The organism is Streptomyces sp. NPDC050625, assembly GCF_040654755.1.
Lineage (GTDB): Bacteria > Actinomycetota > Actinomycetes > Streptomycetales > Streptomycetaceae > Streptomyces.
The window spans coordinates 314,565-371,022 of sequence record NZ_JBFAIQ010000001.1 but is presented as its reverse complement, the minus strand read 5'-3'; the positions used below and the strand labels follow the sequence as shown (position 1 = coordinate 371,022).

The window sequence follows — 56,458 nt, the reverse complement described above, 5'->3', positions numbered from 1 at the left end:
GCAGTTCCCCGGGCCGCACTACGAGACGCCGGCCGAGATCCGCATGGCCCGGGTGATCGGGGCGGACCTGGTGGGCATGTCCACGGTGCTGGAGGCCATCGCGGCGCGCGAGGCCGGGGCCGAGGTGCTCGGCATCTCCCTGGTCACCAACCTCGCGGCCGGGATGACCGGCGAGCCGCTGAACCACGAGGAGGTTCTGCAGGCCGGGCGGGACAGCGCGGCGCGGATGGGTTCGCTGCTGACCCAGGTGCTGGGCCGGCTGTAGTCCTGGCTCTGCCCACCCACCACCCGACTCGGTAGGCCAAGAGGCACCCCTCCCCGGGGCTCCGCCCCGGCCCCCGCCGGGGACTCCGTCCCCAGCACCCCAGCGCCTGGCCTCCCGGCCGACCGAGTCGGCCAACTGAGTGGGCATGAGGAAGACGGGGGCCCGGAGCACCGCCCCGGGCCCCGCGGGAACTCCACCCAGGGAGGACCCACCACCCGGGCCCGACCGGGACTCCGCCCCCACCCCCGCACCTCACCTCCCGACCAGGACTCCACCCCTCCGCCTGACCTCCCGACCGGCCGAATCGGACGGTTGACTGGACAAAGGGCAGGACCCCGGGGGCCCACCACCCGGACCCGGCGGGAACTCCGCCCCTCCGCCCCCGCACCTCGCCTCTCGGCCGACCGAGTCGGGTGGGTGGGCAAAGGGGGTCTGGGGGCGGAGCCCCCAGGCGTGACATCGACATACATGAGAGGTTGACCCGACGTGCACGACGATCTCATCGCCCGGGCCAAGGCGTGGCTCGCCGAGGACCCCGACCCGGAGACCCGTGACGAACTCGCCGAGCTGATCGGCTCCGGGAACGTCACCGAGCTCACCGCGCGCTTCAGCGGCACCCTCCAGTTCGGTACCGCGGGCCTGAGAGGCGAACTCGGCGCCGGGCCCATGCGGATGAACCGGTCCGTCGTCATCAGGGCGGCCGCGGGTCTCGCCGCCTACCTGAAGAAGCAGGGCCAGGGCGACGGCCTCGTCGTCGTCGGCTACGACGCCCGGCACAAGTCCGCCGACTTCGCCCGCGACACCGCCGCCGTCATGACGGGCGCCGGGCTGCGCGCCGCCGTACTCCCCCGCCCGCTCCCGACTCCCGTCCTCGCCTTCGCGATAAGGCACCTGGGCGCGGTCGCCGGCGTCGAGGTCACCGCCAGCCACAACCCGCCCCGCGACAACGGCTACAAGGTCTACCTCGGCGACGGATCGCAGATCGTCCCGCCCGCCGACGCCGAAATCGCCGCCGAGATCGACGCGATCGTCTCGCTGGACGACGTCCCGCGTCCGGACGCGGGCTGGGAGATCCTCGACGACGCCGTCCTCGATGCCTATCTCGCCCGCACCGACGCCGTACTCGCCGAGGGCTCCCCGCGCAGCGCCCGCACCGTCTACACGGCGATGCACGGCGTCGGCAAGGACGTGCTCGTCGCCGCCTTCGCCCGCGCCGGATTCCCGGAGCCCGTGCTCGTCCCCGAACAGGCCGAGCCGGACCCGGACTTCCCGACCGTCGCCTTCCCCAACCCGGAGGAGCCGGGGGCGATGGACCTCTCCTTCGCCAGGGCCCGCGCGACCGAGCCCGACCTCGTCATCGCCAACGACCCCGACGCCGACCGCTGTGCCGTCGCCGTCCGGGACGCGGGCGAGTGGCGCATGCTCCGTGGCGACGAGGTCGGCTCCCTCCTCGGCGCCCACCTCGTCCGGCGCGGCGCCCGCGGCGCCTTCGCCGAGTCGATCGTCTCCTCGTCCCTGCTCGGCCGGATCGCCGAGAAGGCGGGCCTGCCGTACGAGGAGACCCTCACCGGCTTCAAGTGGATCGCCCGCGTCGAGGGCCTGCGTTACGGGTACGAGGAGGCGCTCGGCTACTGCGTCGACCCGGACGGCGTCCGCGACAAGGACGGCATCACCGCGGCGCTCCTGATCACCGAGCTGGCCTCCGAGCTGAAGGAGGAGGGCCGTACCCTCCTCGACCTGCTCGACGACCTCGCGTTGGAACACGGCCTGCACGCCACGGACCAGCTCTCGGTCCGGGTGCAGGACCTGTCGGTCATCGCCGACGCGATGCGCCGCCTGCGCGAGCAGCCCCCGACCGCACTCGCGGGCCTGCCCATCACCAGGGCCGAGGACCTCACCAAGGGCACGGAGACGCTGCCGCCCACCGACGGCCTGCGCTACACCCTCGACGGAGCCCGCGTGATCGTCCGCCCGAGCGGCACCGAGCCCAAGCTGAAGTGCTACCTGGAGGTCGTCGTGCCGGTCACCGCGCACGCGGACCTGCCGGCCGCCCGTGCCCGGGCGGCCGACCTGCTCGGCGCCATCAAGCGGGACCTGTCCGCGGCCGCCGGTATCTGAGCCGACCGCCGGCGCCACGCCCGTTCCTCCCGATGGGGCGCCCCTGGCCGGGGGCACCCCATCGGGTGATTTCACGGCGACAGTTGATGCGCGCTCCGCACCCGGCCGCGCCCCCGGGGGACGGTGAACCGGTACCGCCCGCCGAGCACCGGAGCCGCCGCCGTGTCCTCCACCGCCCCCGAAACCACCCCCCGCGGGCACATCCCGGGCAGCCGGCGGCCCCCCACCCCGAACGCCGGCCGACCGCGGCTGGTGCGCAGTCTCCGGCTCGCGGCTCCCGCCCTCGGCGCGTTTCTCGCCGTACGGCTCACGGGGCTGCTGTTCCTCGCCCTGTGGGCGCACCGCCGGCACCACGGCATCTGGCCGATGCTGGCGACGCAGTGGGACGCCCGCTGGTACCTCGGGATCGCGGACCACGGGTACGCGCGCGTGCTGGGCACCACGTACGACTCGAACAACCTCGCCTTCTTCCCGCTCTACCCGCTGCTGGTGAAGGCCGTCGCCGCCGTCACCCCCGGCAGCCGGGCCAGCACGGGGCTGGGCATCGCCGTCGTCGCCTCGTTCCTCGCTGCCTGGGGCGTGTTCGCGGTGGGCGAGCGGTTGCACGGCCGCCGGGTCGGGATCCTGCTCACCACGCTGTGGGCCGCGCTTCCGGTCGGGCTGGTGCAGTGGATGGGGTACACCGAGTCGCCGTTCACGGCGTTCGCGGCCTGGACGCTGTACGCGGTGCTCGGCCGGCGCTGGCTGTGGGCCGGTGCGGGTGCCTGTCTGGCCGGGCTGACCCGGCCGACCGGTATCGCGGTGGCGGCCGCGGTCTCCGTCGCCGCCCTGCTCGCCCTGCGCCGCGGCTTCTCGGCCCGGGCGCTCGCGGGCGCCCTGCTGGCTCCGCTCGGGTGGTGCGCGTACGTCGGCTGGGTGGGCCTGCGCCTGGGCCGCTGGGGCGGCTATTTCGCCGTACAGCGGCTGTGGCACAACCAGCTGGACGGCGGCCGGGAGACCCTGCGCCGGCTGCGGGAGCTGTTCGGGCGGGACTCCACACCCGAGCTGTTCCTGATCATGGTGACCCTGACGCTGCTCGTGTCCGCCGTGCTGTTCGCGCTGTCGCTGATGGACCGGCAGCCGCTGCCGCTGCTGGTGTTCACCGGTGTCCTGCTGGCGATCGCCCTGGGCAGCGGCGGTGTCTACTTCCCGCGCGCCCGCTTCCTGCTCCCCGCCTTCCCGCTCCTCCTGCCCCTCGCCGTACACCTGTCCCACGCCTCCCGCCGCCACCGCACGCTGGTCCTGACGACGGCGGTGGCGGTCTCGGCGTACTGCGGCGCGTACATGCTGCTGGTATGGCCGAGCGCACCCTGAACCGATCCCGTCGCGCTCGCAGCAGGCCTTTCGTGGCTACGGCAGCAGGACGAGCGCGGCCGTCCAGGCGACCGTGAAGAGGACACCCAGCGGCCACAGCGGACGGCGGCCGCGCCGCCCCGCCCGGCTCGTGCCGGTGGGTCTGCGGGCGGGCTCGTGCCATATCGCGGTGATCTCGGCGGCCGTCCGCTCGTACGGGTGCAGCAGCCCCAACCGGCGTTCCAGCCAGGGCCAGCGCGGGGCGTCCACCGTCCAGACCGGGAAGGCGGCCCGCTTGCTGTCGAGCTTGAGTTCGGTGCCCTTGCAGCGGACGACCCGGATGTGGTCCCAGGCGATGTGGTGGGTCCGCCGGAACCCGCTCAGCCACAGGCCCTCGCTGTCGGCCGTGACACTCCACGCGGCCATGTGCGGCAGGAGCGCGGCGCCGAGGAGGCCCAGGACGGCGCCGGCGCCGTACCGCCAGACCCCGGTCTCGCCCCAGATCTGGCTCGTGCCCCAGGCCACCAGTGCCAGCACGACGAGCCGGTCCAGCCATCCGGCGTGCCACCGGCGGACCGCTCCGGCCGGCTGCCCGGTGACGGCCTCGGCGGCCGCCCGCGCGCGCTCCGCGTACGCGGCCTGCCGGGCCGCCTTGCGTCCGTGGGCGGCGAGGCGCCTTCGCAGCGTGCCCTCCGGCAGCGGTCGTACGGGTCCCGACGACCGCTTCACCACGGGCGGCTCGTCCGGCTCCCCCGCGGCGGTCACCAGCAGGATCTCGGCGCCGTCCCAGGGGGTTCCGTACAGGACGGCCTCGCGCAGCGGCCCGGGTTCGTCGCTGTCGATGCGGGCCAGGAGCGCCTCCAGCTCCTCGTCGTCATCGTCGTCATCATCCCGGTCGTCCTCTGCCTCGTCGTCCTCTTCGTCCTCGTAGACCTTCGTCACGGGCACGGTGAGCAGGGGTCGCAGGGCCGCCACATCGTCGGACGCGAAGACCTCCGTGTCGCCCTCCGCGTTCTCCCGCACGAGCACGCGCAGAACGGGCGCGGGTGCCCGGCGCAGCCGGGTGGCCCGGTGGCGTCCCAGCAGGGCGGAGATGAGGACGGTGAGGCCGAGGCCGACGAGCAGCCAGCCGATCGCGGCTACGACATGCCGGACCTCGGCCGGGTCCCCGGGGTCGGGGGTGACGAGAACCACCGCACCGAGCGCGAGCACGACGAGACCGACCCCGGTGAGGAACCTCCCGCGCGCCACGGGCCGGTCCGCGTCCGGCAGCGGGGCGGTCACGCCCTCGGCCGCCTCCCGTGCGGCCGCCCGCTGCCGTGCCCGTGCGCGCAGGCGCGGCAGGACCGCCGCCCAGGCCGCCGCCAGGACGAGGACGACGGCCGCGCTCTGTGCCCAGGACCAGGCGGGCCGCTGGACGAGGACGACGAGGACCAGGACGGGCGCCGAGACCCGTACGATCTCGGGCCGCACCAGCAGCCAGACCAGATGGAGCGCGAGCAGCGCGGCGGCCCACGGGCGCCAGTCGGCGTACAGCGTCAGCGAGCCGGCGGTCAGCGCGGCGGCCGGCACCGCCGCCGCGGCCAAGGGGTCCATGCCCCGCAGCGGCACCCACCGGGGCGGCAGCGCCTCGGTCCAGCGACGTGCCCGTGCCCCGTCCCAGGAGGGGCAGCCGTCGGGTATCGCCGATGCGGGCAGCGGCAGCGGCCGCTGTGGCTTCGTACTCATCGCTTCCCAGACACTCGGACCATCACGTCGTCACGGTCCTCCGCGTCCCTGTCGGGAAGCCGTGAACCCTCAAGCCCGCCGTCGGCTCACCACACCGCCAGCAGGATCACCAGCAGCACCGCCCCGGCCACCGCGGGCGCCGCGATCTCGTACGCCCAGCGGACCGTGACCTCGCCCTGTGCCGTCTCCGCCTGCTCGCGGGTCTCCAGGAGCTGACGGAGGTCGTCCATGACCTGGTCGGTCTGCGCGCGGGTCGGGCCGCTCGGCGTGGCGGTGTCGCGCGCCCCGCCGAAGCCGAGGCCGCCGCGCGCCGCTGCCCCCGGTCTGCCGCCCCCGCGTGCCTCCGCGGCGGCCCGGTCCTGGCGTCGGGTGGCCTTCTTGCGGGCCCGGAGCGAGACGGGGATGGCCCAGAGCTGGTACTTGGTGCCGGACTTGGCGACGACCTCGTTGGAGTATCCGGAGCGCAGGGAGGCGACCTCGCCCCAGGGCACGGTGATCACGCGGAAGGGGTTGCGGATGCGCATCCGGTCCTCGTTGGCGAACACGGCCGGGCGCAGGGTGAAGGCGACCACCAGCGGGACCAGCAGGATCAGCGTGGCCAGCGCCAGCCAGGGTGTGTGGCCGTGCCCCCGGGTCAGCGCGTCGACGCCGAGCCAGAAGACGATGGCGAGCAGCGTCACACCGCCCGCGATCCCCATGGGGGAGCGGTAGATCCGGTCCTTCGCGGTGGGCACCGGAGGCTGTGGCGCGGGTGACTGGTGGTCCGGGGTCGTCATGCTCCCGATTCTGCCCGACGCCGCCCGCCGTGCTCATGCGTGGTGGCGGAGCACACGATGAGCACCCGGGGGTATACAGCCGCTACGCGCGTAGATATGCTCGTCTGGTGACCATGCCCATTACTGCACCCGCTGCCCTCGCTGACGTCACCGCGTCCGACAGCACGCTGCGCCGCTTCCTCCATGGGCTGCCCGGCGTCGACGCGGTGGGCCTGGAGGCGCGCGCCGCCTCCCTCGGCACCCGCTCCATCAAAACCACCGCGAAGGCGTACGCCATCGACCTCGCCATCTCGATGGTCGACCTGACGACGCTGGAAGGCGCGGACACCCCGGGCAAGGTCCGGGCCCTCGGCGCCAAGGCGGTCCATCCCGACCCGACGGACCGCACGACCCCGACGACGGCGGCCGTGTGCGTCTACCCCGACATGGTGGCCGTCGCCAAGGAGGCCGTCGCCGGTTCCGACGTCAAGGTCGCCTCGGTCGCCACCGCCTTCCCGGCCGGCCGCGCCGCCCTCGACGTGAAGTTGGCCGACGTGCGTGACGCCGTCGCCGCGGGCGCCGACGAGATCGACATGGTCATCGACCGCGGGGCGTTCCTCGCGGGCCACTACATGAAGGTGTACGACGAGATCACCGCCGTGAAGGAGACCTGCGGGACGTCCGCCCGCCTGAAGGTCATCTTCGAGACCGGCGAGCTGTCCACGTACGACAACATCCGCCGGGCGAGCTGGCTCGGGATGCTGGCCGGGGCCGACTTCATCAAGACCTCGACCGGCAAGGTCGGCGTCAACGCGACCCCCGCGAACACCCTCCTCATGCTGGAGGCCGTCCGCGACTTCCGCGCGCAGACCGGCATCCAGGTCGGCGTGAAGCCCGCCGGCGGCATCCGCACCACCAAGGACGCCATCAAGTTCCTGGTCCTGGTCAACGAGACCGTCGGCGAGGACTGGCTGGACAACCACTGGTTCCGGTTCGGCGCCTCCTCGCTGCTGAACGACCTGCTGATGCAGCGCCAGAAGCTGGCCACCGGCCGCTACTCCGGCCCCGACTACGTGACGGTGGACTGATCCCCCATGGCTTTCGATTACGCACCCGCACCCGAGTCCCGCTCGGTCGTCGACATCGCGCCCTCGTACGGCCTGTTCATCGACGGCGAGTTCACCGAGGCCGCCGAAGGCAAGGTCTTCAAGACGGTCAGCCCGTCGACCGAGGAGGTCCTCTCCGAGGTCGCCCAGGCCGGCGAGGCCGACGTCGACCGCGCGGTCAGGGCCGCCCGCAAGGCGTTCGAGAAGTGGTCGGCGCTGCCCGGCTCCGAGCGCGCCAAGTACCTGTTCCGCATCGCGCGGATCATCCAGGAGCGCAGCCGCGAGCTGGCCGTCCTGGAGACACTGGACAACGGCAAGCCGATCAAGGAGACCCGCGACGCGGACCTCCCGCTGGTCGCCGCGCACTTCTTCTACTACGCGGGCTGGGCGGACAAGCTCGACCACGCCGGGTTCGGCCGGAGGACGACAAATGGGCACAGCGGCGCGAACCCGCGCCCGCTGGGCGTCGCGGGCCAGGTCATCCCCTGGAACTTCCCGCTGCTGATGCTGGCGTGGAAGATCGCCCCGGCGCTGGCGACCGGCAACACGGTCGTCCTCAAGCCCGCCGAGACCACCCCCCTGTCGGCGCTGTTCTTCGCGGACATCTGCCGCCAGGCGGGCCTGCCCAAGGGCGTCGTCAACATCCTTCCGGGGTACGGCGACGCCGGTGCCGCGCTCGTCGCGCACCCGGACGTCAACAAGGTCGCCTTCACCGGCTCCACGGCCGTCGGCAAGGAGATCGCCCGCACGGTCGCCGGCACGCGCAAGAAGCTCACCCTCGAACTGGGCGGCAAGGGCGCCAACATCGTCTTCGACGACGCCCCGATCGACCAGGCCGTCGAGGGCATCGTGACCGGCATCTTCTTCAACCAGGGCCAGGTGTGCTGCGCGGGCAGCCGGCTCCTCGTCCAGGAGTCGATCCACGACGAGCTGCTGGACTCCCTGAAGCGCCGCCTGGCCACGCTGCGCCTCGGCGACCCGCTGGACAAGAACACCGACATCGGCGCGATCAACTCCGCCGAGCAGCTCTCCCGCATCACCTCGCTCGTCGAGCAGGGCGAGGCGGAGGGCGCCGAGCGCTGGTCCCCGTCCTGCGAACTGCCGACCTCCGGCTACTGGTTCGCCCCGACGCTGTTCACGAACGTCACCCAGGCGCACACCATCGCCCGCGACGAGATCTTCGGCCCGGTGCTGTCGGTCCTCACCTTCCGTACGCCCGACGAGGCCGTCGCCAAGGCCAACAATACGCAGTACGGCCTGTCGGCGGGCATCTGGACGGAGAAGGGCTCGCGGATCCTCGCCGTGGCGGGCAAGCTCCGTGCGGGCGTCGTCTGGTCCAACACGTTCAACAAGTTCGACCCGGCCTCGCCCTTCGGCGGCTACAAGGAGTCGGGCTTCGGCCGCGAGGGCGGCCGCCACGGCCTGGAGGCGTACCTCGATGTCTGACAAGACCGAAAAGACTGAGCGACTCTCCGTCTTCAAGACCTACAAGCTGTACGTCGGCGGGAAGTTCCCGCGTTCCGAGAGCGGCCGGGTGTACGAGGTGACGGACTCGAAGGGCAACTGGCTGGCGAACGCGCCGCTTTCGTCGCGCAAGGACGCCCGTGACGCGGTGGTCGCCGCGCGCAAGGCGTTCGGGGCGTGGTCGGGTGCGACGGCGTACAACCGGGGCCAGATCCTCTACCGCGTCGCGGAGATGCTGGAGGGCCGCAAGGAGCAGTTCGTCCGGGAGGTCGCCGACGCCGAGGGCCTGTCCAAGTCCAAGGCCGCGGCCCAGGTGGACGCCGCGATCGACCGCTGGGTCTGGTACGCGGGCTGGACCGACAAGATCGCCCAGGTCGTGGGCGGCGGCAACCCGGTCGCGGGCCCGTTCTTCAACCTCTCCTCCCCCGAGCCGACCGGCGTGGTCGTGGTCTTGGCCCCCAAGGACTCGTCCTTCCTCGGCCTGGTCTCGGTGCTCGCGCCCGTGATCGCCACCGGCAACACGGCGATCGTGATCGCGAGCGAGAAGTCCCCGCTTCCTGCGCTGTCGCTGGGTGAGGTGCTGGCCACCTCCGACCTGCCCGGCGGTGTCGTCAACGTCCTCTCCGGCCGTACGGCGGAGATCGCCACGCCGCTGGCCGCGCACCAGGACGTCAACGCGATCGACCTCGCGGGCGCCGACGACGTACTGGCGAAGGAGCTGGAGATCGCGGCGGCGGACAACCTGAAGCGGGTTCTTCGTCCACAGCCTGTGGACGACTGGTCGGCGACTCCCGGCATCGACCGCATGACGGCGTTCCTGGAGACGAAGACGGTGTGGCACCCGACGGGTTCGCTGGGCGCCTCGGGCTCGTCGTACTGAGCCGTACCGAGCCGTACTGAGTCGTACTGAGCCCACACACAGACCGAGAGCCGCGCCACCCCTCCGTCCGGGGGCGGCGCGGCTCTCCTCGTGACGGGGACGTCAGCCCAGACCGCCCAGCAGCTTCGTCGCCTGGCCCACCACGGGTACCGCGCCGAGGGACTCCGCCTGCGCCACCGGGCCGGTCAGGGCCTTGGAGGTGATGGGCTTGAAGTCGGCGAGCTGGGTGCCGACTCCGTTGTCGAGCGGGTCGGCGCCGGTGCCCGCGAGGGGGTTCGGCTTGAGGCCGGCGACCGGGCCGAGGGCGTAGCCCAGCGTGCCGGTCACGCTCTGCATGCCCGCCGCCGGGTCCACCTTGCCGAGCGAGGTGGGACGCGACGGCATGTCGACGAGCGGGCCGGCGGCGGACGCCGTCGCCGCGCCCGCCCCCAGGGCCGCTCCGGCGGTCGCGAGCGCGATCAGGGCGCGCCGCGCGGTCGGGTGGTGGGGGGACGCGTGTCGGGCCATTGCTGGTGCCGCCTTCCGGTGCACAAGGTGATCGAGTCGACACAGAGGGTAGTTGAGCCGGGACGCACACTCAATTGTTGCGAGACGCACGTGCCAAAGCCGACCCGTGGGGTCGGCAGGAGGCTTCCCATACGTCAAACTGGTGTTCCGTGAGCATTCATCCCCCGTCTCCCGCCCGTGTCGTGCTGCTGTGCGGCCCCTCGGGCTCGGGCAAGTCACTCGTCGCCGCCCGTTCCGGGCTTCCCGTGCTGCGCCTCGACGACTTCTACAAGGAGGCCGACGACCCGACGCTGCCTCTGGTGGAGGGGAGTTCGGACATCGACTGGGACCATCCGCTGTCCTGGGACGCGGACGTCGCGGTCGAGGCCATCGCCCGGCTGTGCGCCACGGGGTCGACGACCATACCGGTGTACGACATCTCGCAGAGCGCGCGGACCGGCGAGGAGACGCTGTGCATCGACCGCACCCCGCTGTTCATCGCGGAGGGCATCTTCGCCGCCGAGATCGTGGAGCGCTGCCGTGAGCTGGGCCTCCTGGCCGACGCCCTGTGTCTGAACCGCGGGCCGTTCACCACCTTCCGGCGCCGCTTCCTGCGGGACCTGAAGGAGGGCCGCAAGTCGGTGCCGTTCCTGCTGCGACGCGGCTGGCGGCTGATGCGCGCGGAGCGGTCGATCGTCGCCCGCCAGGTGTCGCTGGGCGCCCACTCCTGCGACCGTGACGAGGCACTGGGCAGGCTCGCGACCGCGGCGGCGGGCCGGCAGGTGCGGGCGCAGACGGCGGCCTAGCCGAACGCGGAAGCCGTACACAAACAGCCGTACAAGCGCAGCCGTACACACGGAAACGGGACTGGACGGACCCCCCGGCCCTCCAGTCCCGCTTTCCTGCGCTCCCCCGCGTCCCCCGTGGTGGAGCTCCCCCGTACTTCCCCCGTACGCCCCCCGGTACTTCCCCCGTGAGTCCCCCCGGACCCCCGGTTTCCCCGTTCCCCCTCCGACCTTCAGGCGACCAACTCGCCGAAGGCGTTCTCCTCGTCACGGCCGAAGCTGAGGACCTCGTCCTCGCGCAGCCGGCGGAGCGACCGCCAGATGCTGGACTTCACCGTGCCGACACTGATGTCGAGGATCTCCGCGATCTCCGGGTCCGTGCGGCCCTCGTAGTAACGGAGGACCAGCATGGTGCGCTGGAGTTCGGGCAGCCGGGCCAGCGCCTGCCACAGGACCGCGCGCAGCTCCGTGCCGCGCATCGCGTCCGTGTCGCCGGGCGTCTCCGGCAGTTCCTCGGTCGGGTACTCGTTGAGCTTGCGGCGCCGCCAGGCGCTGATGTGCAGGTTCGTCATGGTGCGGCGGAGGTATCCGCCGACCGCCGCCTTGTCGCTGATCCGGTCCCACGCCCGGTACGTCGAGAACAGCGCGCTCTGCAGCAGGTCCTCGGCCTCGAAGCGGTCACCGGTCAGGTGATAGGCGGTTGCGTACAGGGAGGCGCGGCGCTCCTGGACGTAGGCGGTGAACTCCGCCTCCGTCAGCGAGCGGCGCTCCCCCGTGTCCTCCCTGTACGCGGTTCCCCCGTGGGCCCCCGTGACCCCCGTGTTGCTTCCCCCCGTATGAGCGTCAACCACCGACATGTACGTGGTGTGCTGACGCCCGGTGCCGCGAGCGCACCCCCGCCCGCTCACGGCACCGGACTTCTCGGAACCCCGGTTCACGTCGTGCAGACGCGTGATCACTGCGCTGGTGCTCAGGCTGTGCAGCGTGTTCATCTCGCGCCCCCCGTCGTGGACTTACGGTGTTCGGTCTTGCTTCGGCTTGCTTCCTTGCCTGTGCCGAAAAGCTTGCCCGGGGACCTTCATGGCCGTGTCCGCCGACTGTCACAGACCTGTCACAGGGGTCGGCCACAGGGGAATCACGGAGTGTGCACAGGTGGTGCCGGTATCGGTATTCCGGGCAGCTCCCGGCCCCACAGCTCGTACGAAAGCCCCTCCATGGGCCAGAATGAGCCCCGTGCCTTCCCTGTTGCTGATCGAGGACGACGACGCCATCCGCACGGCCCTGGAGCTCTCACTGACGCGCCAGGGACACCGTGTGGCCACCGCTGCCACCGGCGAGGACGGACTGAAACTGCTGCGCGAGCAGCGTCCGGACCTGATCGTGCTGGATGTGATGCTGCCCGGCATCGACGGGTTCGAGGTGTGCCGGCGCATCCGGCGCACGGACCAGCTGCCGATCATTCTGCTGACCGCGCGCAGCGACGACATCGACGTGGTGGTCGGACTGGAGTCCGGCGCCGACGACTATGTCGTCAAGCCCGTGCAGGGCCGTGTGCTGGACGCCCGGATCCGGGCCGTACTGCGGCGCGGGGAACGGGAGTCCAGCGACTCGGCGACCTTCGGCAGCCTCGTCATCGACCGCTCGGCGATGACCGTGACCAAGAACGGCGAGGACCTGCAGCTCACACCGACCGAGCTGCGGCTGCTCCTGGAGCTGAGCCGGCGGCCCGGTCAGGCGCTGTCCCGGCAGCAGCTGCTGCGGCTGGTGTGGGAGCACGACTACCTGGGCGACTCCCGGCTGGTGGACGCGTGCGTGCAGCGGCTGCGCGCAAAGGTGGAGGACGTGCCGTCGTCCCCGACGCTGATCCGTACCGTGCGTGGTGTCGGCTACCGCCTGGACACGCCTCAGTGACGGACGCGCAAGGGGGTATCCGCGGCTGGGCCGCGGGTCGCAAGGGAACCGTGTCGCGGCTGCGTTTCACCAGTCTGCGGCTGCGTCTGGTCGTGGTCTTCGGGCTGGTGGCGTTGACGGCCGCCGTGTCGGCGTCGGGCATCGCCTACTGGCTCAACCGGGAGGCCGTACTCACCCGTACCCAGGACGCGGTGCTGCGCGACTTCCAGCAGGAGATGCAGAACCGCGCGGGCGCGCTGCCCGTGCACCCCACCCAGGACGAACTGCAGCGCACCGCGGGCCAGATGGCCAACAGCAGCCAGCGCTTCAGCGTGCTGCTGGTCGGCGAGGACGCGAACGGCAAGACGGTGTACGGCAACTCCGGCGGCCTGAACGGGTTCGCGCTGGAGGACGTGCCCAAGTCGCTGCGCGCCGCGGTGAACAAGCAGCAGGAGGTGACGGGCAGCAACAAGTCGCCGTACCACTTGTACTGGCAGCGGGTCGTCGAGCGCGGCACCCCGTATCTGGTGGCCGGTACGAAGGTGATCGGCGGCGGTCCCACCGGCTACATGATGAAGTCCCTGGAGCCGGAGGCGAAGGACCTCAACTCCCTCGCCTGGTCGCTCGGCATCGCCACCGGCCTCGCGCTGATCGGCTCGGCACTGCTCGCGCAGGCCGCCGCGACGACCGTGCTCAAGCCGGTGCACCGGCTCGGGGTCGCCGCCCGGCGGCTCGGCGAGGGCAAGCTGGACACCCGGCTCAGGGTGTCGGGCACCGACGAACTGGCGGATCTGTCGCGGACGTTCAACAACGCGGCCGAGGCGCTGGAGAAACGGGTCGCCGACATGGCCGCGCGGGACGACGCGTCCCGGCGGTTCGTGGCCGACATGTCCCATGAGCTCCGTACGCCGCTCACCGCCATCACCGCCGTCACGGAGGTGCTGGAGGAGGAGCTGGACTCGGAGGCCGGGAGCATGGATCCGATGATCGAGCCCGCCGTACGGCTGGTGGTGAGCGAGACCCGGCGGCTGAACGACCTCGTCGAGAACCTGATGGAGGTCACCCGCTTCGACGCCGGCACCGCACGGCTGGTCCTGGACGACGTCGACATCGCCGACCAGATCACCGCCTGCATCGACGCCCGCGCCTGGCTGGACGCGGTGGAGCTGGACGCCGAGCGCGGCATCCACGCCCGGCTCGACCCACGGCGCCTGGACGTCATCCTCGCCAACCTGATCGGCAACGCCCTCAAGCACGGCGGTTCACCGGTGCGGGTGTCGGTGCGCATCGCCGACGACCAGCTGGTCATCGCCGTACGGGACCACGGTCCCGGAATCCCCGAGGACGTCCTGCCGCACGTCTTCGACCGCTTCTACAAGGCGAGCGCCTCCCGCCCGCGCTCCGAGGGCAGCGGCCTCGGCCTGTCCATCGCCCTGGAGAACGCCCATATCCACGGCGGCAGGATCACCGCGGCCAACTCGCCCGAGGGCGGCGCGGTGTTCACGCTGCGGCTGCCCAGGGACGCCTCGCGGCTCACCGAGGAGAACGACGACAAGGGCGGCCCGTCCGACGGTTCCAAGGAAGAGGCGTCATGAACGCTCGGCGCCTGCTGGCACTCCCGCTCCTCGCCGCCGTGCTCACCGGGTGCGGCATCCGGGCCACCGAGGTGCCGACCGACTTCGGCGCGGCGCCCTCGCGGGTGCCGTGCTCGCTGACCGAGCCGGATCTGTCGGCCCAGTCCTCGCGGGGCGTGCCCGTGCAGGTGTTCCTGCTGTGCCGGGCGTCGCTGGTCACCGTGGACCGGTGGGTGCGCGTCCCGGACGGCACGCCCGACGCCAGGCGGCGGGTGATCGTGGCACAGGGGCTGCTGGACCAGCTCGCCGAGTCGCCCTCGTCCAGTGAGCGGGACGCGGGGTACACGACGTACGTCCACGGCGGGATGAGCGTGAGCGGCCCGCGGCCCGGGGACCCCGAGGACACGCTGCGGCTGAGCACGGCACCGCAGGAGCTGACCTCGTACGCCCTCGCCCAGATCGTCTGCACGTTCTCCGACTCGGCGGCGGCCGAGGGCGACGGCTCGGTGATCCTGGGCGGGCCGGGCAACGACCCGCTGCGACGGTACGTGTGCACCGACGACGTCCGCTCCCGGCCGGGCAGCACGGAGCCGCCCTCCAGCGAGGTGACGGCGGGCTGACGGCCGGCCGAACGCCTGGTGTGTGGGAGGCCTCATGTACGCACGCGTGACGGATCCGGAACCGATCGTGCACGCGGGTGCGTCTAGGGGGGCGTGCAGCGTCAAGGCTCCATCGGCGGCAGTGCCGCGATCCGCATCCGTGCGACGGGAGGTGTCCTCCTCGTCGCACACCTCGCATTCGTCGCCTGGCTCATGCTGCGGCCGCTGGACGTGCCCTGGGTGATGCCCGCCAATCTGCGCCCGCTCGCTGGTATCCGGGCCGACCTGGCGCTGGGCTGGCCGGAGGCGGCCAGACGGATCGGCGAGGGCCTCGCCCTGCTGGCGCCGCTGGGTGTGCTGCTGCCGGTGACCCACGGCAGGCTCACCGTCTCCCCGCTCGCCTCCCTGATCCGTACGGCGGCCGCGGGCGCCCTGATCTCGCTCGGCATCGCCCTGCTGCAGACCGGTGTGCCCGGCCGGGTCGTGGACGTCGACTCGCTGCTGCTGAACACGGCTGGCGTGGCGCTGGCCCACCTCGCGGTCGTCCCGGCGGGCCGCTCCTGGCTCCGCCGCAGGGGCGAGCGGACGACCCGCACGACAGCCCTCCAGGAGGAGGCACCTCAGGGTCGCACCCCGACGATTCCCAGGGTCGGGATCGCCCCATAGAGCGACGCCATGTCCGCTTCGTCTCCGTAACGTTGCAGGCAGATGGGCAGCCAACCAGTCGACACCGGCACAAGGCGCCCCGTAGGCGACCGAGCCAACTAAAGGAGCGCGCACCGTCATGAACTCCCTCGCCCGCCCCACCCAAGGCCGCATGATCGGCGGAGTCTGTGCCGCGCTGGCACGGCGCTTCGGTACCTCCGCGACGACGATGCGGGTGATCTTCCTGGTGTCCTGCCTGCTGCCGGGCCCGCAGTTCCTGCTCTACATAGCGCTGTGGATCCTGTTCCCGTCGGAGGACAAGGCACGTACGGCCTGGTGAGCCCCCCGGTAAACGTCGTTGGGGCGCCCCGGAGGCTCCGGGGCGCCCCAACGACGCGTGGGGGTTCGAGGGTCAGCCGAGCGGGACCCCGTTCACCGGCAGGCCGTGCGTGGGCAGCCCCTGCAGCGGCAGACCGCCGAGGAGGCCCTTGACCGGCGCGGTCGGGCCCTGGGCGAGCACCCGCTCGGCGGTCGGCTGGGCGGCGGCCAGGCTCGTGCCGACCACGGCCTGGCCCTGGGTGAGTGCCTCACCGGCCCCGGGCAGTGCCTTGCCGACGTTCTCGGCCGGCAGCGTCTTGGTGACGCCGTCCAGGGCCTGGGTGGCGTCCGGGACGGCCGGGGCCGCGTTGGCCGCGCCGGCGCCCACGGCAGCGAAGGCGGCACCGAGGGCGGCGACACCGAGGGTCTTGGCAGCAGACTGCTTCATGGTGAATGCGTCCTTGAATGCGATGACGGGGAATCAAAAAATGTTCCGAGCGGTCCATGACCGTAAACACGCCGGGCCGCCCGCCGCAAACACCGAAATGCGGACGGATGGTGAAACCCGTCCGCATTCCGTGCACCCCGTCCGCCTCCGATCAGTCCTCGGAATCGACAGAACCGCTGGTGGAGGCGGTCTGCCGGAACAGCCATTCGGATTTCAGCTCGGCATATCCCGGCTTGACGACGTCATTGATCATGGCCAGCCGTTCATCGAAAGGAATGAACGCTGATTTCATCGCATTGACGGAGAACCACTGCATGTCATCGAGCGTGTAACCGAATGCTTCGACGAGGTGCTCGAATTCCCGGCTCATGCTGGTGTGGGACATCAGCCGGTTGTCCGTGTTCACGGTGGCCCGGAAGTGCAGCCGGCGCAGCAGCCCGATCGGGTGTTCCGCGTACGAGGCCGCGGCCCCGGTCTGGAGGTTGGAGCTCGGGCACAGCTCCAGCGGGATGCGCTTGTCCCGTACGTACGAGGCGAGCCGCCCGAGCTTCACCGAGCCGTCCTCGTGGACCTGGATGTCGTCGATGATGCGCACCCCGTGGCCCAGCCGGTCGGCGCCGCACCACTGGAGGGCCTGCCAGATGGACGGCAGTCCGAAGGCCTCGCCGGCGTGGATGGTGAAGTGGTTGTTCTCGCGCTTGAGGTACTCGAACGCGTCGAGGTGCCGGGTGGGCGGGTAGCCGGCCTCGGCGCCCGCGATGTCGAAGCCGACGACGCCCAGGTCGCGGTAGCGGTTGGCGAGTTCCGCGATCTCCAGGGCGCGGGCCGCGTGCCGCATGGCGGTGAGCAGGGCGCCGACCCGGATGCGGTGGCCGCTCTCCCGGGCGAGCCGCTCCCCCTGCCGGAAGCCCTCGTTGACGGCCTCGACGACCTCTTCGAGGCTGAGCCCGCCCTCCAGGTGCTGTTCGGGTGCGTAGCGCACCTCGGCGTAGACGACCCCGTCCTCGGCGAGGTCCTCGGCGCACTCGCGGGCGACCCGGACCAGCGCGTCCCGGGTCTGCATCACACCGACGGTGTGCGAGAAGGTCTCCAGGTACCGCTCCAGGGAGCCGGAGTCGGCCGCGTCGCGGAACCAGGCCCCGAGTTTGTCGGGATCGGTCTCGGGGAGCTGGGAGTAGCCCGTTTCCCGGGCCAGTTCGACGATGGTCCCGGGACGGAGACCGCCGTCGAGATGATCGTGCAGCACAACCTTGGGCGCCCGGCGGATCTGGTCCGGCGTCGGGATGGTCCCGGTCTGGGCAGTCTGGCTCGTCATTTTCGCACTCTAGCCCCTACGCGCGTAGACGGGCTCGGTGTACGAATTTGTCGATACGTAACAGTGACCCCACGGACGGGTCGCGTACACCCTTACTTCTGACACTGTTCTGTCATGGCACACCAATCGGCGCCGGTGCGAACGGCCAGGCTGGGGAGGGCAGTCGGCCAGGAGCCGACGGCGGTGAGCGGGGTGGCGCTGCTGCTCCCCGGCGGTGAGGAGGTCTCGGCCAAAAAGCCGTCCTCCGTATGGGCGACGGCCTCCGTCCGCTCCCTCGGCAGGACACTCGCGCGCGCGGGGCGCGGCGAGGGGATGGCCACGCATGTCGTCCACTACCGCTATCGCGGCTGGAACGGCAGCGAGGCGCACCTGGCGGCGGACGCGGCCTGGGCCGTGGACGAGGTCCTGCGGCGCTACGGCGACGTCCCCGTCTGCCTGGTCGGCGTGGGGATGGGCGGCCGGGCGGCGCTGCGCGCGAGCGGGCACGAGGCGGTCAACTCCGTGGTGGCGATCGCCCCCTGGCTCCCGGAGGACGATGTCGCGGCCGCGCCGGAACCCGTGAAGCAGCTCGCGGGACGCCGGGTGCTGATCGTGCACGGCACCAATGACGAGCGGACGGATCCCGAGCTGTCGTTCCGGCTGGCGGCGCGGGCGAAGAAGGCGAACCGGGAGGTGTGCCGGTTCGAGGTGCATGCGGACGGGCACGCGTTGCACCAGTACCGCGACGAGGTGCACGCGCTCGCCTCGGACTTCGTGATGGGCGCACTGTTCGGGCATCCGCTCTCCCGCCCGGTGGAGGACGCGCTGGCCGCTCCGCCGCCCCTGGGGCTGCGGATGCCGCTGGCCGTGGGGTTCGGGAGTTCGCTGCACCGGGCGTGACGCTCAGGCGAGCAGGTTTCCCCGCTTCGAGAGCAGGAACTTCTTGAACGCGGCCACCGGTGGTGTGTCCGGATGGCCGTCCAGCCATGCCACGCCGATCTCCCGCGCCGCCCGGGGAGCCGTGACCGTCAGCTCCACGACCCCGGGGCGGGGATAGGGCGGCGGGGGCAGCAGGGCGACGCCGAGGCCCGCCGCGACCAGACCGCGCAGGGTCTCCGCCTCCTCGCCCTCGAAGGCGACCCTCGGCTTGAAGCCGGCTTCCCGGCACAGGTCGTCGGTGATGCGGCGCAGGCCGTAGCCGGGCTCCAGGGTGACGAAGGTTTCGTCGGCGGCCTCGACGAGGCGGATGCGTCTGCGGCCGGACAGGGGGTGGTCGGCGGGCACGACCAGCCGGAGTTTCTGCTCGTCCAGGCGGCGGGCCACCAGGTCGGGGGCGTCCGGGACCGGGGAGGTCAGGCACAGGTCCAGTTCGCCCGCCCGCAGGCCTTCGAGCATCGCCTCGCCGTAGTTCTGGACGAGGCTGAAGCGGACGCGCGGATGGTCGGCGCGGAAGGCGTGGAGGAGGCCGGGGACCGTCTCGGCTCCCATGGTGTGCAGAAAGCCGAAGGCGACCTTGCCGGTGCCCGCGTCCGCGTCGGCGCGGACCTCGTCGGCGGCGCGCTCGATCTCGGCGAGGGCGCGTTCGACGGAGGTGAGGAAGGTGCGGCCGGCCGGGGTGAGGGAGACGGTGCGGCCGCGGCGGGCGAACAGATCCACGCCCAGGTCGCGCTCCAGGCGGACCATGGCCCGAGACAGGGTCGACTGCGGGACCTGGGTCTCCTGCGCGGCCCGGGTGACGTGCTCGGTGCGGGCGACGGCGGCGAAGTAGGCGAGGCGCGGGGCGAGCAGTCGCGCCATGTCGGCCATGTCTTCTGTGTCACTGGACGGTGACAGGCGGGACTGTGACCTCTGCTGTTGCACCATGGGAACGATTATGACGAGTCCATGCATTGGACGGATGAGTCGGGGCGTACGTAGCTTCGAGGCATGTCTCCCGCCAGTACCGGGGCGTCCACCGTCGTGGGCGCCGTCCCGTCCGTTTCCGCCTCCGACTCCCGTACGGCTTCCGCTCCCGACTCCCGTATGGCCCCGGGCGGCCCCGGCTACCGCCGAATGAGCCTCGCCCTCTTCCTGGCCGGTGTCGCGACCTTCGCGCTCCTCTACTCCACGCAGGCGCTGCTGCCGCTGATCTCCGGCGAGTTCGGGGTGGCGGCGGGCGAGGCGAGCTGGACGGTGGCCGCCGCGACGGGCGGTCTGGCGCTGTGCGTCCTGCCGATGAGCGCGCTGTCGGAGCGCTTCGGCCGCCGTACGGTCATGACGGCCTCGCTGGCGGTCGCGGTGTCCGTGGGCATGCTGGTCCCCTTCGCGCCCTCGATCGGCGCGCTGGTGGTGCTGCGGGCGGTGCAGGGCGCGGCGCTGGCCGGGCTCCCGGCGTCGGCGACGGCGTACCTGGCGGAGGAGGTCCGGCCGAGGGCCCTGGTGACGGCGATCGGGCTGTTCGTCGCGGGCAACAGCATCGGCGGGATGAGCGGCCGGGTCATCACCGGCTGGGTGGCGCAGGAGTGGGGCTGGCGGGTGGCCGTCGCCGTGATCGGCGCGATCGCGGTCGGCTGCGCGGTGGCCTTCCGTCTGCTCCTGCCGGCTCCGCGGCACTTCACGGCGGGCTCGCTGCGCCCGCGCGTCCTCGCCCGCTCGGTCCGCGACCATCTCTCCGACCCGCTGCTGCGCCGGCTGTACGCGATCGGCGCGCTGTTCATGACGGTGTTCGGCGGCGTGTACACGGTGATCGGCTACCGCCTGACGCAGGAGCCGTTCGGGCTGCCGCAGGGCATCGTCGGCTCGATCTTCCTGGTGTATCTGGTCGGCACGGTCTCGGCGTCGACGGCGGGTCGGCTGGTCGGCCGACTGGGCCGCCGGGGCGCGCTCTATCTGGCCGCCGGTACGACGGCGTCGGGACTGCTGCTGTCCCTGGCCGACTCGCTGCCGCTGGTGCTGCTGGGCCTGGTCCTGATCACGGCGGGCTTCTTCGCGGGCCACGCGGTGGCGTCCTCGGCGGTCAGCAAGACGGCCACCGAGGGCCGCGCCCAGGCCGCCGCCCTCTACCAGTCCGCGTACTACGTCGGCTCCAGCACCGGCAGCACGGTGGGCGCGATGGCCTTCCACGCGGGCGGCTGGGCCGGCACGGTCGGCGTGGGTGTGCTCGCGGTGCTCGGCGTCGTGACGATCACGGTGCTCGGGTCACGGGCGGCCCGGGTCGCGGTGCGGCGGGAGCCGGCCGTCGCACACTGAGCCGCTCCGGCATTTGCTGATGTCCGTGAAGCAACTGGTCTGAGACGGCGCTGACCTGGCCCTCTTCCCGCCCCGGGGGCCATTGTCAGTGGGCTGCGGTAGCTTCCGAAGTGCTGGAGCGCAAAGGCGCGCCACAGGAACGGCCACAGGGGTGGGTGGACGATGGGCAACGGCACGGCGACGACGGACCTCGACGTCGCACTGGAGAAGCACCGCACCGAGCTGACCGGCTACTGCTACCGGATGCTCGGCTCCGCGTTCGAGGCCGAGGACGCGGTGCAGGACACCCTGGTCCGGGCCTGGCGGAGTTATGACAAGTTCGAGGGCCGCTCCAGCCTCCGCTCGTGGCTGTACCGGATCGCGACGAACGTCTGTCTGGACATGCTGACGGCGGGCAACAAGCGGGCGAGGCCGATGGATCTGTCGGACTCGACGCCCCTGGCCCAGGCAGCCCTCTCCCCCCGCCCGGACAACACCTGGCTGGAGCCGGTGCCGGACGCGCGGGTGCTGCCCACGGTCGGCGACCCGGCGGAGGCGGCCGTCGCCAAGGAGTCGATCCGGCTCGCCTTCATGGCGGCCCTGCAGCACCTGCCGCCCAAGCAGCGGGCGGTGCTGATCCTGCGCGAGGTGCTGGCCTGGAAGGCGAGCGAGGTCGCCGAGCTGCTGGGCACCACGGTGGCCTCGGTCAACAGCGCGCTGCAGCGGGCGCGGGCGACGCTCGCGGAGCGGGAGGACAAGGGTGCCGGGGCGGCGGTGTCGGACCCGCTGGACGAGGAGCAGCAAAGGCTCCTGGAGCGCTATGTGAAGGCGTTCGAGGGGTACGACATGACGGCGCTGACGGCGCTGCTGCACGAGGACGCCGTCATGACGATGCCGCCGTTCGACCTGTGGCTGACCGGGCACGACGACATCACGGGCTTCATGACGACCCTGGGATCCGCCTGCGCGGGCTCCCGGCTGCTGCCGGTCGAGGTCAACGGCCTGCCCGGCTTCGCCCAGTACAAGCCGGACCCGGACGCGGGCGGCTTCACCCCTTGGTCCATCCAGGTCCTGGAAATATCAGACGGCCGCCTCACCGGGTTCCACTTCTTCCTCGACACGAAGCGCTGGTTCCCGCTGTTCGGCCTGCCCCTCCACCTCGAAGCGGAGCCCGACGAGGTGGAGAAGGGCGTGTAGCGCGGGATCGGCATCCCGCAGCCGTATCCGCCCCCCGGCCCGCCGCGCGGCCAGCTCCAGCCGCGCAAGCAGATCGACGACCCCGAGCCCCGGCGGCCCGAGCCCACCCACATCACACACGACGACCCCGACTCCGCTGCCCTCCAGCAGTCCCCGCACGTCATCACAGAACCCGCCCACCTCGTCTTTAGCGACGGGGCCGGGCAGCACGAGTACGGGGGGTGTCTTGGCGTCCACGTGCTGTAGACCGGGCGGGCGGAACTAACTCATCGGCCACCGTCCTTACTTGGCTGGGAACGCGGCTGGTGTCCAAAGTGAGACGGAAGGGTCACCGTCGAACGCATCCACGGGCTGATCCAACACGCCGAACGGGACCGGCGGGGGTCCACCGGTCCCGTTCACCCGAAAGGGAAATCGCCTGTTCAGGCGATACGTTCCAGTACCACCGGGGTCGCCGAGAACTCCGTGCCGGGGGCCGCGATGTCGTACGAGCCCTCGACTGCCTGGAGGGCGTAGTCGAAGCGTTCGGGGGTGTCGGTGTGCAGGGTCAGGAGGGGCTGGCCCTCCGTCACCGTGTCGCCGGGCTTGGCGTGCATTTCGATGCCCGCGCCCGCCTGCACCGGGTCCTCCTTGCGGGCGCGGCCCGCGCCGAGGCGCCAGGCGGCGATGCCGATGTCGTAGGCGTCGAGGCGGGTCAGGATGCCCGAGGCGCCCGCCTTCACCACGTGCTGTTCCTTCGACGTGGGCAGCGTGGCGTCCGGGTCGCCGCCCTGGGCCGCGATCATGCGGCGCCAGACGTCCATCGCCGAGCCGTCGGCCAGGGCCTTCGCCGGGTCCGCGTCCTTCACGCCGGCGGCGTCGAGCATCTCGCGGGCGAGCGCGATCGTCAGCTCGACCACGTCCGCCGGGCCGCCGCCCGCCAGGACCTCGACCGACTCGCGGACCTCCAGGGCGTTGCCCGCCGTGAGGCCGAGCGGGGTGGACATGTCCGTGAGGAGGGCGACCGTCCTGACGCCGTGGTCCGTGCCCAGGCCCACCATCGTGGAGGCCAGCTCGCGGGCGTCGTCGAGCGTCTTCATGAAGGCGCCCGTGCCGACCTTGACGTCCAGGACCAGCGAGCCGGTGCCCTCGGCGATCTTCTTCGACATGATCGAGGAGGCGATCAGCGGGATCGCCTCGACCGTGCCGGTGACGTCACGCAGGGCGTACAGCTTCTTGTCGGCGGGCGCGAGGCCGTCGCCCGCCGCGCAGATCACCGCGCCGGTGGTGTCGAGGACGTGCAGCATCTCCTCGTTGGAGAGCAGCGCGCGCCAGCCCGGGATCGACTCCAGCTTGTCCAGCGTGCCGCCGGTGTGGCCGAGGCCCCGGCCCGACAGCTGCGGGACGGCCGCGCCACAGGCCGCCACGAGGGGCGCCAGCGGGAGCGTGATCTTGTCGCCGACGCCGCCCGTGGAGTGCTTGTCCGCGGTCGGACGGGACAGGGACGAGAAGTCCATGCGCTCGCCGGAGGCGATCATCGCCGCCGTCCAGCGGGCGATCTCACGGCGGTTCATGCCGTTGAGCAGGATGGCCATCGCGAGCGACGACATCTGCTCGTCGGCGACCTCGCCACGCGTGTACGCGTCGATGACCCAGTCGATCTGCTCGTCGCTGAGCTCACCGCGGTCCCGCTTGGTGCGGATGACGGAGATGGCGTCCATGGCCATGGCGTGCGTTCCTTCCGGGAGGTGCGAAACACGCGGCCCCTCCGATCGGATCCGTTCGGAGGGGCCGCGGTGGAGTTACTTGCTGAGATGGTCCGGGCCGAAGGCCTGCGGGAGCATCGCGGAGAGCGGCAGCACGCCCTCCGGGGTGTCCACCAGCAGGTCGGGCCCGCCGAACTCGTACAGCAGCTGGCGGCAGCGGCCGCACGGGACGAGCAGACCACCCGTGCCGTCCACACAGGTGAAGTGCGTCAGACGGCCACCGCCCGTGCGCACGAGCTGGGACACCAGCCCGCACTCGGCGCACAGGCTGATGCCGTACGAGGCGTTCTCGACGTTGCAGCCGGTGACGATGCGCCCGTCGTCGACCAGGGCCGCGACACCGACCGGGAAGCCGGAGTACGGGGCGTACGCGTGGGACATGGCCTCGCGGGCCTCCGCACGCAGCGCCCCCCAGTCGAAGTCGGCGGCCGAGGTCACTTGCCCTGTCCCTTCCGGTACGGCAGGCCGTCCGCCTTCGGCATCCGCAGGCTCTGCGCGGAGAGGGAGAGCACCAGCAGGGTGACGATGTACGGGGTGGCCGTGACGAGCTGGCGCGGAACCTCGTTCGTGCCGGCGTACCAGAGGAACATCAGCGCCGAGATCACGACGGTGATGACGGCCGGGACGAACCTCTTCTTCCAGGCCAGGTACGCCGCGCCGAACACCAGCAGGATCGCGAGCAGCAGGATCAGCGCGTGCACGTTCACCGTACCGCCGCGCAGGTTGAGGCTGTCGGTGTAGCCGAACAGCCCCGCGCCGAGGGCCAGGCCGCCCGGCATCCAGTTACCGAAGATCATCGCGGCGAGACCGATGTAACCGCGCCCGGCCGTCTGGCCGTCCAGGTACACGTTCGAGGCCACGATGGACAGGAACGCACCGCCGAGACCGGCGAAGGCACCCGAGATGATCACAGCGATGTACTTGTACTTGTAGACGTTGACACCGAGGGACTCGGCCGCCACCGGGTTCTCGCCACAGGAGCGCAGCCGCAGGCCGAAGGCGGTGCGCCACAGCACCCACCAGGTGACCGGGACGAGGGCGACCGCGATGACGGTGAGCGGCGACAGGTCGGTGACCAGGCCGCCGACCAGGCCGGCGATGTCCGAGACCACGAACCAGTGCTTCTCGTTGAGCGTGTTCAGCCAGTCGGACAGGCCCGGGATGTCGAAGGAGCCCAGCGAGTCGATCGGCGGGGACTGCTTGGAGGAGCCCTGCGGGGCGTTCTCGAAGGTGAACTTCGACAGGTAGCGGGTGGTACCGAGGGCCAGGATGTTCAGGGCCACACCGGAGACGATGTGGTTGACGTTGAAGGTCACCGTGGCGATGGCGTGCAGCACGGCACCGAGGGCGCCGCCGACCATACCGAGGACGACACCGGCCCACGGGCCCCACTGGTAGCCGGCCCAGGCGCCGAACCAGGTGCCGAGGATCATCATGCCCTCAAGGCCGATGTTGACGACGCCGGAGCGCTCCGACCACAGGCCGCCGAGACCGGCGAGGCCGATCGGCACGGCGAGGCGCAGCGCGGTGGACATCTGGCCGGTCGAGGTGATGCCGTCGGCGCCGGTGATGAGGCGGACGACGGAGGTCAGGACCAGCACGCCCGCGATGATCAGCAGGAGTACGGGGAGCGAGACACGGCGGCTGCCCGGGGCGGGCCGCTTCGCCTGCGGCTTGGCGATGGTCGCGGTGCTCATCAGGCCGCCACCTCCTTGTTGGTGTTGCGGGCGGCGGCGGCCAGCTCGGCGCCGACCCGGCTCTGCTGACGACGCAGACCCCACTGACGGACGAACTCGTACGAGATGACGACCGCGAAGACGATCAGGCCCTGCATGATCGTGGCGATCTCCTTCGGGTACGCCTCCGGGGTCGCGTAGTCGAGGGCGGGCGAGGCCTTGTCGAGGAAGGCCCACAGGAGGGCGGCGAACGCGATGCCGCCCGGGTTGTTGCGGCCGAGCAGGGCGATGCCGATGGCGGTGAAGCCGAGGCCCGTCGGGAAGCTCAGGCTGTAGGTGTGGCTCTCGCCGAGCAGCAGCGGCAGACCGGCCAGGCCCGCGACCGCGCCGGAGATCAGCATGGAGACCAGCACCATGCGCTTGGCGCTGACGCCGGAGGCCGCGGCGGCGGTCTCGGAGGCGCCGGTGGCGCGCAGGTCGAAGCCGAAGCGGGTGCGGTTGAGGACCAGCCAGTACAGGACGCCCAGCAGGACGGCGAGGAAGACCAGGCCGTAGATCTCACCGACGTCGGAACCCAGGTTGATACCGGGGACCCAGCCGGACTTGTGCATGATGCCGGTGGTCGCATTGTTGCCGACCTGCACGCCCCACACGCTGGTGAGGGTGACGTAGCCGATCACGCTGGTGGCGATCGCGTTCAGCATGATCGTCGCGACGACCTCGCTGACGCCCCGGGTGACCTTCAGGACGCCCGCGATGCCGGCCCAGAAGGCGCCGGTGCACATGGCGACCAGCAGCAGCACCGGGACCTGCAGGAAGCCCGGCAGGGCGAGGTGCGCGCCGACGATGGCGGTCATCACCGCGGCGAGGCGGTACTGGCCGTCGACGCCGATGTTGAACAGGTTCATCCGGAAGCCGAGGGCGACACCGATGGCGGCGATGTAGTACAGCGACGCCTGGTTGATGATCAGGACCTGGACGTCCGAGTACGGCAGCTGCTCCAGCATCAGCGTGTACGGCTCGACCGGGTTCTTGCCCGAGGCGATCAGGACGACCGAGGTCAGCACGATCGCGAGGACGAGCGCGATGACCGGGCCGGCCACCGCGAGGAGCATGCGCTCCTTGTCGAACTTCTTCATCGGGCCTCGTCCTCCGGACTGGCGTCTGCCTCGTCTTCTGTGGCGGTGTCTACGTGTTCCAGGTGACCGGACGCGGCCCCCGTCATGGCCGAGCCCAGCTCCTCCGGCGTGATGGTGGCGGGGTCGGCATCGGCGACCAGCCTGCCGTCGTAGATCACGCGCAGGGTGTCCGACAGGCCGATCAGCTCGTCCAGGTCGGCGGAGATCAGCAGCACGGCCAGGCCCTCGCGGCGGGCCTCCCGGATGCGGTCCCAGATCTGCGCCTGGGCGCCGACGTCCACACCGCGGGTGGGGTGGGCGGCGATCAGGAACTTGGGGTCGTGGCTCATCTCACGGCCGACGATCAGCTTCTGCTGGTTGCCGCCGGACAGGGAGGCCGCGGTGACGTCGATGCCCGGGGTGCGGACGTCGAACTCCTCGATGATCCGGCGGGTGTCGGCCTGGGCGCCCTTGGGGTCCAGCCAGAAGCCCTTGGCGTTGGGCCGCTCGGTGACATGGCCGAGGATGCGGTTCTCCCACAGCGGGGCCTCGAGGAGCAGGCCCTGGCGGTGGCGGTCCTCGGGGATGTAGCCGACGCCCGACTCACGGCGCTTGCGGGTGGACCAGGGGGTGATGTCCTCGCCGAGGAAGCGGACGGAGCCGGAGTCGGCGCTCTTCAGGCCGATCAGCGCGTCGATGAGCTCGGTCTGGCCGTTGCCCTCGACACCGGCGATGCCCATGACCTCACCTGCGTGGATGGTGAAGGTGACGTCGTCGAGGGCGCGCTTGGCCTGGCCGGGGGTGGTGGCCCCGGTGAGGACGTCGGCGCCCGCCGCCGCGCCGGCCGAGCCAACCGTGGCGGTCTCGGGCTGGGCGCCGGCCTCCCCGAGGGAGGCGCCGCCGCGGGCGTACACGGTGAGTCCCCTGACCTCGATGACGGCCCGGTCGGTCACCGTCGACTCGGCGGTCTCCGGGGTGGGCAGCTCGCTGCCGACCATCATCTCGGCGAGCTGGCGCGAGGTGGTCTCGGAGGGGATCGCCGTGCCGACCGTCGTACCGCGGCGGATGACGGTGATGTCGTCGGCCACGGAGAGCACCTCGCCCAGCTTGTGCGAGATGAAGATGACGGAGAGGCCCTCGGCCTTGAGCTCACGCAGGTTGTCGAAGAGCGCGTCGACCTCCTGCGGGACGAGCACGGCGGTCGGCTCGTCGAGGATCAGGGTCGTGGCACCGCGGTAGAGGACCTTGAGGATCTCGACGCGCTGGCGGTCGGCGACGCCGAGGTCCTCGACGAGGACGTCGGGGCGGACACCGAGGCCGTAGCGGTCGGACAGCTCCTTGATCTTCTTGCGGGCGCCGCCGCCGATGCCGTACAGCTTCTCGCTGCCCAGCACCACGTTCTCCAGGACGGTCAGGTTGTCGGCCAGCATGAAGTGCTGGTGGACCATGCCGATGCCCCGGACGATGGCGTCGGCGGGCGACGAGAAGGTGACCTGCTCGCCATTGATCGCGATGGTGCCCTCGTCCGGCTTCTGCATGCCGTAGAGGATCTTCATCAGAGTCGACTTGCCGGCGCCGTTCTCGCCGACGAGAGCGTGGACGGTGCCCTTCTTGACAGTCAGGTGGATGTCGTGGTTGGCGACGACACCGGGGAATCGCTTGGTGATCCCCGCCAGCTCGACCGCGACTGTCGACTCTGCGGTGAGCGGAGGGCTGCTGGACGCGTCGATGGCGCACTCTCCTCGGGAAAGGGGCCGCTCTACGCGCGTAGCGCCCCTGCTTTAAATAGTGCCCGGACCTGACCGATCTCGTTTCGTACCCGACTCGATCCGTTCCGAGCATTCTGCCGCGCGAACGGGGCGCGGGCGGCCCTGGCGGTTGACGCCAGAGCCGATCCTTCCCGTGCCCCGTTCCGTGGCCGTAACGCTGCCATTACAGCGCTCTTTTGACCATGCCTACGACAAGGCCTACGACACTCCCGTCAGGAGGTCTTCACCACGATGGTGCCGTTCTTGATGCCCTCTTCGGCCTTCTTGATCGCGGCCTGGATGTCCGCGTCGTTCTTGAAGGTGGGGTTGGAGTCGGCGATGCCCACGCCACCCGACTTGAGGTCGCCGCGGACCTCGCCCGACAGGGGCTTCTTGTCGACGACGGACTTGGTGAGGTCGTACACCGCACCCTCGACGTTCTTGAGGGCCGAGGTCAGGATGTAGTTCTTGTACTTCGCCAGCGCGTCCTGCTTGTACTGGTCGGAGTCCACGCCGATCGCCCAGATCTTGTGCTCGGCGGCGGCCTTGATGACACCCTGGCCGGACAGACCGGCGGCGGCGTAGATCACGTCGGCGCCCGAGTCGATCTGGCCCTTGGCGGCGTTCTCACCCTTGTCCGGGCTGGAGAAGCCACCCTCCTGCGGGGTCTGGGTCAGGTACTGCTTCTCGATCTTGATCTTCGGGTTGACCGACTGCGCACCCTGGATGAAGCCGGCCTCGAACTTGTGGATCAGCGGGATGTCCACACCACCGATGAAGCCGACGTGGTTCTTCTTGGTGGCCTTGGCGGCCGCGACACCGGCGAGGTAGGAGGACTGCTCCTCGTGGAACACCATGTCGGCGACGTTCTTGGCCGTGATGGTGTTGTCGTCGATGACACCGAAGGTGATCTTCGGGTACTTGGCCGCGACCTCCTTGACGGCCGGCGCGTACACATAGCCGACGCCGATGATCGGGTTGTAGCCCGACTTGGCGAGCTGCTCCAGGCGCTGCACCTTGTCCGCGTCGGTCTCGTTGTCGCTGGGCTCGACGTCCCGGCCGCCGATCTTGAACTCCGTCTGCGCCTTCTGGAAACCGGCGTAGGCGGCGTCGTTGAAGGACTGGTCGCCCTTGCCACCGATGTCGTAGGCCAGACCGATGCCCTTGCTCTTGGCGCCGTCGGCGGAAGAGGAGGAGGAGCTGGTCGAGCTGCTGCCACAAGCGGACATGGTGACGGCGAGGGCCGCGGTTGCGGCGCCTGCGATCGCGATACGGGACACCCGGCGCATGGAACGTGACTCCTTTGTGCAAGCGCCCATACCAGGCGCTGGTTCCGCCGCAGCGTAACGCGCGTAGACCGACGAGAGAACCCCACCTTGCCAGAGTGTTATCCGACCGTTTTGAACTTTCCGGCCAACTTCGCCGGTGTCGCGTATCAGTGCGGTTCGGCGGTCAAGATCGCGCCCGGGTGTGACTTTTGTCTACGACATCTACGGCGCCGCGGCGCCTCTTCCGGAGGGGGCCGGCGGCATGGGGCCGCGGGCACGGGGCTGGTCGTACGGAGAGGGGGTCGCCGGTCTCTGACGCGCTGCGGCTGGCTCCGGCGGCAGCTGCTGGAGCAGCACGCCGGCGGGCTTCGGATCGCGGTGGACGACGCCGTCGGCGTGGCCGGCGGTGAGCGCATCGGCCATCCGGGCGGTCATCAGGGCCACGGCGACGGCTGTGAAGGGGCCCATCTCGCGGGGGGGGTGGCGGTGCAGGTCGAAGCCCGCGGCGTCGCTGCCTCCGGCGACATCGAACGGAGCGGCGAGCTCCCGTCCAGGTTCGAGCCTGCCCACGACTCGGCCCCGGACATCGCCGGCCAGGGCCGCCGACCCCTCCGCCACGGGGGCATCAGCGTCGCCCCGTCGGCCACCGTGGCGGGCGTAGCCGCGCCCGCCACGGCCTCCGCCAACCGCACGACCCAGGCAGCACATTCAGCGCCTGCGGCAACACCAAACCGAGCGGCGAGCTCCCGTCCAAGTTCGAGCCTGCCCACGGCTCGGCCCCGGACATCGCCGGCCAGAGCCGCCGACCCCTCCGCCGCGGTCCCGCCCCTCGCCCTCCTGCTGCGCACTTCGCCCACAAGACCGAGACCGCGGCCAGTGAGGATGCCGTCTCCGCCACGGGAGGCATCAGCATCGCCCCGTCGGCCACCGTGACGGGCGTGGCTGCGCCCGCGGTGGCCTCCGCCAACCGCACGACCGGGGCAGGGCGTTCAGCGCCTCCGGCAACACCAAACCGAGCGCGGCGAGCTCCCGTCCAGGTTCGAGCCTGCCCACGGCTCGGCCCCGGGCATCGCCCTCCTGCTGCGCACTTCGCCCACAAGACCGAGACCGCGGCCAGTGAGGATGCCGTCTCCGCCACGGGAGGATCAGCGTCGCGCCGTCGGCCACCGTGGCGGGCGTGGCTGCGCCCGCGGTGGCCTCCGCCAACCGCACGACGGGGCAGGGCGTTCAGTGTCTGCGACAAGCGGGCCAACAAGTCCCACGGACGGCATGGGGAGGCCCCAGGCCATGCCGGGCGCTGTTGGTTGACTCGGGTCTTCGAAGTGGGCGGTGCGAGGGCCAACGGTCGGCCATCCGCAGCCGTCACGCCGGTCGTCGATCGGTGGATCCGGGCCAGAACCGGCGGCGTCTGCCAAGCCGCACCCGGGGCCGCCGGTGGCCCAGAGCCGCCACTTGCTGACCGTAGACCGCGGCCCGACATCGACATCCGTACCCACGAGACCGACACCGAGGCCAGTGAGGATGCCGTCTCCGCCACGGGGGGCATCAGCATCGCCCCGTCGGCCACCGTGGCGGGCTTGGCTGCACCCGCGGTGGCCTCCGTCAACTGCACGAACCTGGCGGCGCGTTCAGTGTCTGCGGCAAGCGGGCCAACAAGTCCCACGGACGGCATGGGGAGGCCCCAGGCCATGCCGGGCGCTGTTGGTTGACTCGGGTCTTCGAGGTGGGCGGTGCGAGGGCCGACGCTGGCCATCCGCAGCCGTCACGCCGGTCGTCGATTGGTGGGGCCGCCGGTGGCCCGGAGCCGCCGCTTGCTGACCGTAGACCGCGGCCCGGCGTCGACATCCGTACCCACCCCGTACGACAACGTCGGCCTTCAAGACCACAACCAGGTCTTGAAGGCCGACGTCACACGCGCCCCCGACGGGACCAGCGAGAATTACTGCGTCTTGACGGTGACCTTGCCGTCGATGATGTCCTGCTTGGCCTTGTCCACGGCGGTGACGACGTCCTTCATCGCCTGGTACTTCGGGTTGGAGTCGGCGAAGCCCACGCCGCCCGACTTGAGGTCGCCGCGGACCTCGCCCGACAGGGGCTTGCCCTCGGTGACGGACTTGACCAGGTCGTACACCGCGCCGCCCACGTTCTTGAGGGCGGAACCGAGGATGTAGTCCTTGTACTTGGCCAGCGCGTCCTGCTTGTACTGGTCGGAGTCCACGCCGATCGCCCAGATCTTGTGCTCGGCGGCGGCCTTGATGACACCCTGGCCGGACAGACCGGCGGCGGCGTAGATCACGTCGGCGCCCGAGTCGATCTGGCCGTTGGCGGCGTTCTCACCCTTGTCGGGGCTGGAGAAGCCACCCTCCTGCGGGGTCTGGGTCAGGTACTGCTTCTCGATCTTGATCTTCGGGTTGACCGACTGAGCGCCCTGGATGAAGCCGGCCTCGAACTTGTGGATCAGCGGGATGTCCACACCGCCGATGAAGCCGATGTGGTTCTTCTTGGTGGTCTTGGCGGCCGCGACACCGGCGAGGTACGAGGACTGCTCCTCGTGGAACACCATGTCGGCGACGTTCTTCGACGTGATGCTGTTGTCGTCGATGATGCCGAAGGTGATCTTCGGGTACTTGGCGGAGACCTCCTTGACGGCGGGCGCGTAGACGAAGCCGACGCCGATGATCGGGTTGTAGCCCGACTTGGCGAGCTGCTCCAAGCGCTGCACCTTGTCCGCGTCGGTCTCGTTGTCGTTCGGCTCGACGTCCCGGCCGCCGATCTTGAACTCGGTCTCCGCCTTCTGGAAACCGGTGTAGGCGGCGTCGTTGAAGGACTGGTCGCCCTTGCCGCCGATGTCGTAGGCGAGACCTATGCCCTTGCCCGAGTACTTGCCGTTCTCGGACGTGGTCGAGGAACCACTGCTGGACTTGCCGCACCCGGCGGCCGCGAGGGCGACGACCGCGACGGTCACCGCAGCTTGGGAGAACCTGGTCCTCCGAGAGTTCAGACGCACAGCAAGCACCCTTCATCCCCACGGCACCGTCGCCGGCCCGCTTCCCCAATGTGCCGCCTCAGGTGGCGATTTCGGCGCACAGTAACGCGCGTAGAAGGTGAGGGGAACGGGGTTTCTCCGGGCCGTTATCGATTCGTGCCGACTCCGGGTTACAGCTGGAATCCGGCGGTTACAACAGGGTGACACAAGGAGGCGAAGAGGTACCAATAGGGCACCTCTCCGCCCTCCGGTCGCTACTGCGCGGCGTCGAGCAGGGCGGCGGCGGTGAACAGCTCCACGCCGACCACGATCGCGTACTCGTCGGCGTCGAAGTCGCCCTGGTGCAGGTCACGCACCGTGCGCTCGCCGGGGGTGCGCACCCCGAGCCGTGCCAGGGCTCCGGGCACATGCTCCAGATACCAGGAGAAGTCCTCCCCGCCGAGGCTCTGCTCGGTCCCCTCGACCGACTCCGGGCCGCGCCGCGCGACCATCGCGTCCCGCAGCAGTTCGGTCACGACGGGGTCGTTGACCACCGGCGGGACACCCCGCACATAGTTGATCTCCGACTTCGCCCGGTGCATGGTCGCGACCTCGTCGATCGCCGCGTGCACGATGTCGGGCGCCTGCCGCCAGGCCTCCAGGTCCAGACAGCGCACGGTGCCCGAGAGCTCCGCGTGCTGCGGGATCACGTTCGGCGCGTGTCCCGACTCGATCCGTCCCCAGGTCACGGCGAGCCCGCTCCTGCTGTCCACGCGCCGGGCGACGAGCGCGGGCACGTCGATGGCGACCCGGGCGGCGGCCGTGACCAGGTCGGTGCTCAGATGCGGCCGGGCGGTGTGCCCGCCGGGGCCGTCCAGGGCGACCTCCAGCCGGTCGCAGGCGCTGGTGATGGCGCCGTGCCGCAGGCCGACCTTCCCGACGTCCAGCCGGGGATCGCAGTGCACGGCGATGATGCGCCGCACCCCGTCCAGCACCCCGCAGTCGATGATGTCCGTGGCACCGCCGGGCAGCACCTCCTCGGCGGGCTGGAAGATCAGCCGCACGGGCCGGGGCAGCCGGCCCTGGCGGTGCAGCTCGGCGAGGACGAGTCCGGCGCCCAGCACCACGGCCGTGTGCACGTCGTGTCCGCAGGCGTGGGCCCGGTCGGGCACGGTGGAGCGGTACGGGCAGTCGCTCTTCGTGTCCGGGATGGGCAGGCCGTCGATGTCGGCCCGCAGGGCGAAGATGCCGCCGCCGTCGCCGTCGCCCGCCTCCGCCACGCCGATGTCGCATACGAGCCCGGTTCCGACGGCGAGGACGCGGGGGCTGAGCCCGGCCTTCTCCAGCCGCTCCTTGATCGCGGCAGTGGTGCGGAACTCCTGGTTGCCCAGCTCGGGGTGCATGTGCAAGTCGCGCCGGAACGCTACGAGTTCGTCGTACAGCGCTTCGCTCAGCACGCCGGGCAGCACATCACCGGGCAGATCGGCCTCGGACTCTCGGGACATCAATTGGTTCACCCTCTGAAGGGTAGGACGCCCGGACGGTCAACTGACCCTCGATCAACAAAAGTTCAACCCGTTAGGGGAAGAAAATCTGACCACCGGACGCATAGCTATCGACGGAGATGGGTAAACTCGTCCGACTTCAAGCCAAGTCGATCACGAAATTCCACGGCGCGCGACCCCGGCCGCACCCCCGAACCCTTCCCGGTCCCTTTTCCTCCACGGATACCACGCCCCGCCCGAGCACGGCTGGAGCTGTCCACCCACCGGACCGGGAGAAGCGCGGGACGGCCCGGCGGCCGCGCCGGTAACGTGCGCCGACGTGACGGAACCGGACTTCATCCAGGCCACCCGCTCCTCCTACGACGCCATCGCCAAGGAGTACTCGGACCGCTACCCGGACCACCTGGCGGACCGACCCGTGGACCGGGCCATGCTCACCGCCTTCGCCGAACTGGCCAGGGCCGCCGCCCCCGCGCCCGTCGCCGACCTCGGCAGCGGTCCGGACCACATCACCGCCCGTCTGCACGAACTCGGGGTGCCGACCTTCGGGGTCGACATCTCGCCCCGGATGACCGCCCTGGCCCGTGAGGCGCACCCGCGGCTGCGCTTCCACGTGGGCTCGCTGACGTCCCTGGACCTCCCGGACGCCACGCTCGCCGGGATCGCCGCCCTCTACTCGATCATCCACGTACCCGACGAGCACCTGCCGGCGACCTTCGCGGAGTTCCACCGCACCCTCGTCCCCGGCGGCCACGTCCTGCTGGCCTTCCAGTACGGCGACGGCGAGGGCCTGCACCTCACGGAGCGCTTCGGCCACGAGATCAGTCTCGACTACCACTGGCGCACCCCGGACACGGTCGCCACCCTCCTGACCGAGGCGGGCCTGCACCCACTCGCCCGAACCGTGCGCGAACCCCTGGACGAGGAAAAGCTCCCCCGCGGCTTCGTCCTGGCCCACAAGGCCCCGGCCGACCGGCACGGACACCAGGGCCGCACCCGGACCCGGGCCTGACCGGGGTCACAACGGGGTCGGACCAGGGTCAGACCGCGCTCACCGCCGCCAGGCGGTGGACGTCGCGAGCCGTGCCCGTCACCCCGGAAAGGAAGCCCTGGGCCCGGGGGGAGGCGTTCTCCGTCAGCCAGGCCGGGTCGATGTCGCACACGGCGACCCGTACTCCCGTGCCGACGAGGGCGAGGGGCAGGGTGTGGACGACCGTCGACGGGAAGCTGAGGATCGTCCGCCCGATCGGCCCGCGCCGGGCGATCAGCTCCAGCGGGAGGTCGGGGCGGACGATCTCCAGTCCCGTCGCGGCGGCGAGCCGGTGCAGTTTGTCCGCGCTCTCGCGGCGGTGGGCGAAGTACCGCAGGGCCCCGTGGGCCTTGGCCAGGCTGCGCACCGCCTCCAGATAGCGGTCCCCGTCCACCACCCCGGTCTCCACCAGGGACGTGCCCACCATGTCCGCGCCCTTGGTGATGCGCGGCGGGCCGAAGCGGGCCCGGGTCCAGCCGAAGTCGTTCGCGGTGACCGTGACGCCCTCCGGGGTCTCCTCCATCGGCATCGAGGAGAAGACCTCCACCCGGCGCTTGCCGCTGGGGGTCAGCCTGCGCCGGGCCGAGGACGACACGGGGGCGAAGAGGAGGTCGCGCGGGCCGGGGCGGCCGCCCTTGCGGTGCCAGCGGACCAGACGCTCGCCACGGGCGAGCTGGGCGACGAACTCCATCGTCGCCGTGCCGTCGTCGACCACCACCAGGTCCTTGGCCCGGGTGATCGTCAGCAGCAGCTGTACATAGCGGGAGAACGGGTCTCCCATGACGATGCGGTCCGCCCGGCGCAGTGCCCCGGCGAGCCCGCCGATCGTGTGGAAGGGCGCGGTCGTACCGCCCCGCGCCTCCTCCCAGCGGACCTGGTACCCCTCGTCCCGGGCCAGGTCGGCCATACGGCGCAGCTGGCCCCGGGTCATGGGGTCGGTCGGGGACAGCACGACGACGGTGAGCTCCGCGCCGGCCCCCGGTGGCCCGCCGTCGACGGACCGCCTCACCTGGGACGGCACGGACGGCGGCGACCCCGCGCCGGACTCTCCCGCCCCTCGCAGGGCGTGGACGTGCGCCCACTCCAGCACGTTCAGCAGCTGTACCGGGCTCTCCACGAACGCGAGAGTGCGGGGGGTGGTGCCGGTGTTCCCGGCGCGGGGGCTCATCGCCGTCGGACCGTCCCGTCGTAAGGCGTGGTGTATGGCGTTGTCGGTGTTCGGGTTGCTCAGACCGCGACCGGCTCGCCCGCCGCGGCCGCGATCTCCGCCTCGGCGACGACGCCGGCGACACGGCGCAGCTTCTTCATCGGGCCGAGCTCGGAGTCGTAGACCTTCTTGACGCCGTCACCGAGGGAGGCCTCGATGGTGCGGATGTCGCGGACGAGGCGCGTGAGGCCCTGCGGCTCCACGGAGGCGGCCTGGTCGGAGCCCCACATGGCGCGGTCGAGGGTGATGTGGCGCTCGACGAAGGTGGCGCCGAGGGCGACGGCGGCCAGCGTGGTCTGCAGACCGGTCTCGTGGCCGGAGTAGCCGATCGGCACGTTCGGGTACTCGTCCTGCAGGGTGTTGATGACGCGGAGGTTGAGCTCCTCGGCCTTCGCCGGGTACGTCGAGGTGGCGTGGCAGAGCAGGATGTTGTCGCTGCCCAGGACCTCGACCGCGTGGCGGATCTGCTTCGGGGTGGACATGCCGCTGGAGAGGATGACCGTGCGGCCCGTGGCGCGCAGGGCGCGCAGCAGCTCGTCGTCCGTCAGGGAGGCGGAGGCCACCTTGTGGGCGGGGACGTCGAACTTCTCCAGGAAGGCGACGGCCTCGGTGTCCCACGGGGAGGCGAACCAGTCGATCCCCTTCTCCTTGCAGTACTCGTCGATCTGGCGGTACTCGTCCTCACCGAACTCCACGCGGTGGCGGTAGTCGATGTAGGTCATCCGGCCCCAGGGGGTGTCGCGCTCGATGTCCCACTGGTCGCGCGGGGTGCAGATCTCCGGCGTGCGCTTCTGGAACTTCACGGCGTCACAGCCGGCCTCGGCGGCCACGTCGATCAGCTTGAACGCGTTCTCCAGCTCACCGTTGTGGTTGATGCCGATCTCGCCGCAGATGTAGACGGGGTGGCCGGGGCCGGCGGTGCGGGAACCGAACTGGCGGATGCGGGAGTTGCTCATGGCAGGGGGTGTCCTTACTTGGTGAGGGAATCGAGAGAGGGGCCGAGGATCCAGCTGGCGATCTCCCGGATGGCGCCGTCGCCACCGGGGACGGTGGTGACCGCGCGTGCGGCGCCGCGCACGACGTCGTGGGCGCTCGCGACCGCCACGGGCCAGCCCACGAGGGCGAAGCACGGGAGGTCATTGACGTCGTTGCCGACGTAGAGCACGCGCTCGGGCGCGATGCCCTGCTCCTCGCACCACTGCTTGAGTGCGAGGTCCTTCCGGTCGATGCCGTGGAGCACCGGGATCTGCAGCTTCCGGGCCCGGGCGGCGACGACCGGGTTCTGTTCCGTGGAAAGGATCAGCATCTTCAGGCCGCTCTTGCGCAGCGCGGCGATGCCGAGTCCGTCCCCGCGGTGCACGGAGACGAACTCCCGTCCGTCGGAGTCGATCAGCACCCTGTCGTCGGTCTGGGTGCCGTCGAAGTCGAGGACTACGGCGTCGATGTCGTCGTAGGTGGGGAGGGCGCCGGGGCGGTCCGCATCGAAGAGCGGGGCCAGGGCGCGGGCGCGGGCGAGGTCGTGCGGGTCGTCGATCTCCAGCACGCGCGCGGGGTCGGTGCGTACGAGTTCGGTGTGGCCGAAGAAGCGGTGCTGGTGCTCGCGGAAGCCCCGGGCCTCCATGGCGTAGGCGGCGCCGGTCTCCAGCAGGTCCTGCGGGCGGTCCTGGCGGCGCGGCCGGAAGGACTTGTCGTGGTTGACGCCGTAGCCGCCCACGGAGGCCCCCTCGGCCTCCCCGGTGACCGGTACCGGCACGGGCGCGTCCGCCCCGTCCCGCCAGATGAAGCCGTGGAAGGGGGCCACGGTCACGGCCGTGTCGGCGCCGTTCTCGACGACCGCTCCGGCCACGCCGTCGATGTCCTCGCGGACGATGAACGGGCTGGTGCACTGGACCAGCAGGACGACGTCGACCGGGGTGCCGTGCAGCGCCTCGTGGGCGTCCATGGCATGCAGGACGGCGGCCTCGGAGGTGGCGGTGTCACCGGCGATGGCGGCCGGACGGAGGACGACCTCCGCCCCCGCCTGCCGGGCCGCCGCCGCGATCGCCTGGTCGTCGGTGGAGACGACGACGTCGGTCACCAGACGGGAGGCCCGGCACTCGCGTACGGCGCGGGCGACCAGCGGGACGCCGCCGACCGGGGCAAGGTTCTTCGCGGGCACTCCCTTGGAGCCGCCACGCGCGGGAATCACGGCGAGCACACGGCGCAGGGCGGCCGCTTCGGGGTGGGACATCGGCTCTGTTCCTTCGGACGCTTGACGCGGGATCCGGTCGCTCACAGCTCTCCCATTCGTCGGATCACGGGTGCCACCCGCTGGACGCCGTGGCGGTAGGCGCCGCGCGCCGCACGGCGCACGATCTGGCGGACCGGTCCCGGCGCCTTGTCGGCGGCGGGCGCCCCGGGCAGCGGGGAGCCGTCGGGGCCGAGGTGGTGGCGGGCGAGAATCCCCGGCAGATAGCCGGGCGCGGTCTCGGTCGTGTAGTAGGGGTTCAGGGGCGGCAGGCCGCCGGGCCCGCCGAGCAGTTCGGCGATGCGCTCGCGTGCCGGGTCGAAGGCGGTGCCGTACGACCCGTCGGCGGCGACGCCCTGCCGGGCGACCCACTCCTCGTCGGGCGCCGGCCGGTGGCCGATGTCGAGCTGGTCCCAGGAGGCGAGGCAGCCGGAGCCGACGAAGTGGTGGTTGCCGAGCACCTCGCGGACGCCGAGGTCGGTGAGGACCACGGTGGGGATCCGGCGGTGCAGGGCCTCCAGCGCGGCCGTCGAGCTGACCGTGACGAGCAGGTCGGTGCGGTCGAGGACCTCGCCCATGTGCCCGTACACCAGGCGGAAGTTGGCGGGCAGGTCCTGGCCCTGCGCCAGCTTCTGGTAGGGGAGCTCCTCGATGTGTGTGGTGTGCTCGCCCGGCTTGGAGCGCAGCTTGAGCAGCACCTCGCGCTCGGGGTGCTTACGGGCGTGCTCGACCAGCCGGTTCAGCAGGTACGTACGGTCCTTGCGGCTGTCGGGGACCGAGGGCTGGGCCGCGAACACGACGGTGTACGGGTCGTGTTCACCGGTGTAGGGCTCCCCGCCGAGGAACGGCAGGGCGACCTCGGTCACCGAGGAGGCGTCGGCGCCCACTCCCTCGTACACGGCCCGGAACCGGTCCGCGTCCTGGCGGGAGTTGGCGAGGACGAGGTCCGCGCCGTGGCGCAGCAGCAGCCCGTCCGCGAGTTTCTCGTAGACGACTCCGACATAGCCGGTGACGACGACGGGTCGCTTCGCGGCGCCGTCCCAGGCCCGCCGCAGCCCGTGCAGCATCGCCTGTACGGCGCCGCCGACGAGGGCGAGGACGAGGACGTCGTACGACTCCGCACGCATCGCGCGCAGGAATTCCACGGCGGTCACCTCGCGGAGCGAGTCCGCGTGGACGCCGACTTCCTGCAGCTGGCGGGCGGTCGGGGTGGCACGGCCCCGTAGGAGATAGCCGTCGAGCCGGATGTCCGATTCGGCGGGAATGGCGCGTTGCGCGGTGAGCGCGCCCCATTTCCACCGGGTGTCGGAATCCGCGAGAACGGCGACCCGCAGGGAGTTCGTTGCACTTGCTGGCACGTCGAAGACGCTAGGAAGCCATTCCTAGGTTCCGCCCAACCCGAATGCAACAAACGGTTAACAGCACATCGACGAATGGCGAATCAGGCCGGGAAGGCACAGCAAAACAGTCCGGTTCACAGCTTCGCCACCAGCAGTTCACCTGACATCAAGGAGACGGCCAGAACGAATGACGGGCCGCCCTCTAACGTCAACGGCGTGGTGAAGCTCTCGGTCATCGTGCCGTTCTACAACGTCCAGCAATACGCGCCGGACACGCTGAAGAGCCTGCGTGCGAACGCGCGTGAGGACTTCGAATTCATTCTCGTCGACGACTGCTCGCGCGACGGGACGCCGGACATTCTCGAACGCGCGGAGCGGGAGCTGCCCGGCGCCGTGCTGGTCAGACATGAGCAGAACGGAGGGCTGGCCACCGCGCGCAACACCGGGATCGACCGGGCGCGCGGCGAGTATCTGACGTTCCTGGACGGCGACGACTGGCTCGCTCCCGGCTACTATCCGCAGCTGGTCGCCGCCATCGAGGAGCTGGGCTGCGACTTCGTGCGCACCGACCATGTGCAGTGCACGGCCAGGGCGCGCGCGATCCACCGGGTGCCGCACGGCCGCCGGGGTGTCGTGATGGACCCGCGCGGGGCGATCCTGCCCGCCGACCGGTCCACCTCCGTCGACTACGCGTACGCGTGGGCGGGCGTCTACCACCGCCGGCTGGTCGACCGCGGGCTGCTGCACTTCACCCACGGGCTGCGCACGGCGGAGGACCGGCCCTGGATCTGGAAGCTGCACCGGGAGGCGGATTCCTTCGCCGCGGTGGGTCTGCTCGGCGTGTACTACCGTCGCGGTGTCGCCTCCTCGCTCACTCAAATCGGTGATGTGCGACAACTCGATTTCATTCGCGCGTTCGACCAGGTAATCGAGCAAACCTCACGCGATCCCGAGGCCGATAAGCTGCTGCCGAAAGCAGTGCGCACCTATTGCGCAATCATGGCCCATCACCTCGGATCGATCGAGAGGTTCGAACCCGCCGTGGCTCGAAAATTGCGTTCTCTCAGCTCAGCGGCCCTGAAACGACTGCCGCAGGACCTGCTGACGGAGGTAATGGACACGATGGACCCGCAGCGGGCGAGCAGGTTGCGGCGGCTGCGCCGGCGGCCGTCGACCGCCCGGACGGTGGCCGCCTGATGCGCCGTACCACCCATGTTTTCTGTGCGTCGACGCTGTACGGAGCCGCGACCCTGGCCGCGGCTCTCGACGCCGGACTGTTCGAGCCGGCCGACCGGCGGCTGCTGCTCGTCACCAACAACGCGTCCAACCCGGAGACCACGCCCCCGGTCGACCGGATGCCGGGCTTTTCCCGGGTGCGTGAGCGCTTCGACGGGGTGCTGTCCTGGAACGACACCATCGCCCCGTTCCACCCGAGCGGCTGGGGCCCGCGCGCCGACGACATCCCCATGTGGGAGCGGTACGTACGGCTGCTGTGGGGTCTCGGCGACGACGAGATCCGGCTGACCGTGGAGTCCGTGCAGGTCAACCCGTCGCTCGCGCTGTGCCAGCTGTTCACCGGCGCTCCCGTCGACGTCTACGCCGACGGCCTCATAAGCTATGGCCCCACCCGCGACAAGATCGATCCGCTGGTCGGCACCCGCATCGGCCGCCTGCTGCACCTCGACCTCGTCCCCGGGCTGACCCCGCTGCTGCTCACCGAGTTCGACGTGCGGCCCGAGCTGGTGCCGGCGGAGGCGTTCCTCAAGGTGCTCGAAGAGCTCGCCGACGGGGAGGCCGCCCTGCCCGGCACCGGCGACCCGCGGCCCGCCCTGCTGCTCGGCCAGTACCTCTCGGCGCTGGAGATCCTCGGTGACGCCGAGGAGGAGGAGCTGCATCTGAAGATGGTGCGCGGCGCCGTGGCACTCGGTCATCGCAGACTGGTCTTCAAGCCGCATCCCGTCGCGCCCGCCCGCTGGTCCCGGCTCCTGGAGGACGAGGCGGCCCGGCTCGGCGCCGAACTCACCGTGCTGGACCGGCCGGTGCTCGCCGAGGTGGCGTTCCAGCTGATGCGCCCCGCCCTGGTCGTCGGCTGCTTCTCCACCGCCCTGTTCACCGCGGCCGGGCTGTACGGCCTGCCCGTCGCCCGCGTCGGCACCGAGGCCGTGCTGGCCCGTCTGGCGCCGTACCAGAACAGTAACCGCGTGCCGGTCACCCTCGTCGACGCGCTGCTGCCCGAGCTGGGCGACCGCAAGGCGGTGACCGACTGGTCGATGCCGTCGCCGGAGCGGGTGGACGAGCTGGCCGCGCTGCTCAGGGCGGTCGGCTTCGCCATGCAGCCCAAGATCTATCCGCGGCTGCGCGAGGATGCCGAGCGCTATCTGTCCCGGCATCTCAACCCGCACACCTGGCGGTACTTCAAGCGCCGGCGGCTCACCTCGCTGGCCCTGCCGGGCGCCGTACCCGCCCAGCTGTCGTTCATCCCGCGCAACGCGACCGTGCGCCGACTGGCCCGCCGGGCCAGGGCGCTGCGACAGAGCGCCAAGCGCTGAGCCGGCCCGCCGCCGCAACGCCCCCGTGCCTCTCATCGAGCCGGGGGCGTCTGCGTGAAGTGCGCGCCCGAGGGTAGGCGTCCGACGCCTCGCGAGCCCACATCGCGACACCTCCCCACCTCCCCGTAAGAAAGCCCCGGATGAACGCGTCCAACCCCACCCTGGTTCCGACCCGCCCGAACCCTGTCCCTCCCACCCCGCCCCCGCGCACAACCGACAACCGGCTGCGCGCCCTCGACGGCCTGCGGCTGCTGGCCGCGCTGATGGTCTGCCTCTACCACTTCGCCGGGAAGGGCGGCCCGGTCGCCGGGTCCTGGCACGGGTCCCCCGCCCGCCTCTTCCCCACGCTCTCCCAGGCGGCCACGTACGGCTGTCTCGGCGTCCAGTTCTTCTTCGTCATCAGCGGATTCGTGATCTGCATGAGCAGCTGGGGCCGCACCCTGGGCCAGTTCTTCCGCTCCCGGGTCGCCCGGCTGTACCCGGCGTACTGGGCCGCGCTGTTCCTGGTCGCCGGTGCCTCCCTGCTGCTGCCGGTGGTCGTCCGTCCCCTGCGGCTCGACGAGTTCCTGGTCAATCTGACGATGCTCCAGCAGCCGATGGGCGTGCCGCGGGTCCTGGGCGTGTGCTGGACGCTCTGGGTCGAGGTGCGCTTCTACGCGCTGTTCGCCCTGTTCGTGGTCTGGCGCGGGGTCACCTATCGCCGGGTGGTGATCTTCTGCTGCCTGTGGACCCTGGCCGGAGTGTTCGCGCGGGTCGCCGACCACCCGCTCACGGACGCGCTGGTGATGCGCGACCACGCACCCTTCTTCATCGGCGGCCTCGCCCTCTATCTCATCCACCGCTACGGCAGCGATCTGCTCCTGTGGGGCATAGTCGCCGTCTCCTGGCTGCTGGGCCAGCGCTACTCGACGACCGCGCTGTGGCACCCCGGCGCGCAGGGCGACGCCTTCCACCGCGATCCGTACGTCATCCTCCTCGTCGTCACGCTGGCCTTCGCCGCCGTGGCCGCGGTGGCGCTGGGCTGGACCCGCTGGGCGAACTGGCGCTGGCTGACGGTGGCCGGGGCGCTGACGTACCCCTTCTATCTGATCCACGAGCATCTGGGCTGGTTCGTCATCCGGGCGCTGCACCGTGCTCTGGGGCTGGGTCCGTGGCCCACGCTCACGGCCACGGTCACCGTGCTGCTGGGCCTGGCCTGGCTGATCCACCGCTGGGTGGAGCGGCCCTTCGGCCCCCGGCTGAAGCAGGCACTGGCGACACACGGGCCGCGGGTCCTCGCGCTGCGGTGAACGGCCGGAGACCGGTGGGGTGCTGATGCCCCCACCGGCCTCCCGGCCTGCGGGCCTGGCCCACGCCCGCGGCCACGGTCACCGCGCTGCTGGGCCTGGCCTGGCTGATCCACCGCTGGGTGGAGCGGCCCTTCGGCCCCCGGCTGAAGCAGGCACTGGCGACACACGGGCCGCGGGTCCTCGCGCTGCGGTGAACGGCCGCAGGCCGGTGGGGTGCTGATGCCCCCACCGGCCTCCCGGCCTGCGGGCCTGGCCCACGCCCGCGGCCACGGTCACCGTGCTGCTGGGCCTGGCCTGGCTGATCCACCGCTGGGTGGAACAGCCGTTCGGGCCCCGGCTGAAGCAGGCACTGGTGACACACGGGCCGCGGGTCCTCGCGCTGCGGTGAACGGCCGCAGGCCGGTGGGGTGCTGATGTCCCCACCGGCCTCCCGATCCGTGTACCTGGCCCACGCCCGCGGCCACGGTCACCGTGCTGCTGGGCCTGGCCTGGCTGATCCACCGCTGGGTGGAGCGGCTGCGGTGAACGGCCGGAGGCCGGTGGGACGTTGATGTCCCACCGGCATCCGGGTCCGTGTGCGTGCGTCAGCTCTGGCGTGCGCGTATCTGTCGTACGGCCCGCCGTACCGCCGGGTGGCGGCGCAGGGACTCGGCCCGGATGGGGCTGCCGCCGGGCAGGCGGAGGCTGGTCAGGCGGCGCTTCTTGAAGTACTGCGGGTACTCGGCGAGGTGGGCGGTGAGCCAGGCGGCCGCCTCCTCGTGCAGGCCCGGGTGCTTGCGGGACTGCATGCAGTAGCCCACGGTGCGCACCAGCGGGCCCAGCTCGGCGCTCAGGGAGGCGAGTTCGAGCGGGGTGCCGAGGGTGGCGCTCTCGGCGTCGGGGAGGGCAGCGTCGATGATGGTGAGGGGGACGCGGTTGCTGTTCTCGTACGGGGTGATGCGTTCGAGGAGCAGCTCCGTGCCGACGCGGGCGACGGGGATGTCGTAGAAGGCGGCGGCGGTCATCAGCGCGGTGGAGAAGCAGCCGATGACCAGCTCCGGCTTCAGATGCGCGAAGACGGTCTCGGCGAGCACGGGTTCGCTCAGGACGCTGAGCCGTACCCCGAGCTGTTCGGCAGCCTCCTCCAGCGACCTGCCGTAGACCGAGGGCGCGCTGGGATGGGGCTTGAACAGCACGCTCCGGTGCCCGGCCCGCGCTGCGGCACGCAGCATACGGACGTGGAGCTCCTCCTCCTCGTCCTGAGTGATGAGGTCGATGGCGGAGAGGTACTGGCCGAGGAGCACGGCGGTGGGGCGGCCCTCGACGGGGATGCGGTCGGCGAGGATGTCGGCGCCCTCCTCGCCGATCTGGGCGAGGACGTCGACGATGGCCTCGTTGGGCACGGGCTGGGGTTCGACGCCGTACTCGGCCAGGAGCATCGGGCGCAGCCCGGGTATCAGGTCCAGGTGGAGGACGCGGGCGATGCGGCTGCTCATGCCGTGCGGGATCCGGTTGCGGGTGGGGCCGTAGCTCATCAGGCCGTCCGCGTAGACGTGGATCGGGCTGTCGGCGAAGATCTCGGCGACCGCGCGGGAGGGATTGGCCTGGATGGACTCGCAGGCGATCTCGACGGGCTCGTCACCGAGGTCCCAGGCGAGGCGTACGGCCTTCTCCCACAGGAGGGCGTCCTGTGCGCGCGGGGACCAGCCGGCCGGGTGGTGCGGGGAGATGAACTCGTTCCACGAGCGCACCTCGTCGAACTCGGGGCGCAGCTTCTCGAAGCCGGCCATCCGGTCCAGCGGTGTGCCGACCTCGGGGACGGCGGCGGTGTTGCTGACGACCAGGATGCGCCGGTGGGCGGCGCGGGGGCCGAAGAGCCCGGCGCGGAGGGCCGCGGTGACGGTGGCGGCCGCGTACTGCGTGGCCGAGAAGAAGATCTGCGTCGTGCCGCCGGAGGTCTTCGTCGTGCTGGTGCTCATGCTCATACCCGTGCTCGGTCCCGTGCCGCTCATGCCGCGACTCCCTTCATGCCGCCGCGGATGCGCCGCAGTATGTGCACGCGTTCCTCGCCCATGCCGACGAGGGCCTCGTTGAGCTCCTCCTCGGTCATCCGGCCCAGGGCCTCGGCGGCCAGCTGCCGCAGCTTGGCGGCGACGCTGCGCTCGAACCTGCCCCGGTCCAGGAGCTGGTGGGCGATGACCACGCAGTAGTTGCGCAGCGCCTTCTTGCGCAGCCGGTCCGCCTCGGGGTCGCCGGCGAGCTCGCTGAGCACGAGGTCGAAGGAGCGGAAGAAGTCCAGCTGGCGGACGTCGCCGATCTGGGTCAGCGAGCTCGACACGCCCCGGCGGTAGAAGACGCCGCGCAGGCTGGCGGCGACATAGGAGTCCGCCCTGCGGTGCAGCTCCCAGATCCAGGGGCGGTCCTCGGCGGTGCGCAGTCCGTCGTGGAAGCGCAGCAGGCCGCGGTCGAGCAGCCGGCGGTGGTAGACGCCGGCCCAGGCGTACGGGTAGTCGACCATCGTGGTGTCGTCGACGGGGAGGATCGAGGTCCGCGGGTCGAGCGGGGTGTGCCGGCGCCCCTCCGGGGCCCGGTGGACGGCTCGCTCGACCCCGGTGACCTGGACGTGGTCGGTGCGGACGAAGTCGACGTCGAAGCGTTGGACGCAGTCGACCAGGTCGGCCAGATAGCCCGGGGCGAGCCAGTCGTCGCCGTCGAGGAAGGTGAGGTAGCGGCCCTCGGCCGCGTCGATGCCGGTGTTGCGCGCGGTGGCCAGTCCACCGTTCCGCTCGTGCCGTATCACCCTGCTGTTCTTCAGTTTCTTCGTCAGCGTCAGCAGCGCTTCATAGGTCCGGTCCTTGGTGGACCGGTCCTCGACGAAGAGGAACTCGAAGTCGTCCCGTGCGTTGTTGACGAGGCTGGTCACCGTGTCGGCGACATAGGTCTCGATGTTGTAGCAAGGGACGATGACGGACAGGGTCGGTTCATTGGCCACGTGTGCACACCCGTGCTCGCTTCGGAAATATCTCCGCGATCCTGAGGCGGCTCCGTCGCCCGGACACGACCGGACGACGACTTCCAGGTGAACACGGAATGACATTGCAGACGGAAAGTGAATTAAGCGTTCCGCCACCTCAAAGCCGTGTCCGGCTGATGCACTCGGTCCTCCGCTGCGTCGAACAAAAAATCGACGCACATCTGACCGGAGGACCTGAAAGCCGTGTTCAGGAAATTCCCGCTCAGCACGAAGACCCTGATGACCGTCTCCCTCGTCGGCAGCGCACTGGCCGTGGCGCCGAACGCGGTCGCCCAGCCGGAGTCCGCCCCGGCGCGGAGCGCCCGTCCGGTGCACGACGTGACCGTGGCCGGCGGTCCGAGCGGCGGCGCGGCGCAGAAGCTCGCCGACCGCCTGGGCCGGTCCCACACCGCCGGCGTCTATCTCGACCGTGTCCAGCGCCGTTTCGTCGTCACCGTCACCGACGCGAAGACCGCGGCCGCGGTCGAGGAGGCCGGCGCCATACCGAGACGGGTGACCTACGGCACCGCCCAGCTGGAGTCGATCAAGAACGGCCTCGACCGCCGCTTCAGAACGCCGGGGACGATGTGGGGCGTCGACGTCCCCACCAACCAGGTGGTGGTCCGCGCCGACAGCACGGTCGGCCGGCGGGACGTCGCGGCGCTGAAGCGGTACCTCGCGCCCTTCGGCGAGGCCGCCAAGGTGATCCGTGTCAGCGGCAGGACCGAGCGCACGGCGGGCGCGATCAACGGCGGCGACTACATCGAGAACGGCGTCGTCTCGTGTTCGTACGGCTTCACCGTGCGCAAGAAGTCGGACCCGAACTACAAGGCGATCCTCACCGCCGGACACTGCACCAACACCTCGGGGACCGACTGGCGGAAGTCGGACGGCACCTACATCGGCTACACGACCGGGCACAACGTGGCGAGCGGAAACGACTTCGGCCTGATCCGGGCGTACAACGGCAGCGTGACGTACTACGGGAACGTCGAGGCCAAGGACGGCGCGGCCCAGGACATCTCCTACTCGCGCGACAGCAGGCTCTACGAGACCGCCTGCGCCTCCGGCTACCGGAGCAAGTACGACTGCAACCTGATCGGCATGAAGAACCAGACGATCAACTACACCGACGGCATGACGGTCACCGGCATGGACGTGGCGGCCATCTGCCGCAACCACGGTGACAGCGGCGGACCGCTGTTCGCCGGCGACGCCGCCCTGGGTCTGCTGTCCGGGTCCAACGACAGCGCCTGCTACAGCTACTACCAGCCGGTCAACGAGGCGCTGGCCTGGTACGGGATGGAGGTCTTCTGACCTGGGCCGGACGGTCGTGCACGTCCTACGAGCTCGCCAGCGACAGCTTCACCGCGAACCCGAGGAACAGCGCCCCCGCCGCCGACGTGGCCGTCGCGGACAGCCGCTTGCGGCGCCGGAAGGCATCCGCCAGCTTCGTGCCGCTGAATATCAGCGCGCTGAGATAGAGGAAGCTGGCCAGCTGGGCGAAGGCGCCGAGAACGACGAAGGACAGGGCCGGATAGGCGTAGCCCGGATCGACGAACTGCACGAAGAAGGCGACGAAGAACAGGATCGCCTTGGGGTTGAAGAGGCTGACGACGAGCGCGCGCCGGAAGGGCCGCTCGTCGGTGGCCGCGGCGGGCGCCGTGTCCTCCACGGCCTTCTCCCGCCGGGTCCGCCACATCTGCCGGGCGGCCCGCAGCATGCCGATCGCCAGCCAGGTCAGATATCCGGCACCGGCGTACTTCACGATCCCGAACAGCACGGCGTTCGCCTGGAGCAGCGAGGCGACCCCGGCGGCCGACAGCGTCATCAGCACGGTGTCCCCGCACCAGACGCCGGCCGCCGCGGTGTAGCCCGCCCGGATGCCGCGCCGGGCGGCCACCGACAGCACGTACAGGGAGTTGGGGCCGGGGAGCAGGACGATCAGGACGAGGCCTGCCAGATAGGTGGGGAGATCGATGACGCCGAACATGGAAAGGAGTGTCGCACGGGGGTACGACAGTCCCTCCGGCCGGTCCTCATCAGAACGCATCCGACGGCACGTAGGTCCCCCAGACCTCCCGCAGCGCGTTGCACACCTCGCCCACCGTCGCCCGCGCCCGCAGTGCCGCCCTCATGGGGTACAGGACGTTGTCCTCGCCCTCGGCCGTCTTCTTCAGGGCCACCAGTGCCGCGTCCACCGCTGTCTGGTCCCGCTCGGCACGCAGCCTCGCCAGCCGCTCCGCCTGCTGGGCCTCGATCGCGGGGTCCACGCGGAGGGGTTCGTACGGCTCCTCCTCGTGCAGCTGGAAGCGGTTGACGCCGACCACGACCCGCTCGCCCGCGTCCGTCTCCTGGGCGATGCGGTACGCGTTGCGCTCGATCTCCTCCTTCTGGAAGCCGCGCTCGATCGCCGCGACCGCGCCGCCGAGGTCCTCGACCCTGCGCATCAGGTCCAGCGCCGCCGCCTCCACGTCGTCCGTCATCCGCTCGACGGCGTACGAACCTGCGAACGGGTCCACCGTCGCGGTCACGTCCGTCTCGTGGGCCAGGACCTGCTGGGTGCGCAGGGCCAGTCGCGCGCTCTTGTCCGTGGGCAGCGCGATCGCCTCGTCGAAGGAGTTGGTGTGCAGGGACTGGGTGCCGCCGAGCACCGCGGCCAGGGCCTGGACCGCCACCCGCACCAGGTTCACCTCGGGCTGCTGGGCCGTGAGCTGGACGCCCGCCGTCTGGGTGTGGAAGCGCAGCATCCAGGACTTCGGGTCCTTCGCGCCGAACTCCTCCCGCATCACCCGCGCCCAGATCCGGCGGGCCGCGCGGAACTTGGCGACCTCCTCCAGGATCGTGGTCCGGGCGACGAAGAAGAACGACAGCCGGGGCGCGAAGTCGTCGACGTCCATGCCCGCCGATACCGCCGTACGGACGTATTCGATGCCGTCGGCGAGCGTGAAGGCGATCTCCTGCGCGGGCGACGCGCCCGCCTCCGCCATGTGGTAGCCGGAGATCGAGATCGTGTTCCACTTCGGGATCTCGGTCCGGCAGTACTTGAAGATGTCCGCGATCAGCCGCAGGGACGGCTTGGGCGGGAAGATGTACGTCCCGCGCGCGATGTACTCCTTCAGGACGTCGTTCTGGATCGTGCCCGTGAGCCGGTCCGCCGGCACGCCCTGCTCCTCCGCCACCAGCTGGTACAGGAGCAGCAGCAGCGCGGCCGGGGCGTTGATCGTCATCGACGTCGACACCTTGTCCAGCGGGATTCCGCCGAACAGCACCCGCATGTCGTCGATGGAGTCGATGGCCACGCCGACCTTGCCGACCTCGCCGTGGGCGAGCGGCGCGTCCGAGTCGTGGCCCATCTGGGTGGGCAGGTCGAAGGCGACGGACAGGCCGGTCGTGCCGTGCGCGATCAGCTGCTTGTAGCGGGCGTTGGACTCGGTCGCCGTGCCGAAGCCGGCGTACTGCCGCATGGTCCAGGGGCGGCCCGTGTACATCGTGGGGTACACGCCGCGGGTGAAGGGGTACGCACCCGGCTCGCCCAGGGTCTCGGCGGGGTCCCGGCCCGCGAGATCCCGCGGACCGTAGACGGGTTCGATGGGCAGTCCGGACTCCGACTCACGCGCCATGGTTTGTGCCTCCGCATTACATTCGTCACTCCTTACGATGCCCCGTAGTTCGCCGGCGGTCACGCTGGGAAGCATTTCCGGCATGGGGAGCCTCGGAAGAACAACCGCCGCACTCACCTCGGCCGCCGCACTCGCCGCGCTGTGCGGCTGCACGGTGCAGGTCCCGGACGCGGACGGCAAGCACCACTCGCCGGTGCACGTCCAGCTGCCGGCCGATCCCACCCCCCGCTCCAGTCCCGGCCCCACCACGGCCCCGGCCGGTAGCCGGCCCGCCCCGCAGCCCGCCCGTGTGCTGTGGTCCCGCGGCGACACCGGCACGGCCGTACGCGAACTGCAGGCCCGTCTGCGCCAGGTGGCCTGGCTCTTCGACGGGCCGACGGGGACGTACGACGATCTGACGGAGAAGGCGGTCAGCGGCTTCCAGGGCAAGCGCGGGCTGCCGCGGACCGGGAAGACCGACCTCGTCACCTGGCAGCGGCTGCTGCGGATGACGCACGAGCCGGGCACCTGGGAGCTGTATCTGATGGGCGGTCAGCCGACCGCCGCGCCCGACCCGCGCTGTCTGACCGGACGGGTGCTCTGCATCAGCAAGACGACCCGGACATTGCGCTGGATGGTGGACGGCCGAACGGTGTCGACCATGTCGGTGCGCTTCGGCGCGCAGTACACACCGACCCGGGAGGGCGTGTTCAGCATCTACTGGAAGTCACGCCACCATGTGTCGACGCTCTATCACTCCCCCATGCCGTACGCGATGTTCTTCAGCGGCGGCCAGGCGGTGCACTTCTCGTACGACTTCGCGGCGCGCGGTTACGCGGGCGGCTCGCACGGCTGTGTCAATGTGCGGGACGAGGCGGCGATCGCGAAGCTCTTCGCGCAGGTGCGGACCGGTGACAAGGTCGTCGTCTACTGGTGAGACCAGGGAGATTCCGGGACCGGGGAGATTCGGGGCGCGAGCGGGACCGGGGGAACGTGTCCCGCCCGCGCCAGGTGCACGAGCCGTAGGTACGGGGGGAACCCCGGCTCAGTGCGACGGCCGATGACCAGTCGGCTCACTCATTACTGCGTGCGAGCGGCTGAAAACGTCACACCCCGCGCGAAAAAACTTCTGCGAGTTATAAAAACGCAGGTCAGAGGCGCAGGAAGGGGTCAGAGAGGCCAGAGAGGTCAGAGCGCGCTGTACGTCGGGCTCGGCGACGGGAGGGGTGCCCGGTCGGGACCGGTGGGCCGCTGCGGGCCGAAGGCCGTCGGTGCGGGCAGGCCGACCCCGCCGTCCTGGTGGTGGTCGTTGCCGCCGCGGCGATGACGGCCGTGCCCGTCCCGTCCGTGGCCGTCCTGGTCGCCCTGGCCGTCCCGGTCGCCCTGGTCGCCATGGCCGTCGCCGCCCTTGCCGTCGGCATTCTCACCGGGGGCGTCGGCGGCGGCCTCCAGGACGGCCTCGCAGTACTTCCACACCCGAGCGGAGCCGCCCGCCGCCCCCTCCAGAGCGCGCCTGCGGTCCGAGCCCACGGTCTTGCCGTCCCGGATGTCGCGGCAGGCCTCGGCCACACCGCGCCACCAGGTGCCGGTGCCGTCGGCGGTGCCGGGGGTGCCGTGCTTGTCCGTGCCCTTGCCGTCCTTGCCGGCCTCGCCGTCCTTGCCCGCCGTGCCGCGCGAGGAGCCGCCGCTCGGCCGGCCGCCCGCCGTGCCGCCGGGCGTGGGCGCACCGGACGTACCGCCCTGCACGCTGTCCCGCGAGGGCGAGCCGGCCGGACGGTCGGGGGTGGCGGCGGCCGAGACCGAGGCCCCGGGCCCGGACTTCTCGTCGCCGAAGGGCGTCGGCAGGGCTCCGGTTCCGGCGGCCACGGCGACCCCGCCGAGCATGCCCGCGGCCAGCGCGGCGGCGAGCCCCAGGCGTGCCGGGCGGGCCCAGCGCGGGCGGGAGCGCGGCAGGCGGGCGGCGCGGGACGGGCCGCCGATGCGGACCAGGCCGACCTCGGAGGAGCGGCCGGTGCGGCGCGTGGCGGACTCGGTGCCGCGGCCGACGGCGAACTCCTCGGCGGCCGTGGCCTCGCGCGCCTTGCGGAAGGCGGCCAACGCGGCTTCCTCGCCGGGGAGTTCGGCAGTGGGCGGGGTGGCGTCGGGGGAGAGTGCGCCGAGGGCCTTGGCGAGTCGCTCGGCCTGCTCGCGGGCGGCGGCGTCGACGGCTTCCAGCGACTCACCGCGCAGCAGATGTTCCGCCGTTTCCCGGTCCAGCCACTTGTACTGCTCGTCGGCCATCACATGTCCTTCTGCGTCCGCGCTCGCGTATGCGTCACAGTGGCGGACGTCACCGGGCGGCGGCGCGGTTCTCGCTGGGCGGGCAGTGCGTCGAGCACTCCGGCCGATTCCGGATCCTCCCCGAGCAGCTCCGCGAGCCGCTTCAATCCGCGGTGCGCGGCCGTGCGTACGGCGCCCGCGCGCTTGCCGAGCGTCTCGGCCGCGGTCTTGGCGTCTAGGCCCACGACCACCCGAAGGACGACCGCTTCGGCCTGGTCCTGCGGGAGCCGCGCGATGAGGGAGAGGGTGCTGCCGGTGGCCAGGGCCTCGATGGCCTCGCCCGCGGTGTCGGACTCGGCTGCCCGGCCGGTCAGTTCGGTCTCGTCGCCGCCGATCGCGGGGCGGCGGCCGCGCATCCGTATGTGGTCCAGCGCGCGGTTGCGGGCGATACGGGCCGCCCAGCCGCGGAACCGGTCCGCGTCCCCGCTGAACCGCTCCAGGTCACGGGCTATCTGCAGCCAGGCCTCGGACGTCACGTCCTCGGCGTCCGGATCGCCGACCAGCGTCCGTACGTAACCGAGCAGCCGCGGATGCACCGCGCGGTACACAGTCCGGAAAGCGGTCTCGTCCCCGTCCTGTGCCGCACGCACCGCGGCGGTCAGCTCCGCGTCGTCCCCCAGCACCCGTGGTTCCTCAGTAGATGGTCGCGGCTTCAGTAGATGGTCGCGGCTTCGAGTCCGCCGATCGATGCACTGGTCATGCATCTGCGCTCGACGCGAAAGGCACGTTACGACCTGAAACCGCTCCTCGTCCATGTCCGTACAAGATGCAACTAACTCGTGACGCACCGAGGTGTGACAGAAAACGCACTCATGGCGCTGTAGGAAGTACGGGTCGCCGCGCGGCCCGTGCCGCGCGACGGCCGGGGCCTCTCCTGTGGGGGGTGGCGGCTCCGGCCGTTGCCTCGGCAGCACGAATCCGGCCACCCGCGGTCGAACCACGGTCAATCCCCGGGTGAGCCGAATCACTTCTTCCCGTCGGGAATCACTTCTTCTTGGTGGAGTTCGGGTTCGGACTGCCCTTCCCGGAACCGCCCGAATTATCGCCCTTGTTCCCCTTGCCCGGATTGCCGGACCGGGTCGCCGCCTTGTCGACCGCCTGCGCCAACTGCCGGGCGCAGTACGCCGCGACGTTCTGCTCGCCGCCCGATGCCCGCACCAGCCGCTGCCAGGCCGTCGAACCCAGCGCCTTGCCACGGCCCTTGACCTGCTCATAGGCACGGCAGTGGGCGAGGGTGTCCTTGGCGGTGTCCGGGCGGCCGTGGGCCCCGGGGCCGGACGGCGCGAGCGACGTGCGGGACGGGCGGACTGCGGGCCCGTCGGTGGTGCCGGTCGCCGGTGCCGGACGATGCCCGTCGTCGTTCCCGCCGTGGGAGGTGACCGTGCCGATGGCCGCGACCGCGACGCCGCCCAGGGTGAGGCTCGCCAACGCCATCGCCACCGTGGTCTTCACCGAGCGCCGTCCGCGCCCGCGCTCACGGGGCCGCCAGTCGTCCCGGCGCCGGGTCCCCGTCCGGTGCGCCCCGGCGTCACGGGCGGCCCGGAACGCGTCCGCGGCACGCTGCTCGGCCTCGGGGTCGACGGCACCCGCCCGCAGGGCGGCACCGAGGAGCACCTCCAGGTTCTCGGGCTCGAACGTCCCACGGGAATCGGCGCCGTTCGGGTGCACGCGCCGACGGCCGGAGAAACCGCCGCCGCTTCGCCGTTCACCCATGTCCGCATCCATCCCTGTCCGGCGGTGCGCCGCCGCTTTTGTTCATGTCGACTCCCCCAGCGTGCGAGAGCCGTCTTCCGTCACACCTTCCGCCTCGTCCCCGACGCCGAGCCGCCGGGCCAGCCGCTTCAGCCCCCGGTACGCGGCGGTGCGCACGGCGCCGGGGCGCTTGCCCAGGACCCGTGCCGCCGCGGGGCCGTCGAGGCCGACGACCACCCGCAGCAGGACGGCCTCGGCCTGGTCGCGCGGCAGTTCGCGCAGCAGGCTCAGCGCGCCCTCGGTCGAGATGGCCTCCAGCGCCTGCTCATGGGTGCTGTGCCGGCCGGGCAGCTCCAGTACGTCCTGTTCCAGCGCCGTCGCCCGGGGCCGTACCCGCTGGCGGCGCAGATGGTCGAGCGCCCGGTGCCGGGCGATCGTCGCGCTCCAGCCGCGGAAGCCGGCCCCGTCGCCCTTGAACCTGCCCAGGTCCCGGGCGATCTCCAGCCAGGCGTCCGAGGCCACGTCCTCGGCGTCGTCGCCGACCAGGCCGCGCAGATAGCCGAGCAGACCGGGCTGCACCAGCCGGTACACGACCGCGAAGGCGGCCTCGTCGCCCTCCTGGGCCCGCGCGACGGCCGCGCCCAGCTCCCCGTCGTACGCCTGACCGCGACGGGGTTCCCCTCCCTGGCCCAAGAACCGTCCTCGTCCGTGCCGAGCCCGCGCTCGTGTTCGCGCCAGCAGCGAATCCGTGCCGTGGGACACGACAGGCGTGTCCCACGTCCCACGTTTCTCAGCGCCGACGCTCACAGATCTGTCACAGCTCCGGCAGTCCCGCCGGCCCCGGCCGATGTCAGTGGCGTCTCCTACGCTGCCGCCCCACCCACGCCGACTGGCTGGACGCCCTGAACTCCGACCGGCTCGACTTTCCCGGCCGCGCGCAGGGCAGGTGCACGGTGCGGTGTGGCAGCGATGGTGGTTGTAGGTGTGCAGGAAGATACAGACATCCAGGCGGAGGTCAGTGCTGGTTCACCGGCCAAACCGCCGCCGGGTCGCAGTGGGCCGGGCAGGCCAGCAGATAGACCTCGTTGCCGAGGAACAGGCCGTAGGTGTCGGCGCGGACGCTGTAGGACTGCTCCGGTTGACCGGGGTGGACGGCGAACTCCATGCCCTCGGGCACCTGACAGACGTACACCAGGTCGGCACCGCAGGCACACCGGTAGTACTCGGCATACTGCGCCCAGGACGGCTCACCGCCCACCTTGAACACCTGGGCCCCCCGCCCTTCGCCGGGGGTCTCCGCAAACGGCCGCAGTGTCAACGGCAGTGCGCGCACGGACGGTTCGGGTTCTGCCGTCGGCAACTCCGCGTGGCGCTGCAGCAGCACGCGCCAGAACGGACGCGGGAAGGGCGGCTGCGGAGCGTCCCAGTACCGGGGCACGAGCCGCCCATCCGCCAGCTGAGCGTCGGATGCGTCGTTGTGCGCGCGGCAGTGGAAGACCAGCAGGTGGTCTCCCCCGAACGACTCCACGTCCAGGGGTATGTCGAGCTGGAAGAACAGCGCCATCCGCTCGCCGCAGAAGCACTCCGGCCACTCCTGGCCGTCGTCGAGGAACGGCCAGCCGCCCACCGAGTTCCGCACCGGCCGGTCCAGCGGCTCGGTCCCGACCTCGATCGCGTGGGCGGCCGGTACCGCGCACATGTCCGTCACACCGGGTTCGATCATCCGCACACCCTAAGGCGCTGCCGCCGCCCCTGGCGCACCGCGCGTGTACCGCCCGTGTGCCGGGCCTGTACCGCCCATGTGCCGGGCCCTGGTCAGCCGGCTTCGCGGCGCGCCCGCCCGTGCAGGGTCAGCCAGAAGGTCTGCAACGAGTCCTCAGGACCGCCCACCTCGAAACGGTTGAGCACCCTGCCCAGCGGGTTCCACACCCGCCCGTCCGGCATGCGCACGCCCGTCGGCTGCCCGAAGTAGGCGCGCTGCCCGGCGTCGAAGTCCACCCACACCGCCCCCGCGCGGCGCACGAGCACCTCACCGACGTACGCCCCCAGCCCGAACAGAGCGTCCCGTGCCCGTTCCCGGTCGGCGCCGCCCTTG

Annotated in this window: 51 protein-coding genes and 2 pseudogenes (2 of these 53 only partly in view); 22 read left to right on the top strand and 31 right to left on the bottom strand. The window is 71.2% G+C overall.

Annotated elements, in window-relative coordinates; all coding sequences use genetic code 11:
* The 3 genes from AB0I54_RS01755 to AB0I54_RS01745 all read left to right on the top strand — a co-directional run.
* Window positions 1-265: the 3' portion of a purine-nucleoside phosphorylase gene (locus AB0I54_RS01755; RefSeq protein ID WP_263211980.1), read on the top strand. Its footprint begins 560 nt before the window's first position; only the last 265 of its 825 coding nucleotides appear in the window; its start codon lies off the left edge, out of view; it ends in the stop codon at window positions 263-265.
* A 486-nt stretch (window positions 266-751) separates the two neighbouring features.
* A complete protein-coding gene (locus tag AB0I54_RS01750) occupies window positions 752-2,383 on the top strand; it encodes a phospho-sugar mutase (RefSeq protein WP_363293854.1) in 1,632 nt (543 codons plus the stop codon).
* 162 nt (window positions 2,384-2,545) lie between these two features.
* Entirely contained in the window at window positions 2,546-3,736 is a 1,191-nt protein-coding gene (locus AB0I54_RS01745; RefSeq protein WP_363293853.1) for a hypothetical protein, read from the top strand.
* A 36-nt stretch (window positions 3,737-3,772) separates the two neighbouring features.
* Here the strand turns inward: AB0I54_RS01745 and AB0I54_RS01740 are convergent, their stop codons facing one another.
* Together AB0I54_RS01740 and AB0I54_RS01735 are read right to left on the bottom strand one after the other, a co-directional pair.
* Window positions 3,773-5,443: a hypothetical protein gene (locus AB0I54_RS01740; RefSeq protein WP_363293852.1), complete on the bottom strand. Its 1,671-nt coding sequence runs from the start codon at window positions 5,441-5,443 to the stop codon at window positions 3,773-3,775.
* Window positions 5,444-5,529: 86 nt separating this feature from the next.
* On the bottom strand, window positions 5,530-6,219 hold the full coding sequence (locus AB0I54_RS01735; RefSeq protein ID WP_363293851.1) for a PH domain-containing protein: 690 nt from the start codon (window positions 6,217-6,219) through the stop codon (window positions 5,530-5,532).
* 113 nt (window positions 6,220-6,332) lie between these two features.
* Between AB0I54_RS01735 and deoC the strand changes: the two genes are divergently transcribed.
* Genes deoC through AB0I54_RS01720 form a run of 3 tightly spaced genes read left to right on the top strand, consistent with a single transcriptional unit; the run spans window position 6,333 to window position 9,648 of the window.
* Complete coding sequence (gene deoC / locus AB0I54_RS01730) at window positions 6,333-7,286, top strand: deoxyribose-phosphate aldolase (protein WP_363294351.1); 954 nt, start codon at window positions 6,333-6,335, stop codon at window positions 7,284-7,286.
* A gap of 6 nt (window positions 7,287-7,292) precedes the next feature.
* Window positions 7,293-8,750: an aldehyde dehydrogenase family protein gene (locus AB0I54_RS01725; RefSeq protein ID WP_363293850.1), complete on the top strand. Its 1,458-nt coding sequence runs from the start codon at window positions 7,293-7,295 to the stop codon at window positions 8,748-8,750.
* On the top strand, window positions 8,743-9,648 hold the full coding sequence (locus tag AB0I54_RS01720; protein ID WP_363293849.1) for an aldehyde dehydrogenase family protein: 906 nt from the start codon (window positions 8,743-8,745) through the stop codon (window positions 9,646-9,648). The genes AB0I54_RS01725 and AB0I54_RS01720 overlap by 8 nt, the downstream gene beginning before the upstream one ends.
* Window positions 9,649-9,750: 102 nt before the next feature.
* Here AB0I54_RS01720 and AB0I54_RS01715 read toward each other — a convergent pair whose 3' ends face one another.
* Window positions 9,751-10,155 (bottom strand): hypothetical protein, encoded by a 405-nt coding sequence (locus tag AB0I54_RS01715; RefSeq protein WP_363293848.1) that lies wholly within the window; start codon window positions 10,153-10,155, stop codon window positions 9,751-9,753.
* A 182-nt stretch (window positions 10,156-10,337) separates the two neighbouring features.
* On the opposite strand from AB0I54_RS01715, the gene AB0I54_RS01710 reads away from it, so the two are divergent.
* Entirely contained in the window at window positions 10,338-10,940 is a 603-nt protein-coding gene (locus AB0I54_RS01710; RefSeq protein ID WP_363294350.1) for a uridine kinase, read from the top strand.
* 212 nt (window positions 10,941-11,152) lie between these two features.
* Here AB0I54_RS01710 and AB0I54_RS01705 read toward each other — a convergent pair whose 3' ends face one another.
* On the bottom strand, window positions 11,153-11,911 hold the full coding sequence (locus AB0I54_RS01705) for a SigE family RNA polymerase sigma factor (protein ID WP_363293847.1): 759 nt from the start codon (window positions 11,909-11,911) through the stop codon (window positions 11,153-11,155).
* Between the two features lie 241 nt (window positions 11,912-12,152).
* Here AB0I54_RS01705 and afsQ1 point away from each other — a divergent pair, with 241 nt between their 5' ends.
* From afsQ1 to AB0I54_RS01680, 5 genes are all read left to right on the top strand, one after another.
* On the top strand, window positions 12,153-12,830 hold the full coding sequence (gene afsQ1 / locus AB0I54_RS01700) for a two-component system response regulator AfsQ1 (RefSeq protein WP_263211969.1): 678 nt from the start codon (window positions 12,153-12,155) through the stop codon (window positions 12,828-12,830).
* Complete coding sequence (locus AB0I54_RS01695; protein ID WP_363293846.1) at window positions 12,827-14,404, top strand: HAMP domain-containing sensor histidine kinase; 1,578 nt, start codon at window positions 12,827-12,829, stop codon at window positions 14,402-14,404. Before afsQ1 ends, AB0I54_RS01695 begins: the two co-directional genes overlap by 4 nt.
* Entirely contained in the window at window positions 14,401-15,003 is a 603-nt protein-coding gene (locus tag AB0I54_RS01690; RefSeq protein WP_363293845.1) for a hypothetical protein, read from the top strand. The genes AB0I54_RS01695 and AB0I54_RS01690 overlap by 4 nt, the downstream gene beginning before the upstream one ends.
* Before the next feature lie 93 nt (window positions 15,004-15,096).
* A complete protein-coding gene (locus tag AB0I54_RS01685) occupies window positions 15,097-15,648 on the top strand; it encodes a VanZ family protein (RefSeq protein ID WP_363293844.1) in 552 nt (183 codons plus the stop codon).
* A 118-nt stretch (window positions 15,649-15,766) separates the two neighbouring features.
* Complete coding sequence (locus AB0I54_RS01680) at window positions 15,767-15,967, top strand: PspC domain-containing protein (RefSeq protein ID WP_363293843.1); 201 nt, start codon at window positions 15,767-15,769, stop codon at window positions 15,965-15,967.
* A 72-nt stretch (window positions 15,968-16,039) separates the two neighbouring features.
* On the opposite strand, the gene AB0I54_RS01675 is transcribed toward AB0I54_RS01680, so the two are convergent.
* On the bottom strand, window positions 16,040-16,393 hold the full coding sequence (locus tag AB0I54_RS01675) for an ATP-binding protein (protein ID WP_363293842.1): 354 nt from the start codon (window positions 16,391-16,393) through the stop codon (window positions 16,040-16,042).
* Window positions 16,394-16,544: 151 nt separating this feature from the next.
* On the bottom strand, window positions 16,545-17,708 hold the full coding sequence (locus tag AB0I54_RS01670; RefSeq protein ID WP_363293841.1) for an adenosine deaminase: 1,164 nt from the start codon (window positions 17,706-17,708) through the stop codon (window positions 16,545-16,547).
* Window positions 17,709-17,822: 114 nt separating this feature from the next.
* On the opposite strand from AB0I54_RS01670, the gene AB0I54_RS01665 reads away from it, so the two are divergent.
* Entirely contained in the window at window positions 17,823-18,587 is a 765-nt protein-coding gene (locus AB0I54_RS01665; RefSeq protein ID WP_363293840.1) for an alpha/beta hydrolase, read from the top strand.
* A gap of 3 nt (window positions 18,588-18,590) precedes the next feature.
* Here the strand turns inward: AB0I54_RS01665 and AB0I54_RS01660 are convergent, their stop codons facing one another.
* Window positions 18,591-19,550, bottom strand: coding sequence for a LysR substrate-binding domain-containing protein (locus AB0I54_RS01660; protein ID WP_363293839.1), 960 nt, complete (start codon window positions 19,548-19,550; stop codon window positions 18,591-18,593).
* A gap of 63 nt (window positions 19,551-19,613) precedes the next feature.
* Here AB0I54_RS01660 and AB0I54_RS01655 point away from each other — a divergent pair, with 63 nt between their 5' ends.
* Both AB0I54_RS01655 and AB0I54_RS01650 read left to right on the top strand, forming a co-directional pair.
* Window positions 19,614-20,915: an MFS transporter gene (locus AB0I54_RS01655; RefSeq protein WP_363293837.1), complete on the top strand. Its 1,302-nt coding sequence runs from the start codon at window positions 19,614-19,616 to the stop codon at window positions 20,913-20,915.
* A 162-nt stretch (window positions 20,916-21,077) separates the two neighbouring features.
* Window positions 21,078-22,091, top strand: coding sequence for a sigma-70 family RNA polymerase sigma factor (locus AB0I54_RS01650; RefSeq protein ID WP_363293836.1), 1,014 nt, complete (start codon window positions 21,078-21,080; stop codon window positions 22,089-22,091).
* Here the strand turns inward: AB0I54_RS01650 and AB0I54_RS01645 are convergent.
* The 8 genes and pseudogenes from AB0I54_RS01645 to AB0I54_RS01610 form a co-directional block, all read right to left on the bottom strand.
* On the bottom strand, window positions 21,975-22,250 hold the full coding sequence (locus AB0I54_RS01645) for an STAS domain-containing protein (RefSeq protein ID WP_363294349.1): 276 nt from the start codon (window positions 22,248-22,250) through the stop codon (window positions 21,975-21,977). The two genes, AB0I54_RS01650 and AB0I54_RS01645, sit on opposite strands and share 117 nt — an antisense overlap.
* A gap of 263 nt (window positions 22,251-22,513) precedes the next feature.
* A complete protein-coding gene (locus AB0I54_RS01640) occupies window positions 22,514-23,797 on the bottom strand; it encodes a thymidine phosphorylase (RefSeq protein WP_363293835.1) in 1,284 nt (427 codons plus the stop codon).
* Window positions 23,798-23,872: 75 nt separating this feature from the next.
* Window positions 23,873-24,274, bottom strand: coding sequence for a cytidine deaminase (locus tag AB0I54_RS01635; protein WP_363293834.1), 402 nt, complete (start codon window positions 24,272-24,274; stop codon window positions 23,873-23,875).
* On the bottom strand, window positions 24,271-25,533 hold the full coding sequence (locus tag AB0I54_RS01630) for an ABC transporter permease (protein ID WP_363293833.1): 1,263 nt from the start codon (window positions 25,531-25,533) through the stop codon (window positions 24,271-24,273). The genes AB0I54_RS01635 and AB0I54_RS01630 overlap by 4 nt, the downstream gene beginning before the upstream one ends.
* A complete protein-coding gene (locus AB0I54_RS01625; RefSeq protein ID WP_363293832.1) occupies window positions 25,533-26,651 on the bottom strand; it encodes an ABC transporter permease in 1,119 nt (372 codons plus the stop codon). The genes AB0I54_RS01630 and AB0I54_RS01625 overlap by 1 nt, the downstream gene beginning before the upstream one ends.
* Window positions 26,648-28,360 carry an ABC transporter ATP-binding protein gene (locus AB0I54_RS01620; RefSeq protein ID WP_363294348.1) on the bottom strand — a complete coding sequence of 571 codons (1,713 nt, stop codon included), beginning with the start codon at window positions 28,358-28,360 and terminating at the stop codon, window positions 26,648-26,650. The genes AB0I54_RS01625 and AB0I54_RS01620 overlap by 4 nt, the downstream gene beginning before the upstream one ends.
* Before the next feature lie 251 nt (window positions 28,361-28,611).
* Entirely contained in the window at window positions 28,612-29,667 is a 1,056-nt protein-coding gene (locus tag AB0I54_RS01615) for a BMP family ABC transporter substrate-binding protein (RefSeq protein ID WP_363293831.1), read from the bottom strand.
* A gap of 321 nt (window positions 29,668-29,988) precedes the next feature.
* Window positions 29,989-30,141: pseudogene (locus AB0I54_RS01610) on the bottom strand (serine/threonine protein kinase); the annotation flags it as partial.
* Between the two features lie 9 nt (window positions 30,142-30,150).
* Here AB0I54_RS01610 and AB0I54_RS01605 point away from each other — a divergent pair.
* Window positions 30,151-30,249 (top strand): annotated as a pseudogene (locus AB0I54_RS01605) (3-isopropylmalate dehydrogenase); the annotation flags it as partial.
* Between the two features lie 1,336 nt (window positions 30,250-31,585).
* Here the strand turns inward: AB0I54_RS01605 and AB0I54_RS01600 are convergent.
* Entirely contained in the window at window positions 31,586-32,611 is a 1,026-nt protein-coding gene (locus tag AB0I54_RS01600) for a BMP family ABC transporter substrate-binding protein (protein ID WP_363293830.1), read from the bottom strand.
* Between the two features lie 275 nt (window positions 32,612-32,886).
* Window positions 32,887-34,116 carry an amidohydrolase gene (locus AB0I54_RS01595; protein ID WP_363293829.1) on the bottom strand — a complete coding sequence of 410 codons (1,230 nt, stop codon included), beginning with the start codon at window positions 34,114-34,116 and terminating at the stop codon, window positions 32,887-32,889.
* A 319-nt stretch (window positions 34,117-34,435) separates the two neighbouring features.
* Here AB0I54_RS01595 and AB0I54_RS01590 point away from each other — a divergent pair, with 319 nt between their 5' ends.
* Complete coding sequence (locus AB0I54_RS01590; RefSeq protein ID WP_363293828.1) at window positions 34,436-35,128, top strand: class I SAM-dependent methyltransferase; 693 nt, start codon at window positions 34,436-34,438, stop codon at window positions 35,126-35,128.
* Between the two features lie 28 nt (window positions 35,129-35,156).
* On the opposite strand, the gene AB0I54_RS01585 is transcribed toward AB0I54_RS01590, so the two are convergent.
* Genes AB0I54_RS01585 through AB0I54_RS01570 form a run of 4 tightly spaced genes read right to left on the bottom strand, consistent with a single transcriptional unit; the run spans window position 35,157 to window position 39,938 of the window.
* Window positions 35,157-36,314: a hypothetical protein gene (locus AB0I54_RS01585; protein WP_363293827.1), complete on the bottom strand. Its 1,158-nt coding sequence runs from the start codon at window positions 36,312-36,314 to the stop codon at window positions 35,157-35,159.
* Between the two features lie 59 nt (window positions 36,315-36,373).
* Complete coding sequence (locus tag AB0I54_RS01580; protein ID WP_363293826.1) at window positions 36,374-37,309, bottom strand: N-acetylneuraminate synthase family protein; 936 nt, start codon at window positions 37,307-37,309, stop codon at window positions 36,374-36,376.
* A gap of 14 nt (window positions 37,310-37,323) precedes the next feature.
* A complete protein-coding gene (locus tag AB0I54_RS01575; protein ID WP_363293825.1) occupies window positions 37,324-38,583 on the bottom strand; it encodes an N-acylneuraminate cytidylyltransferase in 1,260 nt (419 codons plus the stop codon).
* 41 nt (window positions 38,584-38,624) lie between these two features.
* On the bottom strand, window positions 38,625-39,938 hold the full coding sequence (locus tag AB0I54_RS01570) for a DUF6716 putative glycosyltransferase (RefSeq protein WP_363293824.1): 1,314 nt from the start codon (window positions 39,936-39,938) through the stop codon (window positions 38,625-38,627).
* Between the two features lie 198 nt (window positions 39,939-40,136).
* On the opposite strand from AB0I54_RS01570, the gene AB0I54_RS01565 reads away from it, so the two are divergent.
* From AB0I54_RS01565 to AB0I54_RS01555, 3 genes are all read left to right on the top strand, one after another.
* Entirely contained in the window at window positions 40,137-41,117 is a 981-nt protein-coding gene (locus AB0I54_RS01565) for a glycosyltransferase family 2 protein (RefSeq protein WP_363294347.1), read from the top strand.
* Window positions 41,117-42,469, top strand: coding sequence for a polysialyltransferase family glycosyltransferase (locus AB0I54_RS01560; protein ID WP_363293823.1), 1,353 nt, complete (start codon window positions 41,117-41,119; stop codon window positions 42,467-42,469). Before AB0I54_RS01565 ends, AB0I54_RS01560 begins: the two co-directional genes overlap by 1 nt.
* A gap of 140 nt (window positions 42,470-42,609) precedes the next feature.
* Window positions 42,610-43,758, top strand: coding sequence for an acyltransferase (locus tag AB0I54_RS01555; RefSeq protein ID WP_363293822.1), 1,149 nt, complete (start codon window positions 42,610-42,612; stop codon window positions 43,756-43,758).
* A gap of 584 nt (window positions 43,759-44,342) precedes the next feature.
* Here the strand turns inward: AB0I54_RS01555 and AB0I54_RS01550 are convergent.
* Together AB0I54_RS01550 and AB0I54_RS01545 are read right to left on the bottom strand one after the other, a co-directional pair.
* Window positions 44,343-45,716, bottom strand: a complete 1,374-nt coding sequence (locus AB0I54_RS01550) for a polysialyltransferase family glycosyltransferase (protein WP_363294346.1) — start codon at window positions 45,714-45,716, stop codon at window positions 44,343-44,345.
* A gap of 29 nt (window positions 45,717-45,745) precedes the next feature.
* On the bottom strand, window positions 45,746-46,729 hold the full coding sequence (locus AB0I54_RS01545) for a glycosyltransferase family 2 protein (RefSeq protein WP_363293821.1): 984 nt from the start codon (window positions 46,727-46,729) through the stop codon (window positions 45,746-45,748).
* 225 nt (window positions 46,730-46,954) lie between these two features.
* On the opposite strand from AB0I54_RS01545, the gene AB0I54_RS01540 reads away from it, so the two are divergent.
* Complete coding sequence (locus tag AB0I54_RS01540; protein WP_363293820.1) at window positions 46,955-48,067, top strand: S1 family peptidase; 1,113 nt, start codon at window positions 46,955-46,957, stop codon at window positions 48,065-48,067.
* A gap of 25 nt (window positions 48,068-48,092) precedes the next feature.
* Here the strand turns inward: AB0I54_RS01540 and leuE are convergent, their stop codons facing one another.
* Window positions 48,093-48,743 (bottom strand): leucine efflux protein LeuE, encoded by a 651-nt coding sequence (gene leuE, locus AB0I54_RS01535; protein WP_363293819.1) that lies wholly within the window; start codon window positions 48,741-48,743, stop codon window positions 48,093-48,095.
* Between the two features lie 49 nt (window positions 48,744-48,792).
* The gene (locus tag AB0I54_RS01530) at window positions 48,793-50,373 is read right to left on the bottom strand and encodes a methylmalonyl-CoA mutase family protein (protein WP_363293818.1); all 1,581 of its coding nucleotides are present in this window, start codon (window positions 50,371-50,373) and stop codon (window positions 48,793-48,795) included.
* An 82-nt stretch (window positions 50,374-50,455) separates the two neighbouring features.
* On the opposite strand from AB0I54_RS01530, the gene AB0I54_RS01525 reads away from it, so the two are divergent.
* The gene (locus AB0I54_RS01525) at window positions 50,456-51,289 is read left to right on the top strand and encodes a L,D-transpeptidase family protein (RefSeq protein WP_363293817.1); all 834 of its coding nucleotides are present in this window, start codon (window positions 50,456-50,458) and stop codon (window positions 51,287-51,289) included.
* A gap of 251 nt (window positions 51,290-51,540) precedes the next feature.
* Here AB0I54_RS01525 and AB0I54_RS01520 read toward each other — a convergent pair whose 3' ends face one another.
* The 6 genes from AB0I54_RS01520 to AB0I54_RS01495 all read right to left on the bottom strand — a co-directional run.
* Window positions 51,541-52,632, bottom strand: a complete 1,092-nt coding sequence (locus AB0I54_RS01520) for a hypothetical protein (protein ID WP_363293816.1) — start codon at window positions 52,630-52,632, stop codon at window positions 51,541-51,543.
* On the bottom strand, window positions 52,632-53,294 hold the full coding sequence (locus AB0I54_RS01515; RefSeq protein ID WP_363293815.1) for an RNA polymerase sigma factor: 663 nt from the start codon (window positions 53,292-53,294) through the stop codon (window positions 52,632-52,634). The genes AB0I54_RS01520 and AB0I54_RS01515 overlap by 1 nt, the downstream gene beginning before the upstream one ends.
* 361 nt (window positions 53,295-53,655) lie before the next feature.
* Window positions 53,656-54,384 carry a hypothetical protein gene (locus tag AB0I54_RS01510; RefSeq protein WP_363293814.1) on the bottom strand — a complete coding sequence of 243 codons (729 nt, stop codon included), beginning with the start codon at window positions 54,382-54,384 and terminating at the stop codon, window positions 53,656-53,658.
* Window positions 54,385-54,426: 42 nt separating this feature from the next.
* Window positions 54,427-55,056: an RNA polymerase sigma factor gene (locus AB0I54_RS01505; RefSeq protein WP_363293813.1), complete on the bottom strand. Its 630-nt coding sequence runs from the start codon at window positions 55,054-55,056 to the stop codon at window positions 54,427-54,429.
* 322 nt (window positions 55,057-55,378) lie between these two features.
* Complete coding sequence (locus tag AB0I54_RS01500) at window positions 55,379-56,086, bottom strand: hypothetical protein (RefSeq protein WP_363293812.1); 708 nt, start codon at window positions 56,084-56,086, stop codon at window positions 55,379-55,381.
* Between the two features lie 92 nt (window positions 56,087-56,178).
* Window positions 56,179-56,458 carry the 3' portion of a hypothetical protein gene (locus AB0I54_RS01495; protein ID WP_363293811.1) on the bottom strand. Its footprint extends 149 nt past the window's final position, so 280 of the gene's 429 nt are visible here — the last part of the coding sequence; its start codon lies off the right edge, out of view; the stop codon is at window positions 56,179-56,181.

Bases quoted from the DNA above. Each gene is read 5' to 3' on its own strand.
- AB0I54_RS01740 (WP_363293852.1), bottom strand. From the start codon at position 5,443: ATGAGTACGAAGCCACAGCGGCCGCTGCCGCTGCCCGCATCGGCGATA.
- AB0I54_RS01735 (WP_363293851.1), bottom strand. From the start codon at position 6,219: ATGACGACCCCGGACCACCAGTCACCCGCGCCACAGCCTCCGGTGCCC.
- deoC (WP_363294351.1), top strand. From the start codon at position 6,333: ATGCCCATTACTGCACCCGCTGCCCTCGCTGACGTCACCGCGTCCGAC.
- AB0I54_RS01725 (WP_363293850.1), top strand. From the start codon at position 7,293: ATGGCTTTCGATTACGCACCCGCACCCGAGTCCCGCTCGGTCGTCGAC.
- AB0I54_RS01720 (WP_363293849.1), top strand. From the start codon at position 8,743: ATGTCTGACAAGACCGAAAAGACTGAGCGACTCTCCGTCTTCAAGACC.
- AB0I54_RS01715 (WP_363293848.1), bottom strand. From the start codon at position 10,155: ATGGCCCGACACGCGTCCCCCCACCACCCGACCGCGCGGCGCGCCCTG.
- AB0I54_RS01705 (WP_363293847.1), bottom strand. From the start codon at position 11,911: ATGAACACGCTGCACAGCCTGAGCACCAGCGCAGTGATCACGCGTCTG.
- AB0I54_RS01690 (WP_363293845.1), top strand. From the start codon at position 14,401: ATGAACGCTCGGCGCCTGCTGGCACTCCCGCTCCTCGCCGCCGTGCTC.
- AB0I54_RS01680 (WP_363293843.1), top strand. From the start codon at position 15,767: ATGAACTCCCTCGCCCGCCCCACCCAAGGCCGCATGATCGGCGGAGTC.
- AB0I54_RS01675 (WP_363293842.1), bottom strand. From the start codon at position 16,393: ATGAAGCAGTCTGCTGCCAAGACCCTCGGTGTCGCCGCCCTCGGTGCC.
- AB0I54_RS01670 (WP_363293841.1), bottom strand. From the start codon at position 17,708: ATGACGAGCCAGACTGCCCAGACCGGGACCATCCCGACGCCGGACCAG.
- AB0I54_RS01665 (WP_363293840.1), top strand. From the start codon at position 17,823: ATGGCACACCAATCGGCGCCGGTGCGAACGGCCAGGCTGGGGAGGGCA.
- AB0I54_RS01660 (WP_363293839.1), bottom strand. From the start codon at position 19,550: ATGGTGCAACAGCAGAGGTCACAGTCCCGCCTGTCACCGTCCAGTGAC.
- AB0I54_RS01655 (WP_363293837.1), top strand. From the start codon at position 19,614: ATGTCTCCCGCCAGTACCGGGGCGTCCACCGTCGTGGGCGCCGTCCCG.
- AB0I54_RS01650 (WP_363293836.1), top strand. From the start codon at position 21,078: ATGGGCAACGGCACGGCGACGACGGACCTCGACGTCGCACTGGAGAAG.
- AB0I54_RS01640 (WP_363293835.1), bottom strand. From the start codon at position 23,797: ATGGCCATGGACGCCATCTCCGTCATCCGCACCAAGCGGGACCGCGGT.
- AB0I54_RS01630 (WP_363293833.1), bottom strand. From the start codon at position 25,533: ATGAGCACCGCGACCATCGCCAAGCCGCAGGCGAAGCGGCCCGCCCCG.
- AB0I54_RS01625 (WP_363293832.1), bottom strand. From the start codon at position 26,651: ATGAAGAAGTTCGACAAGGAGCGCATGCTCCTCGCGGTGGCCGGCCCG.
- AB0I54_RS01615 (WP_363293831.1), bottom strand. From the start codon at position 29,667: ATGCGCCGGGTGTCCCGTATCGCGATCGCAGGCGCCGCAACCGCGGCC.
- AB0I54_RS01595 (WP_363293829.1), bottom strand. From the start codon at position 34,116: ATGTCCCGAGAGTCCGAGGCCGATCTGCCCGGTGATGTGCTGCCCGGC.
- AB0I54_RS01585 (WP_363293827.1), bottom strand. From the start codon at position 36,314: ATGAGCCCCCGCGCCGGGAACACCGGCACCACCCCCCGCACTCTCGCG.
- AB0I54_RS01580 (WP_363293826.1), bottom strand. From the start codon at position 37,309: ATGAGCAACTCCCGCATCCGCCAGTTCGGTTCCCGCACCGCCGGCCCC.
- AB0I54_RS01575 (WP_363293825.1), bottom strand. From the start codon at position 38,583: ATGTCCCACCCCGAAGCGGCCGCCCTGCGCCGTGTGCTCGCCGTGATT.
- AB0I54_RS01560 (WP_363293823.1), top strand. From the start codon at position 41,117: ATGCGCCGTACCACCCATGTTTTCTGTGCGTCGACGCTGTACGGAGCC.
- AB0I54_RS01555 (WP_363293822.1), top strand. From the start codon at position 42,610: ATGAACGCGTCCAACCCCACCCTGGTTCCGACCCGCCCGAACCCTGTC.
- AB0I54_RS01550 (WP_363294346.1), bottom strand. From the start codon at position 45,716: ATGAGCACCAGCACGACGAAGACCTCCGGCGGCACGACGCAGATCTTC.
- leuE (WP_363293819.1), bottom strand. From the start codon at position 48,743: ATGTTCGGCGTCATCGATCTCCCCACCTATCTGGCAGGCCTCGTCCTG.
- AB0I54_RS01530 (WP_363293818.1), bottom strand. From the start codon at position 50,373: ATGGCGCGTGAGTCGGAGTCCGGACTGCCCATCGAACCCGTCTACGGT.
- AB0I54_RS01525 (WP_363293817.1), top strand. From the start codon at position 50,456: ATGGGGAGCCTCGGAAGAACAACCGCCGCACTCACCTCGGCCGCCGCA.
- AB0I54_RS01520 (WP_363293816.1), bottom strand. From the start codon at position 52,632: ATGGCCGACGAGCAGTACAAGTGGCTGGACCGGGAAACGGCGGAACAT.
- AB0I54_RS01510 (WP_363293814.1), bottom strand. From the start codon at position 54,384: ATGGGTGAACGGCGAAGCGGCGGCGGTTTCTCCGGCCGTCGGCGCGTG.
- AB0I54_RS01500 (WP_363293812.1), bottom strand. From the start codon at position 56,086: ATGATCGAACCCGGTGTGACGGACATGTGCGCGGTACCGGCCGCCCAC.